The organism is Streptomyces sp. NPDC026062, from assembly GCF_055568375.1.
Window position 1 is genome coordinate 1 of the sequence record NZ_JBVHOQ010000005.1, and the last position, 57671, is coordinate 57671.

The following is a 57671-nucleotide window of genomic DNA, read 5'->3' on the forward strand; positions in this document are numbered from 1 at the left end:
GAACACCACCCCCCAGGTCATCTCGGACAGGGGGACCAAGTCATGCCGGGCCCGGAGGCCAGCGGCCCCGTTGCGGAGCCGTGGAAAACATAACGGGGAGCCGGCTCGATGGGATACGCGATCCCGGCTGCCCTCGGCGCCCAGGTGGCCCGCCCGGACGCCGAGGTATGGGCGGCCGTTGACGGCGACGGGTGCTTCCAGATGACCAACCAGGAACTCGCCACGTGCGTGCACGAGCGGCTGCCCGTCAAGGTCGCGGTCATCAACAACTCGTCCCTGGGTATGGTGCGCCAGTGGCAGGAGCTTTTCTACGACGGCGACATCCAGCACACAGACCTCGACACCAGAGATGGACCGCTCAGCCCGGACATCACCAAGCTGGCCCTCGCATACGGTTGCGCAGCATGGAAGGTCACTCGCCCCGAAGAAGTTGACCGAGCTTTGATCGCCGCCTCGGCGGTGCGCGACCGGCCGGTTGTCCTCGAATTTGTTGTACCCAGAAGCGACATGGTTTGGCCCATGGTGCCGGCGGGGGTCTCCAACGAAGAGGTCCTGATTGCACGCGACATGCGCCCGTACCTTGGACCGGACCCCGTCGCTCGGAGAGACCCGGGGCCGTGACACCTGAGATTCAGCCCTCACGCGTTGACCGGGCATAGCCTGGGGCCACCGGAAGGAGCACGGCGGTGAAAGATCCCCCCGATAACGAACTGGAATTAACCCTGTCCGGACTGTCACCACCCGGCAGTGCGCATGTAGCTGAACACCTCGCCTTGGCGCGTGGGCGGGTGAAAGAGACGCTACCCGCTCTGGGTGGTCAAGCACGGCTGGTTCAAGTTCGCAAGATTCTCCTAAGTCCGGGCGACACCACGGGCTGGCACTTTCATCACGGGCCACTACTCATTGTGGTCAGAGAAGGAGTGCTCACCCACACCTTGCCCGGGACCTCAGCACAGAGGCGGTGCTGGCCGGGGAGGCTTTCGTCGAGTTGCCCGGGCGCGAACACGGACACATCGGCAACAACCTGGAGACGACGCCGCTGGTGATGTACGCCATCTACTTCCTGCCATCCCTGGACTCCCCTCTCTCCGAACCTATCGCGGCTCCCGGACCGCAACCGGATGCGGCCCCGCACACCGAATGAGGCAGCAGTCCCCACTGCCATTGCTGTCCACGCACACAGGCATCTGCACCACGGTAGCAACAGCAGTTGCGACGGCCCCGTACAGGAACGAGGAAGAAAGTCATGGATGCTTTCTGCTTTGACGGAGTCGGCCAGACAGAATGGCGGTCGGTTCCGGATCCCCGTATTCGGGATACAGAGGATGCGATCGTCCGCGTGGACGCGACCACCATCTGCGGAACAGACCTGCACATCGTCGACGGTTCGGGAGCCCGCATCGCGCCGGGGACTGTACTTGGTCATGAGGCGGTCGGGACAGTCGTCGAAGCAGGCTCCGCCGTACGCAGCGCTGTGGAAGGACGCCGAGTCGTCATACCCTGCATCTCCTCCTGCGGCCGCTGCCCCTCGTGCCGACACCACTCCTACAGCCAATGCACTGGCGGCGGCGCATGGCAACTAGGCAACCTCATCGACGGCACACACGCCGAATACGTGCGCGTCCCCTTCGCCGACTACAGCACCTACCCGCTGCCTGACGACGTCACCGACGAACAGGCCCTGCTGCTCTCGGACGTCCTACCCACCGCCTACGAAGTAGGCATCCCACCCGGAGCGGTCACGCCAGGCATGAGCGTGGCTGTCGTGGGGACCGGTCCGATCGGCCTCGCCTCCATCCTCTGCGCCCGCCTCTTCAGCCCGTCCATTGTCATCGCAGTCGGCCGCTCACGCCCGCGTTTGGATGCGGCCGGACCCTTCGGGGCCGACCACCTGCTCACCCAGAGCGAAGACGTCGCCAAGCGCATACGCTCTCTCACCCCCGGCAGACAGGGCGTCGACCTTGCCATCGAGGCTGTGGGCTCGGACCAGGCGTTCGGCCTTTGCGCGAGTATCATCCGGCCGCGGGGGCGGATCGCGAATACAGGAGTGCACGCAGAGCCGGTATCCATGCCGTTGAACGCCTTGTGGAACCGCAACATCACCATCTCCACCGGCCAGGTCGACACCTACACCATTCCCGACCTGCTCGTGCTGCTGCAGACTCGACGCATACAGGTCGACCGGCTGATTACTCACCGGATGCCACTGCATCGTCTGCCCGATGCCTATGCCCTGCTGGCAGACCGTCGCGACGAGCTGGTCATTAAGATCGCTCTTCAGCGCAAGGCTTCCCTTGAGTAGGCGTTGCGTCAGAAGCCCGCAGTGTCCGAAGGTTGTGGCGCGAAGTACGGCACCTACGCGTACGACGCCGGTGCCGCCAACTTTGCGTGGTCATAGCCACGATCCGCGTGTCGCAGGTGAGGGCTCGTTTCAGTGGGTGGTTCGTGATTCTTTGAGGTGATCTGCTGTCGCCTGGTGGTGTGGTGACAGAACGGAATCTGCCGGTCCGCGGTTGGTGATCTGGTGATGTGGCCGGGTGAGTGAACGCAAGCCCTACCCAAGTGATTTATTGGACGAGCAGTGGTCGTTGACCACGCGGTGATCACCGCGTGGAAGGACCGGCACCACTTCATCAGCGGCTATCAGGGCGCCTACGATATGCGGGAGATCGTGAATGCGATGCTCTAGCTGGGCCGGACCGGCTGCCAGTGGGCCTGTCTCCTGCGGGCGGGCATCTCGGGACGGACTCAAGCAGTCACATCGCTCACGCCTTGGTACGCGCGCTCATGGCTGTGCCCTCGAATCCAGTCGTTGCCACACCCGGACACGATCAGCAGACCCGCCACCCCACACAAGCCCAATCGGACACCCAAGTCCGGTTGTTGTGGTTCCTGCGCTCGGCCCACAGGCCGGGCCCTCACCCGCTTTGAAGGTTTCACAGATCGCGCAGCACAGAACAGAGGACTCTCCGCCCCGGAGGCACAGAGAAAATGTACGGCAGGGCTTCTCCCCGACGGTTCATCAGAAAAACACGATCAGTCCGTTGCCCGGGCATTCGGCGTCAGTCCGTTGCCCACGGCCGACGTCGCGGTGCGCCGGAGACGGCCGGCCGGGGACGAAACTACCGGCACGGGCCCCCGCCCGCTCGCCAGCCTCGGCAGCACCAGGTCCCAGAATCCGGCGATCGTCTCCGCTGACAGCCATCCCCTGCCACTGCCGCCGAGCACCTCGAAGCCCACCGTCACTGCCACGATGGAAGGCGAGGCATCGGCGGGCGACACCCCTTCGGCCAGTCCGCCTTCCGCATCGGCACGCCGCAGCATGGCCTCGACCCACCGCTGCCACCCCTGCCGGAGCCGAGGCTCCTGCCCCCAGGCGGGGTCACTGCCCAGACCGAAGCCCGCCTGGATCACAACATCGTCGGCCAGCCCGCTCATCAGCTCGTACGTGGTGTCCACGAGTACCTGCAGAGCGCAGCCTCCCCCGTTCACCCCTCCTTCGGTGATCCGACGCACGGCCTTGGCCGCCTCGTCCTCGACGGCCCGGGCTAGTGTCTTCTTGTTTTCGAAGTGGAAGTGCAGCGCGCCGTTGCTCACCCCGGCCCGGCGGCTGATCGCAGCGAGCGAAGCGAGGGCGAAACCCTCCTGCGCGAACACTTCGGCGGCGGCATGGATCAACGACTGCCGTGTGCGCGCCGCACGGTCCTGCATGACCATCAAATGCCTCCTGATTACAGGGCTCGGCGACACGGTTCCCGAAAGGGCGGACCCACTTTGTCCCGCCGCTCCCGAGCCACTGCGAGGGGTTGCGGTGCTTGCGGGACGACAGGCAGACACGCCTGGGCCGGAACATCACGAGCGGGGCGCTGAGCAGCTCGCGGGTCCCGGCGGGGTCGGTGACGACGTCGGCCGGGCCGCGCCCGGCAGCGCTGTGCGAGCGCACCTGTCCGCTCCGCCCCTTGCACCCCCGCTCGCACAGCGCCGGCAGTTCCGCCGCAGGGCCATGGGCATCCACAGGCTCACCGGACCCGGCAAGCCTCCCCACCGACATGCCACAGCCCCTCTCGATGTTGCCTCGCGGCATTGAACCAGCATAACAAACCATCTAAGCGGTTTTCTGTCCAGGTCGATCCAGTCACTTGAACGCACCCAGGCTCGCACTGACACCGACCCTGCGGCACCCTGTACGGAGTGCGTTCCCAGCGCCGCCGCGCGGACAGGCCCGCACACCTTCCCCACCCCCGAGCAACGACCCGCTTCCCCGCAAGCACGGAAGGAGAACCTCCACGGACGGAGAGCCTCGACAAGGACACCCACTCCGCCCTACCGTGCCCCACTCGAATCACCCCAGCTGACTCATGGCGGAAATCCGCCCATGAAGAGCCCCTTTCCAGCCGGGAAAGTCTTGAGCGGCAGGGCCGAGTGGCCTCACCAGGGGCAGCCCGTCGAGAGGCAAGGCGCGAGGGCCACAATCGGAGCTCGCGGTTTCGCTGCTACCGCTTGCGAAGAGACGGTAGAAATTAAACCGGTTGGTATGTATCTTTGGTGTCCCACGAAGGGCTCACCCGGTTCTCGTTATCGTCGTTTTGGGGGAAAGATGACTGCAGCAACGATCCAGCTTGCTCACCCGCTCACGGACGAGAACTCCGCACGGGCTGCCATCCGGCCGGCTCCGTCGGCCACGCCGCCGCTGTTCCGTTTTCCGTCACTGACGACCACGGTGCCCATGGAGTTCGTCCACCGGGCGGCTGTCGCCGAAGTCATGCTCACCGACTGGAAGCGTGAGGACGACGACCGCTTCAAGGTGATGGCCCAGTGGCCCCGCGGGCACAGCTTCTTCAGTCCCATCGGCGCACACCACGATCCACTGCTGGCTGCAGAGACGATACGCCAGGTGGGCTCGCTCCTGGCACACGCGGAGTTCGACGTTCCGTTCGGCCACCAGTTCCTGATGTGGGACCTCGCGTACGCAGTCGAGCCCGATCAGGTCCTGATCGGCGGCACACCCGCATCGCTCGACATCGACGTCACCTGCACCGAGGTCAAGCTGCGCAGCGGCGCCCTGACCGGACTGCGCTACGAAGCGGTGATCCACCGTGACGGGAAGCCTGCCGGGCGGGGAGGCGGCGCCTTCACCTGCACCACACCGGCCGTGTACCGCAGGCTCCGGGGAGACCGCCGCACTGCCGGGGACATGCCCGAAATCCCCCTCACGGCCCCTGCCTCGCCCGGCAGCGTCGGACGTGTGTCACCCGTCGACGTGGTGCTCTCCCCCGCCGGGGAGCAGAACCGCTGGCAGTTGAGGGCCGACACCCGCCACCACGTCCTCTTCGACCACCCGGTCGACCACGTTCCGGGCATGGTGCTCCTGGAAGCGGCCCGCCAGGCAGCGGCAGCGGCCCTCGACAGCCCCGCGATGCTGCCCGTCGGCATCACGAGCGAGTTCCACCGGTACACCGAACTGGACACACCCTGCATGATCCAGGCGCAGCACCTGCCCGCGACAGCCGGTGCCGAGAAGCGGGTCCTGGTGACCGGCCATCAGGACGAGCACCTGGTGTTCACCTCCACTGTGACGACACTCTCACCCGAGGGCTGACCGGCTTGCACCGGCGACTTCGCCCTCCTGGGGCCGCTTCGGGGCGAAGGCACCGGCGTGGTCCCCGGCCCAATCGGCGAACGACCGGGCGGGCCGCCCCGTCACCTCTCGGACACCGTTTCCCACAGCCGCCTTGGCTCCGTCCCGCTGTCGTCGCGCACTGCTCAGCAACGCGTCCGCCAGTTCGGGCGAGTGGCGGCGCAGCATCGCGGCGCGCGCTTCCTGCGGGGTCAGTTCCTCGAAACGCAGCGGCACACCGAGCACCTGCGCGAGCAGCCGTGTCTGTTCGGCCGCGCTGACCGCCTCCGGCCCGGTCAGCGTGTGGGCCACGCCCTCGTGTCCGTCCTCGGTGAGCGCTCGCACCGCCACTTCGGCGATGTCGCGCGGGTCGACACACGCGTTCACCGATGTTCCGTACAGGGCCCGCACGGTCCGCTCCGAGCGGACCGAACCCGCCCACGAGAGGCAGTTGGACATGAACGAACGGGGCCGCAGCATGGTCCAGGCCATCCCGGACTGCCGCAGGAGTTCCTCATTGGCACGCTGCCAGCGGGTGATCAGGTCGTCGGCCCTCGTGTCGGTGACCGAGGCCGCGGACAGCGTCACGACGTGATGCACGCCTGCCGCCCGCGCCGCACGGAGGAAGACGGCGCCTTCGTCACCGCCGACCCGGCTCGTGACGAGGAAGGCCTTGCGTACTCCGTGCAGCGCCCGAGTCAGCGAGTCGGGATCGGTGTAGTCTCCGGCGACTGCCTGCGCCTCGGGCCTCGTAACGGTGATGCCCACGGGGTTCCTGGTCATGAGACGCAGCGGCACGCCCGGCGGGAAGGAACGCACCACTTCCCTGCCGACCGTCCCTGTCGCACCTGTCACCAGAATCATCGGGCCCTCTCCCTCTCCGTACCGGCTTCGCGGCAGGGTGCGGGAAGCCGACCGCGGCGCCGGGGTTCGCGGCCCCGCAGTGCCGATCGATCATGTTCTACACCCGTTCGTTGCGGGCGCCGACCGCTGTAAGATACATACTAGCCGGTTTTTTTTCATACGCTACGGTGCCGTCGGCGCAGTAGTCATGTAAGTGGAGGAGGCGAGAATGGCGAAGCAGGATCGAGCCATCCGTACACGTCAGACGATCCTGTCGGCGGCGGCCCAGGTGTTCGAGAAGAACGGTTACCAGGCGGCCACGATCGCCGAGATACTCAACGAGGCGCGAGTCACCAAGGGGGCCTTGTACTTCCACTTCCAGTCCAAGGAAGAGCTGGCCCAGGGTGTGCTCAGCGAGCAGGAGCAGCGCCTGGACGTCCCCGCACGTGCCTGCAAGACGCAGGAACTCGTGGATGTCATCATGCTGCACGCCTACCGGCTGCAGACCGACCCGATGGTCCGCGCCGGTGTACGGCTGTCCCTGGACCAGCAGGCTCATGACCTCGACCGCAGCGGCCCGTTCCTGAACTGGGGCGAAGTCCTGAGGGGACTGCTCGAAAAGGCGCAGGCCCAGGGAGAGCTCCTGCCTCACATTCTGCCCCGGGATACCTCCGACGTCCTGGTGGGCAGTTTCGCCGGTGTCCAGGCGATGTCGCAGGCGATCAGCCAGTACCAGGACCTTGCGGGGCGAGTCTGTTCCCTGCTGCGTCATCTGCTGCCCAATGTGGTGCTCGCGTCCGTCCTCACCTCGGTGGACATCTCGCGCACACGGGGGGTGGCGGTCTTCACCGAGCTGACCGGGGTACTCGACGAGGAGGCCGGCGTTCCGGCCGGCTGGGCCGGCTCCCCTTCCGGGACGGGGACAGGCACCGGTCCCGGGCTCACTTCCTTGCCGAACAGCGCCGTCAGCGCGTAGGCCAGTGGTCCGCCCCCGTCCGACGCCCAGGCGACATATCCGTCGGGGCGCACGAGTACCGCCGAGCACGGCGCGGAGGGTGTCGGCGGGCAGTGGGCCACACGCAGGGACCGCTCCCAGGCCCGTGCCGTGTCCGCGTAGCGACCGCCTTCCTCGCCGAAGAGCAGCAGGAGCGGTTGACCGCCCTCCCCCAGCAGCCCGATCAGGTCCGACGGGCCGTTGGCGGTGGTCAGCTCGATGTTGTTCAGAAAGGTCCCTTCCCACGGGGAGCGACAGTGCGGGCTCGCGGGAAGCACAGTGTCCTGGGCACTGATCATCCCGCTGAGGAAGTCGTTGCCGCCGCCCGACTCCAGAAGGCCGGCGAGCAGCGTCCGCAGAGAGCCGAGTTCGGCGCCTGTGCCCATCAGCGCGACCTGGGCGCGGGTGTTGTCGATGACCTTCTGAGCGGCGGGCCTGCGTTCCGGGCCGTAGGTGTCGAGCAGTCCGTCGGCCGCGCCGCCCCGTACCACGAGGGCGAGCTTCCAGCTCAGGTCGAGGGCGTCCAGCACTCCGGTGCTCAGGCCCTGCCCGCCGATCGGGAAATGCACGTGCGCGGCGTCCCCGGCCAGGAAGAGACGTCCGGCGCGGTAGGTCCGGGCGAGCCGGGTGAAATCGCTGAAGCGGCTGAGCCAACGGGGGGCGGTCATCGTGACGGGGTGTCCGGCGATCCAGGACACCTGCCCGCTCAGCTCGGCCAGGGTCGGCGGAACATGCCGGCCGGAAGAGCCGTCTCCGCGGACGAGTGTGTGGATGAGGGTACGGCCGTCGGAGCCGTTCTTGGCGATGAGCCAGCCCCTGGGCTTACGGTGCCAGCCCACCGGGATCGCCTGATCGTCCGGGATGCGGACCAGTCCCGTCATCGCGGACATGGTGGGCGGGCTGACGTCGCAGGCGATTCCCGCGGCCTCGCGGACCATACTGCGGGCCCCGTCCGCTCCCACCACGTACGCGACGGTGAACGTCCGGAGCCCTCGCGGGCCCTGCGCGGTGACCCGCACCCCGACGCTGTCCTGCACCACCTCCGTGACCCGGTGCTCACGCAGCACCCGTGCCCCGTTGGACCGCGCCCGACTCTCGAAGATCCGTTCGAGTTCCGCCTGGGGGCACTTCAGGATCGGGCTGGGCTCCGCCTCCGGAGCAGTGATGGACAGGCCCGGGATACCCGCGAAGTGGAAGGGCATAGTGGCTGCCGTCCCGGCCGCCCGGGACGTCTGCTCGAAGAAGTAACCGCTCCTGGCCAGAGCCTGGACCGCCCTGGCGTGAAGCGTAGTGGCCTTGGGTCTCCCGGAAACAGCGGCCTCCGGCTCCAGGACCACCGTGTCCACATTCTGCGCAGCCAACTGCGCCGCGACCAGCATGCCGACCGGGCCTCCCCCGACCACCATTACCTGTGCGGGTATTGGGCCAGCCATCCTGAGCATCTCTCTTTCATTCCGCCCGGAGCGCCCCGCGCCCCTGGTCATCAACGGACCGCATATGGAAACACAGAAGAGGGCTCCGGCGCTCTCTCGAACCGGCGGAACACCTCTTCCCCAGAAATGTACCGGTTGGACGGTTCTTTGCTGCGCCACGGCCCCTCCGGAGCGGAAGCCTCACCGGAGGGCCCGTGGCGCGGGGGACGGGATTCACGGTCCCCCGAGGCAACCGAATCGGCGGTTCGGGCCGAGAATCCTTGGCGACCGCCCCGGCCGCCCCGCCCCGCCCCGCCGGGAAGCTGTTCGCGTCCGGCCCGCCGGCCACCCATGCGGTGAGACCCTCAGGGCCGCTGGAACGAGACTTCCGGATTGGCGGGTGTCGGACCCGCGAGCAGTGGTTGCCGGACGCCCTTGAGGTGCAGGTCGAAGAAGGCGGTGACGTAGTCGCGGGTGATGCTGCTGGAACGGTCGGCGGCCAGTGGTGCCGTGGGATCCGTGATGCCCAGCTCCGCCCCGAGGACCGGTATGTCGGTGAAGGTGAAGTGCCCCGCCCCGGCAACGGTGAGCCACCGCTTCCAGCCGTCGAGGTGCTGCCAGTCCCGGTCCCACGTGGTGTCGGTCGTGCTGCCGGGGGCGTGCTGGACGTCGGTGCCGAGCATCATGAACGGCCGGCCTCGGAGCCCTGCGGCGGCGACCGGGTCGTAGAAGGAGCCGTCCATGTTCACACCGGCGCGCACGCGTGGGTCGAGGGCCATCGTGGACGCGGCGCTGTTGCCGCCGATGGAGTGCCCGGCCATACCGACGCGCTGCCGGTCGATCATCGAGGAGTGGCGCCAGGCAGGGTGGCTGCCCGTCAGCCGGTCCAGCAGGAATGAGACGTCCTCGGCCCGGCCCCGGGCGACCTCCCCCAGGCCCGCGTCACCAGTCCGCTCAACAAAGTCACAGGCGGTGCAGGGCAGAACGCGTCCACCCGGAAAAGCGGTCATGACGGACTCGTAGGCGTGGTCCACCGCTGCGACGACGTAGCCTCGCGCAGCCAGGCCTGTCGCGAGGGACGTGAGTGTGGAACGGCTCTGCCCGAAGCCGGGCGACAGCACGATCAGCGGGAAGCGGCCGCGGTCGGGCGTCGCGCCGAGGCGGGCGTACGTCTCGGTGGCCCCGACCACCCCGGGATCGACGAAACCGCCGATTCCCCGCGACTCCAGCAGCAGTTCCGCCTCCTTCGTGCTCATGTACGGGGCGGGCACTCCGCTTCCGGCCTGTGCCGGGTAGAACATGGACACCAGCAGTTCGCGTGCTCCGGCCTCCGGCGCATAGGGGTCGAGGCGCCCGCTGTCCCGCAGGTGCAGAGTGCTCTCCCCGACTGCGTACGGCCCGGTCGGCGCGGGAAGCCGCAGCTGTGGGGCGGTGGCGGTGGGCTCGGTCCGGCTTTCGGCGGACGGCGGAGAGGACGCGGCGGCGGGGGCGATGGCCGTTGCGCCGAGGGCAAGGACGAGGAGCGAGGCGGCCATGCCGCAGTGGCGAGTTCTCATGATCCGAACGCTAGACCCGGCCCCGGTGCCACAACGTCCGCCCGCAGGCTGCTGTTTGGTACCTCTGTGGGCGCACGAGTGGGGGTGTGTGTCATACCAAGGGCCTACCGGCAACACGAAGTTCAGCGTTCAGCTTCCCTAAGCACCGTGACGAGCAGGCCCGTTGTCGGATCGTAACCGTATGGGGCAGGTCTTGTGGAGAAAACCTGTGCGAGTGAGCTGGCTCGCCCATACCGTTCGGGATGCGCGGGGGCCGCAGCCGTCGGAATCGCGTGTTCTGGGGATGTCGGACGTGTGGGGGAACTTCAATGAATGTCCAGCGTGCATTCCGCGGTCGGACTGGCGTGTTCCGCGGCAGGAACGGCGTGGTCTTCGCCCTGATCATGGCGCTGACCATGATCGGGCCGACTTCGGCCGAGCCCTTCCGCAGCGTCGCGGCAGGACCGGACGCGGGGTCGGCGGTCACCGGGCCGGAGGGGCCGGAGGGCACGTCGTTCAACCCCAACCAGATAAAGGACATCAAAGCCGCCGATCCCGGCGCCGGAGTGAACCTGATCGAGGCCCCGGCGGCGAACAGCGGCGGCGACGCGCGGCTGGCCTACCCACTCGAAGTGCCCAAGGGGCGCGGAGGCCTGCAACCAGAGCTGTCGATCACGTACAACTCGTCGGGCGGCAACGGCTGGACCGGCGTCGGCTGGGACTTGAGTACCCCGTCGATCACGGTGGACACCCGGTGGGGCGTGCCGCGCTACGACGGTGAGAAGGAATCCGAGTCGTACCTGCTGAACGGGGAACAGCTCACTCCGGTCGTACACCGCGGCGCACTCCAGGCACGCACTGCGGAGAAGGTGTTCCACCCGCGCTCCGAGGGCGGGTTCGACCGGATCGTCCGGCACGGCGACAAACCGTCCAACTACTGGTGGGAGGTCACCGACAAGCAGGGGCTGCGAACTGTGTACGGCGGGGCGCAGGACTCCACGCTCGCCGACGGCGCCGGCAACATCGCGATCTGGGCGGCGCGCGAGGTCCGCGACGGGCACGACAATCTGCTGCGCTACCACCATGTCCGGGTCGACGACGGCGGGGTCGCGAACTCCGGCCTCCAGGGCCGTGCGCTCTACCCGGAGCGCATCACCTACACCGGGCACGGCGAAACCGAAGGCCGCTACTCGGTGACCTTCCTCAGGGACCGTGACAGGGACGAGCCCCGACGCGGCGACGCCCAGATCGACGCGCGGTACGGCTTCAAGCGGGTCACCGCCGACCTGCTGCGCCGGGTCGAGGTCAAGCTCGACGACCAGCTGATCCGTGCCTACGAACTCAACTACCGAGTCGGCGCGTTCGCCAAGACGCTGCTGCAGTCGGTGTCGCAGTTCGGTGAGGACAACCGGGTTTTCAACACTCACGTGTTCGACTACTTCGACGACGTGCGGGACAAGTCGGGTGCCTACACCGCGTTCGAGGCCGCCGCGGCCTGGACGGTCCCCGACGACGACCTCGGCGTCAACATCCGGGAGGGTGAGGCGAGCGCGCTGTCGTCGAGCACGTCGGTCGGCGCGGGCGGGCATCTCTACGTGGGCTACAACCCGGTCGCGCCGGTCAAGTCCGGTTCGGCCGGTGTGAAGGTCGGAGTGAACGCCGGGGTGTCCGACGGACTGCTGGCACTGCAGGACGTCAACGGTGACAACCTGCCGGACAAGGTGTTCCGCAAGAACGGTGAGGTGTTCTATCGGCCAAACCTGTCCGGCCCGTCCGGGCAGCCGAAGTTCGGGGACACCCCGGTCAAACTCACGGGGCTGCCCGGCATCTCCCGGGAGACCACTCTCTCGGGCACCGCGGGCATCGAGGCGTATGCCGGCGTCAACGGCCAGCTGGACTACGTGTCGACCACGACGACGTCCGACCGGTACTTCACCGACGTCAACGCCGACGGCATCGCCGACCTGGTCAACAACGGCCGAGTGCTCTACGGGCGCCTGGACGCCGACGGCGAACCGGCCTACGGCGCCGACAGCGCCGGAACCGAGGCCCCGGTGGGAACGGGCGCCGCGACGGGCACGATCGTGGGCGACCAGACCGCGGCCTTCGAACGCGCGGTGGACAACTCTCCGTTGATGGACAGCGTGCGCCGCTGGGTGGCGCCGTACGACGGGACCGTACGGATCGAGGGCGGGGTGCGGCTGGAGAAGGACACCGGTCCGCAGCGCCCGGAGTACGAGAAGGCCGACGGTGTCCGGGTCACGATCCAGCACAACGACAAGGAGCTGTGGGCACAGCGGATCGGGCCGGACGACTACATCGAGTTCGCCCCGACGGGGGTGAACGCGGTACCCGTGCGCAAGGGCGAAGCCGTGTACTTCCGTGTGCAGTCCGTTCTGGACGGCAAGTACGACACCGTGGCGTGGGATCCGACGGTCAGCTATGTCGGGATGGACGCGGGCACCGACACCAACGGCCTGAGCACCACGGTCTTCGACGCGAAGAACGACTTCACCCTGGCCGGACGCCCGTCCGTGGTCACCGTGCCGCTGACCGGCACGCTGAGGATCACCGGCGACCTGGTCAAGGCGACGGCGACCTCGGACAGCGTGACCGTCCTGATCACACACGAGAAGACCGACTTCCTGGGCAACCCGGTCACCAGCGAGCTGATCCGCAAGGTCCTGCCTGCGGCGTCCACAGGCACGACGCCGATCGACGTCAGCGTCCAGGTGGCCGCGCGGGAGCGGCTTTCGTGGAAGCTGTTGGTGGACTCCCCGATCGACGCGAACGCGCTGCGCTGGACGCCGAAGGCGCACTATACGAAGGCCAGCGGCGTCGAGTCGGTCGTGGACTCCGCGGGCAACCCGACGGTGGTGGTCAACCCCCCGTACGAGCTGAACGTGTACCCGGTGAACTCTCTGACCGGGCCGCAGGGTTCCTACACGGCCACACGCACCGGCACGCTGATCGTCGAGCCCGACATCCAGCTGAAGGCGAACTCCGAGAACGCGAAGATCTTCCTCACGGTCAAGAAGCGCAATGCGCTGCTGGGCAAGCGGACGATCGACCTGGTGCTCGGTGCGGGCCTGCCCTCTTCCCTGACGCGCTTGAACGTTCCGGTCACCGAGGGCGACGAGCTGTTCTTCGACATGACCACGGCGAACACCAAGCTCGTCGGCCTCCTCAACACGCAGACGGTCAAGGTCAGCTACGATGGCTCGAACTTCCAGCAGGTGCCGAGCGCGATGCACTCGCCCGCCGTCCAGGGCGCGTTCGCACAGCCGTACCGCGGCTGGGGTGTGATCGGTTACCAGGGCAACCGTGAACGGGCCACCCGCCCCATCGCACAGAACGAGCTGGTGCTCGACCAGAGCTACCTGGACGCGCTGCCGAAGGCACCGGAAGAGGACGACCTGGCCGCGTTCACCGCGGACCCGAAGGTTCCCGCCCCACGCATCACCGTGTTCGCCCCGCAGCCTTCCACGGGCAAGTGGGTTGCCTCCGACGACAGTACGTGGGTCGGAGCGTCTGCCGCCGCCAGTTCACGGCTGGGTCTGGACACCGTCGATATCGTCACCGACGCCGACATCGCGGGGTCGACCGGTCTGATACGGCGCGGGCGTTCCCAGCAGATCTCCACGACGCTGACGCTCGGTCCGTTCGGTGGCAGCGGTGCCATCGGCACCACCGCGAGTGAGGTCGACTTCCTCGACCTCAACGGTGACCGCTTTCCCGATGTCGTCGGCGCCAAGGGGATCCAGTACTCCGACATGGACGGCGGACTCGGCGCCACCCGCGGCACCCTCGGCGGCAATGTACGCGAGACGGATTCCGTCTCCGGGGGCGTGTCGCTGAGCGCGGGCAGCCCGGTCCGCACTCTGGCCACCGCAAGTGGCACCGATGCGCCCTCCGGAGATGCCTCGGCCACCACTGCCCGCACCGGCGTCGAGATGCCTTCTCTGGGCATCGGCGGCAACCTCGGCGGCGGTGAGTCGGATGCCAAGTTCGACCTCACCGACATCAACGGCGACAGCCTCCCGGACAAGGTGTACTCGAACGGGGAGGCCCAGCTGAACCTCGGCTACAGTTTCGCACCCCGCGAAATGTGGGGCGGTGGGCCCGTCAACGACGCCTCGACCCGCAACGCCGGTGTCAACCTGGGCTTCAATCTCGACAACTACGGCTTCGCGGGCGGGGTCTCCGCGACGCTGGGGACCTCGAGGACCAATGCCACACTGGCCGACGTCAACGGCGACGGCCTGACAGACCGTGTGTTCACCGACGGCACCAACCCCGTGAAGGTCGCGATCAACACCGGTGCCGGCTTCACCGCACCCACACCGTTCCGCGGCGCGTTCAGCGACATCGCGGTGGACAAGAACGCCACCCTCGGCGGCGGCGCGTACTTCACCTTCGGCTTCCCTGTCGGTGCCGGCCACATCGTGTTCAACCCCGGTGCGGACGCATCCACCAACATCGGCCGGGCCGAGGTGGCGCTGCGCGACATCAACGGCGACGGCCTGGCCGACCATGTCAAGTCGACCCGGGACAACGAGCTGCTCGTCGCGGTCAACAAGAGCGGCCGCACCAACCTGCTGCGCTCGGTCAGCCGCCCGATGGGGGCCCGCATCGATCTGGGCTACACCCGGTCGGGCAACACCGCGGCGATGCCTGACAGTCATTGGGTGCTCTCCAGTACCTCCGTGTTCGACGGGCTCGACGGCGACGGCGCTGACACGCGCCTGACCACCTTCCGCTACGAGAAGGGCCGCTACGACCGGGCGGAGCGCGAGTTCCTCGGCTTCGGCCGCGTCGTGACCGAGGACCGCGACCCCGGTACGGACAACGCCGTGCGCCGCACGGTGACCGACGAGTACCGCACCGACGGGCACGTGGGCCGCGGCCTGCTCACCCGCACGCTGACCGAGGACGGTGCCGGCCGCCCGTACAGCGAGACGCTCAACACCTACCGGCTGCTGGACACCTCCACGGGCAAGGAGGCCGACCCGAAGAGCCGGACAGCCACTGTCTTCCCGCAGCTCACCCGCGTCGAGGACAGGCGCTACGAAGGCGCGGCCACCGCAGCGAAGTCCACATTCACCGACCTCACCTACGACGCTTTCGGCAACGTCACCCGCGCCTTCGACGCGGGCGACGAGGGCACCGCGGACGACCTGGAGACCACCTTCGAGTACAGCGGCTCCGACACCCGCTGCCGCGACCGGCATCTCGTCGGCATCGCCAACGTGATACGGCAGAAGGCCGCCGCCACCGGCACACTCCTGCGTCACCGCGAATCCACCGTCGACTGCGCGACCGGCGCTGTGCGCCAGACCCGCGAATACCTCGACGACGACACCCCGGCCGTCTCCGATCTGACGTACCACCCGGACGGGAACCTGAAATCGGTGACCGGCCCGGCGAACGCGGAAGGGCAGCGCTACACACTCGAGTACGGCTACGACGCCACGGTCGGCGTGCACGTCGAGTCCGTCGAGGACAGCTTCGGCTACCGCTCGTCCACGGCGTACAACCTCAAATACGGCGAGCCCGAGCGGAGCACCGACCAGAACGACCAGCCGCTCAGGATGTCCTACGACAGTGCCGGCCGGCTCGACAAGGTGACCGGCCCCTACGAGAAGGACGGTGACCAGGCCACCATCACCTTCGGCTACCACCCCGAGGCGACCGTCCCGTACGCCACGACGAAGCACCTGGACCGCGCCGCCTCAGGCGTACGCGACGACACCATCGACACCGTCACCTTCAGCGACGGCCTCAAACGCGTAGTGCAGACGAAGAAGGACGCCTCGGTGTCCGCCTCGCCCGGGGCCACGCCCACCCAGGTGATGACGGTCTCCGGCCGGCTCAAGTTCGACTCCCTCGGCCGCACCGTGGAGAAGTACTACCCGGTGACCGAGAACAAGGGGGCCGCGAACACCACGTTCAACGCCTCCTTCGACTCCGTGACGCCCACGAAGGAGACCTTCGACGTCCTGGACCGGTCGGTCAGGACCGTGCAGCCGGACGGCGTCACCACCAGCACCGGATACGGCTTCGGTGAGGACCGTGCGGGCACGACCCGCTTCGAGCAGACGGTGACCGACGGAAACGACAAGGAGCGCCGCACCTACACCGACGTCCGAGGGGCCACCACCTCGGTCAAGGAGTTCGACGGCTCCTCGGAGATCTGGACCAGTTACGCCTACGACGCCACAGGTCTGGTCACGACGATCACCGACGACAAGAACAACATCACGCGCGCCGGTTACGACGCGCTGGGACGCCGCACCTCATTCGACAGTCCGGACGCCGGACGCTCCGAGACCCGCTACGACCTCGCAGGAAACGTCACGTCGAAGATCACCGCGAACCTGCGGGCGGCGGACGAGGCCGTCGAGTACGACTACGAGTACTCGCGGCTGAAGGCCGTCCGCTACCCGACGTTCCCGGACAACAACGTCTCCTACGAGTACGGCGCCCCCGGCGCACCGGACAACACGGCCTCGCGCGTCACCGAGGTCCACGACGCGGCAGGCACGGTGAAGCGCGCCTACGGGGCGTTGGGCGAGGTGACCGAGGAGACCCGCACGATCACCGCGGTCCGCGACGCCCCGCGCACCTACACCACCGCCTGGCGCTACGACGCCTTCAACCGCGTGCTGCAGATGACCTACCCCGACGGTGAAGTCCTCACCTACGACTACGACTCGGGCGGCCAGGTCAACCGGGCCACGGGGTCCAAGAACGGCACCGGCTACACGTACCTGGACCGGCTCGACTACGACAAATTCGGGCAGAAGATCCTGCAGCAGACCGGCAACGGGGTACGCACCACCTACACCTACGACACCGAGGACCGCCGGCTCGAAGCCCTCAAGTCCGTGACCCCGGGCGGAGCGGCGTTCCAGAACCTGGGCTACACCTACGACAAGACCGGCAACATCACCTCGCTGGCGAACAACGTGCCGCAGGGCGGGGAGATCGGCGGTCCCAGCAGCCAGACCTACGGATACGACGACCAGTACCGGCTCACCTCCGCGTCCGGCCAGTACACGGACAAGAACAACGCGCTCAACACGTACACACTGAGCCTGGGCTACGACTCGATCCACAACACCACGAGCAAGTCGCAGACCCACGAGGTCACCGGCGGCACCCCGGCCTTCCCGGTCGGAGGCGGCGGAGCCGGCCCGATCGAACCGGTCGAGGACCCGTCGAACCCGGGCGATGTCCAGGACCGGACCACGTACGACTACACGTACACCTACGACGGCGCCAAGCCGCACGCCCCGGGCAAGGTCGGTCCGATCAGCCATGCCTACGACGCCAACGGCAACCTGACAGGCACGGTCAACACGGCCGTCACCGACAAGCGCCGGCAGTACGTCTGGGACGAGGAGAACCGCCTCGCCTGCAACCAGGACGCGGCGACCGGCACGGTCGAGCAGAGCCCCGCGGGCTGCGCTGACGCCACCGTGTCCTATGTGTACGACGCGACGGGCGAGCGGGTGGTCAAGAAGGGCGAAAAGCTCTCGCTGTACCCCAACCGGAACTACAGCGAGCGGGACGGCACCGGCTACAAGCACGTCTTCATCGGCGACAGCCGCCTGACGACCAAGACCGTGGCCGACGGAGCCGAGAACGCCCAGTCGTTCTTCCACACCGACCACCTCGGCTCGTCCGGATACGTCACGGACGGCACGGGCGCGGTGACCGAACACCTGGAGTATTTTGCGTACGGGGAAACCTGGGTGGAGGAACGGACCGGCCAGGAGGACACGCCCTACCAGTTCACCGGCAAGGAACTCGACAGTGAGACGGGCCTCAGCTACCACGGCGTCCGCTACTACAACCCGCGCACCCAACTGTGGGCGGGCCCGGACCCGGCCCTGCCGGAGTATCTCGACACCAAGCTCGCGGGCGGGATCTCCGAACCCCGCAACCTCGCCGCGTACACATACGCGCACAACAGCCCCGTCAAGCTGGTCGATCCGACCGGACGGGCGCCCGAAGAACCGCCCACGCCCTACGACACGATCAAGAACTTCATGGCCGGCGAGATGTCGGTCAACTCCCGCTCCGACCAAGTACAGGAGATGAGGGCCCTCAACATGGACCCCAGCCGGGCACGCTGGCTCAAACCGGGCTATTGGGGCAACAAGAAGGAAGCGGCGAGCATGTGGAAGGAACTCGTCAAGACCGGCGGCCCATGGGATCACAAAGGCGCGATCAAGAAGATGAACGGGGACAAGGAGTTCAGCTGGACCGACATCACCGGGTCGGCCGAGAGCACCGGCCACGCCCTACAGATCCGGGACGACTTCTGGTCCAACGCCCACTACGGCTACGTGGGCACGGCGGCAGGGTTCGGCCGCCTGATCCTGCAGGGGGGCGCGAGTGCGGTCGACTTGTGGGAGAACAAGGAGCTTTCCAAGGCGGACATTGAGTCCATCGGGTTCGGGATCACCCTGTACGCCCGGTACGGGGATGGCGTGACCCCCGAGATACTCCATGCCGAGATCCTGCGCAACTACGAGATCATGCAGGTCATGGGAGTAATCCAGGAGAAGCCGCAATAGCTCTCAGCAGACACGAGGCACGCCCAGGGCGGCCGGCGCTCCCCGGCCGCCCTTCGCCTCCGCAACACGGCCCAGCGGAACGGCGGGGCTATGTGGGAGCCGCGTGCCACAAGTACCCCGCGAACGATGGGGATCCCGTACGTCCCGCAGATGACCACTGCCACCTCTCCCGCGCCCGCCGGGTACGCCGACAGAAGGCCAGGGCTCCCCCGCTTCCTGCGCCTCAATCATCTGACGGACAGGCTCAGTCCGGCGAGAACGCGGCGGAAGCTCCTCATGAACTGCCGGGGAGCCACGAGGCGTCCGTTCAACACGACATGCCGGAGGCGGAGTCGAACGTCGGAGGCCCTCAGTCCGGCCCGTCCGGGATATTGACGCGTCACTGCCAAGCGTGGGTTGATGAACGCGTGCATGGGAGCGCTCCCATGCACCGTGCCGTACCGCACCCCCGCTTCCACCCCCTTCGGGAAGGACACCCGTGCGCAGCAGAAGCAACCCCCTACTTGCCGCTTTCCTCGCCGCCCTCCTCGCCCTGGCCGCCGGTTTAGGTCTGGCCGGCACCCCGGCCGCCGCGGCCGCCACCGCGTCCCCGGTCCGGATCATGCCGCTGGGCGACTCCATCACCGGCTCACCGGGCTGCTGGCGCTCCCTCCTCTGGGACCAGTTGCAGAGCGCCGGTTACACCGACATCGACTTCGTCGGCACGCTCAACGCCCAGAGCTGCGCCCTCACGCACGACGCCGACAACGAAGGCCACGGCGGCTTCCTGGCCACCACCACCGCCGACCAGAACCTGCTGCCCGGATGGCTGGCGGCGACCTCGCCGGACATCGTTGTCATGCACTTCGGCACCAATGACGTCTGGAGCAGCATCGCGCCGGACACCATCCTTGCCGCGTACACCAAGCTGGTCGGCCAGATGAGGGCCTCCAACCCGGCGATGAAGGTGCTGGTCGCCCAGCTCATCCCGATCAATCCGAGCAGCTGCGCCGAGTGCGCCGCGCGTACGGTCGCCTTCAACCAGCGCATTCCTGCCTGGGCTCAGGGCATCAGCACCGCGCAGTCGCCGGTATCCGTCGTCGACCAGTGGACGGGCTTCGACACGGCCACCGACACCTACGACGGCGTCCACCCCAACGCCTCCGGCGACGCCAAGATGGCGGCCCGTTGGTACCCGGCGCTGTCTGCCCTGCTCACCCCGGGGGAACCCGAGGAGCCGGGGGAACCCGGGAGTAGTGGGTGCTCGGCGGCCTTCCGCGCGGTGTCGGCATGGCAGGGCGGCTACCAGGGTGAGGTAACGGTCACCAACACCTCGTCCACGGCAGCGATCTCTTCGTGGGCGGTACCCCTCGCACTGACGGCGGGCAGCCAGGTCACCCAGGTCTGGAACGGCGCACTGACCGGGACAACGGTGCGCGACGCCGGGTGGAACGGCACGCTGGCGCCGGGGGCGAGTACCACCTTCGGCTTCCTCGCGAGTACATCGGATGCGGCGGGCACGCCCTCGGTGACGGCCCTGTGTTCGGCGTCCTGATCCCCTGTTCCCGGTAGCAGGTCGGACGGTCGGATGCCCCCGCCGGCCGAGCGGCCGGCAGGGGCATCCGGCTGTACAGCACCTGTACGACGCGCTTGAGGGCCCCCATCCCCAGCCGATTGCGGGCGCCTGGGCAGGCTGTGATGAGAACACTGCGATACGGGTCCACTCGTTGAGGGTCTGACGGGTGCACAGCTGCCATGCCAAGCCGGTCGCTCGTCCTCCCCCGGGGCGAACGACCGGGCACGGCAGTGCCCTTCCTCAGCGGCCGATGTTCCTCTTCCCTGCTGCGATGGCGGTGTCGTCACCGTGGCCGGTGTGGACGACCGTTGGGTCGGGCAGGGTGAACAGCCGCTCGTGGATGGACCGCTTGATGAGGTTCTCGTCGCTGTACGAGCGGCCGGTGGCGCCGGGGCCGCCCCGGAAGAGGGTGTCGCCGGTGAACACACAGCCGAGATCGGGGGCGTGGAAGCAGACGGCGCCGGGGCGTGGCCGGGGGTGTGCAGGACGCGCAGGGTCGTATCGCCCACCGTGATCCCGGTTTTGTCGGCGAGGGCGGTGTCCCACTGCCGGTCGGGGTGGGTGAGCGTCCACAGTGGCTGGTCGGCGGGGTGAAGCAGGATGGGTGCTCCGGTCCGGTCGCTGAGTTCGGGTGCGACGCGGACGTGGTCGTCGTGGGCGTGCGTGCACAGGATGGCCGTGACTGTGCGGCCCGCCACCACCCGCACCTCCCGCAGCAGCCCTTCCAGAACTCCGGCCTGACACTGCCCTCCGGCATCCCCCATGGCTCCACAGCCTTCCGCTAGACACCCTGCTCTCGCGGGCTCGCCCTGCCAGAAGCGCAGCCCGCGCAACGGGCCACCCCGCGCTCACCGGCACAGGAATTCGCGCGGCTGCCGATGGACGATCCCGGGCCCCTCCGCTCCCCCACGCTGTCCGGCAGCGCCCAGGCAATGTGACGTCCCGTCCGGGCTGGACGGGTCTGCCGTCTGCCGCAGTATGGGCTCGCCTCTCACAGACTCTCGTTTCGCCATGATATGCACCGTACTGACCAGCAATCGGCCCAGCCGGAAATTCGCAAGAAATCAGACAGACAGGCACTTCTATTTCGCGGGCGTACGCAACCTCGGCGTCCTCCGGCCGAAGGGCTGCTCGCGAAGCGGAACGTGTGCTCCAGATCGAAGCGGCGGAGGATTGTCCCTTAGAAGCGGTCCACGTCGTGCGGGGTGACGTCGGCCTCCGAGGAACGTAACCGCACCGGCGGGGCACCCCGTTCCGTCGACAGATCATCCGCAGTGGTTTCGGCGGATGCATGAAGCGCGGCCGGATCGGACCCGGCCGACCGGCTCAGCCGGCAGGTCGCGCAGGCCCCGGGCCAGGCGGCTGACGCCGTAGCCCGGATCGCTGAGAGGCACGGTGTCCGGATCCCCGGCCTTCCACCGCGCGGGATGAACTGCGAGGCCCGCCACCTCCGGCCAACCCCTCAGACGATCGAATCCGTTCGAGACACCGTTGGACCTTGTGGCACCATGTGCGGCATGACCACCAACCGAAAGGCCCATGCCGCGTAGACGGCCAGGACGCATCCGGGCTAAAATTCCGGACCGGCAGCAGTCATACCGCCCAAGGCCGGCCATCGACCGCCTCTCCCTGCGAGCGCTATCCGAGATCGTTCGCCTTGAACGCACGCGGAACTACCTCCAGCCGGGCGACGTGAGCTCGGCATTGCGCCTGTGGAAGGACTACGTCCACCGGCCCGCCCGCGATCTCTGGCACGACGACGAGTTCGGCAACGTGCACTGGTACTGCTGCGGCAACCCTCTTGAAGGCCGTGCCCTACTCGACGACGTGATCCGGGCCATGTCGCCCCGCGGGGCCGGTGAGCTCCGCAGGATCATCGACGAGCTCGACGCCTGGGCTGTTGCTCTTGTCCGCGGCAATCCAGTGCTCCGGCCGAGGATCGTTGCGCTCGTGGATGATTCCTCCCAGCCACGGATGCAGACCTCGCTGCGCGACTCGCAGCACCTCGTCTTGGAGCAGTTCATCGGCTCGTTCGATCACAGCGAGTCCCCAGTCGTTCCGGCGGACGCCGCCAAGTGTCACCGCTCGTTCGCGCTGTAGGTACTTCACCGCCGACTCGACGTCGGTCACCGGAGGGCTTACCTCGTACGTGGCGAGCTTGCCGACATACCAGTCCAGCCATGGCTCCCCTTCACGTCTCGCGGCCACACGCCGGCAGCCTGTGCCGATGCGTGAGGTGTGAGGAGTCGCAGCGGACTTCGCACGGCGGGTGGGGCCGTCCGATCCTGGGTTCCTGGGCGACGTGTGACTGACTTTGCCTGGGCGCAGCGCCACCCGGCAGACAGCCGAATGGCCTCTGTCGAGAGTCCGGTAAGCCTCCATATACTCACGTCTCGGTTTATCCGCCCTCCAGGAGGTGCCGTGCAACCCTCGGTCAAGTTCTGCTACACCTGCGACTCCGACGAACAGCACCGGCCCCTTACCGGCAACGAGAAGACCTGGCTGAAGAACCGCACAGGCCGGAAGAACGTCGACGAGTTCCTGATGTGCGAAGCGCCGGCCTGCCGCAATGTACGCACCGGATTCAACAAACGCCCCTTCACTCCTGTTATCCGCGTGCCCCTGCCGGACTGACGCTCACAGCCGAGACGCGCGGGTCCCTGACTTCTGCGGCCGTCGGCCTCGGCCCCGTGGTGGAGCGGATGAGTGTGGCCGCCAGGCGACACGGTTGCCTCCGGCGGCTCTTCGTCACCGCGCTCCCCCGCGGTGGCCGCAGCCGTTGACAAGGGCTCGGCGCTCACATTCTCCCACTCATGGTTCGGCGGCTTCCCTCTGCATCCTTGATGAGGACGCTCCGGCCCGGGCATGTGCGGAGCACGGCGTCGGCACTCCCCCGCGCGCACTGGGCCGATCCGTCCGCTCCCCTGTGAACGAAGGCATCTCCCGCCGCCAGGCACGCCGCGTGCGCCGCCAATTCTTCGGTCGACCCGGAGCGGCACGCGCCCTCGTCCCGGTCGAGCCATGACTGCGTCGGCCCTCAATCGCTGATCTCACACCCGGCCCGCTGATCCGACCCACCCTTGTCGCAATTTCGACCCAGTGTCGCAAGTCCGTTCACAATTAATACGGAGAGCGACGACTACGGAGGCGCGTCCCGGCCGATCCGATTGACCACAGCAGTGCGACTGTGCAGCACTTCTACCGCGCCTCGGCTCACCGGCCCCGCGTCGGGGCCTGTCCGACCGCTCACGGAACGCACGGTTCCAGCGCGGCTCAATCCTGCTGGTGACCGACCAAACATGACACTGTCGTGATCATCGTATCGAGTTAATGTCGCAGGATTTCCTTGGTCCCGGACGCGGGACGGCCTCTAGGGTTCTCGTGGATCTGGATGGATTCCCATCCTTTGCCCCCCTTTCCCCCTCTTGCCCGGCGACGTCCGTATACGCATGTCGCCACCCTCCCCAAGGAGAGCTTGGCCCGATGACTGTTGACCCGAGTTCGGACGTACGACTGGATCTGCCGCGGCAGTCCAGTCTGGGCACGGCGGCGGCCCGCAACCTCGCCAGCACGACCAAGTCCGCCCCACAGATGCAGGAGATCACCTCTCGCTGGCTGCTGCGCATGCTCCCCTGGGTGGAGACCAAGGGCGGCACCTACCGGGTGAACCGCCGCCTCACGTACATCGTCGGCGACGGGATCGTGGAGTTCGTCCAGGACGGTTCCGGAGTCCGGGTGATCCCTGAAGAGCTCGGCGAACTGGCCCTGCTGCGCGGCTTCGACGACGTGGATGTGCTGACGGCTCTTGCGGACCGGTGCGTTCAACGCGACTTCCGCTCAGGAGAGACGCTGGTCGAGCGCGGGGCCCCTGCCGATCAGCTCCACCTGATCGCTCGTGGCCGCATCGGGCAGACCAGCGTCGGCAGTTACGGCGACGAGGTCACTCTGGACGTACTGGCCGACGGCGACCGGTTCGGGGAGAACGCCCTGCTGGACGAGGATGCCCGGTGGGAGCAGACGGCCGTTGCCGAGACCTCGGGCATCCTGCTCACCCTGTCGCGCGCCGACTTCGCAGCCGTGCTGTCCACGGCTCCGGCTCTGCGGGACCACGTCGAAGCGTTCGCATCGCGTTCCCGCCGACGGCAGAACCATCGCGGCGAGGCGGAGATCGCGATGTCGGCCGGTCACGTCGGCGAGCTTGAACTGCCCGGCGCGTTCGCCGACTACGAGCTCAACCCACGCGAGTACGAACTCTCGGTCGCCCAGACCATTTTGCGTATCCACACCAGGGTCGCCGACCTCTACAACGGGCCGATGAACCAGACCGAGGAACAGCTCAGGCTCACCATCGAGGCGCTGCGCGAGCGCCAGGAGCACGAGCTGATCAACAACAGGGAATTCGGCCTGCTCCACAACGCCGACTTCAAGCAGCGCATCCAGCCGCACTCCGGCCCGCCGACCCCGGACGACATGGACGAACTGCTCTGTCGCCGCCGGGGTTCCAAGTTCTTCCTCGCGCATCCCCGGACCATCGCGGCGATCGGTCGTGAGTTCAACTCGCGCGGTCTGTACCCGGACCACGTCGATCTCGGCGGCCAGCAGGTGCCTGCGTGGCGCGGGGTCCCGATCCTGCCCTGCAACAAGATCCCCGTCACCGAGGAGAAGACCAGCTCGATCCTGGTCATGCGGACCGGTGAGGAGAACCAGGGCGTCATCGGTCTGCATCAGACGGGACTCCCGGACGAGTACGAACCGGGTCTGTCGGTCCGCTTCATGGGCATCGACGAGAAGGCGATCATGTCCTACCTCGTCAGCACCTACTACTCCGCCGCCATCCTCGTGCCGGACGCGGTCGGCGTGCTGGAGAACGTGCAGATCGCACGGTGGCCCAAGTAGCGGATCCGGCCCGCCAAGGCATGTGTGACGCCCTCGAAGCCGTCCGGGCCGGCCGCATGTGTGCCCCGAGAGCCTCAGAACAACCACCCACCCGACGAGGAGCCATGGATGCCCGCATCTGAGCTGATACCTCCGCGATCGAACCTGCCCGAGGCCGCTTCCCGCTTCGCGGCGCACGTCCTGTCCGACGCCGCACAGCGGGCCCGGGACATCAGGGCTGCCACCGGCGGCCCACCCGGTGTGTCTCGTCCGCCCGCGCCTCCCACGGTCTCCCGGCCGGCGCCGGTTCCTCCCGGCGCCCTGCCGACCGGTGCGGCCGCGACCAGCGCCGGCCTGGAACGGATCCTGCGCGGCCCCAGCGGTCTGGGGACGGCCGGCATCCGTCCCTTCCGATGGAAGGAGTCGCCGGAACCTTCGCACACGTCCGTGGATACAGCGGAAAGCCGGCCGGTTCCGGGCCTGTACTACCACCTGGTTCCCGAACCCGACCCGGTGCGGGTCGAGGAGCTCAGCAAAAGGATCAAGGCCTGGGCCTTGGACGAGGTCGCCCTGTATCCCAAGGAGTGGGAGGACCAGTTCGACGGCTTCTCCGTGGGGCGGTACATGGTCGGCTGCCATCCGGACGCACCCACCATCGACCATCTCATGCTCGCCACACGGCTGATGGTGGCGGAGAACGCGGTGGACGACTACTACTGCGAGGACCACGGCGGCTCGCCGGTCGGCCTCGGTGAACGCCTGCTGCTGGCGCACACCGCCCTCGACCCCCTGTACACGACGCGGGAGTACCAGCCGCAGTGGTCGAAGTCGCTGCATGCGGACGCGCCTCGGCGCGCGTACCACTCGGCCATGGAGTACTTCGTCCGGGCGGCCGGCGCCTCCCAGGCCGACCGGCTGCGGCACGACATGGCGCGGCTGCACCTGGGGTACCTCGCCGAAGCGTCCTGGGCCGAGCGGGACCATGTCCCGGAGGTGTGGGAGTACCTGGCGATGCGCCAGTTCAACAACTTCCGCCCGTGCCCGACCATCACCGACACCGTCGGCGGCTACGAGCTGCCCGCGGACCTGCACGCCCGGACGGGCATGCAGAGGGTCATCGCTCTCGCGGGAAACGCGACAACGATCGTGAACGACCTGTACTCGTACACCAAGGAACTCGACAGCCCCGGCCGGCACCTGAACCTTCCCGTCGTCATCGCCGAACGTGAGGGTCTGTCCGACCGGGACGCCTATCTGAAGTCCGTCGAGGTGCACAACGACCTCATGCACGACTTCGAGACCGAAGCCGCGGCGCTTGCCGTCGCCTGCCCCGTGCCCAGCGTGCAGCGCTTCCTCCGGGGCGTGGCCGCCTGGGTCGACGGCAACCACCACTGGCACCGGTCCAACACCTATCGCTACAGCCTGCCCGAATTCTGGTAAGAGAATGGATTCATCTGTGACCACCACCACCGAACTCATCACCACCGCCGTACGCCTTCCCAGCCCGGCGACGGCCTACCAAGGAGACATCGCCCGTTACTGGGACGGGGAGGCCAGGCCCGTGAACCTGCGCCTCGGCGATGTCGACGGTCTCTATCACCACCACTACGGCGTCGGTGAAGTCGAACACGAGGCGCTCGGCGACACCCAGGACAGCGCCGGCGAGAAGAGACTCATCGCCGAGCTCCACCGGCTGGAGTCGGCCCAGGCCGAGCTCCTGCTGGGGCACCTCGGTGACATCGGGCCGGACGACACCCTGATGGACGCGGGCTGCGGCCGCGGCGGTTCGATGGTGATGGCACACCGGCGCTTCGGCTGCAAGGTCGAAGGTGTCACGCTGTCGGCCAAGCAGGCGGAATTCGCCAACAACCGCGCCCGGGATCTGCGCATCCAGGACCATGTCCGCGCCCGTGTCTGCAACATGCTCGCCACGCCCTTCGAGACCGGTTCGACCGCGGGCTCGTGGAACAACGAGTCGAGCATGTACGTCGACTTGGACGACCTCTTCGCCGAACACTCTCGTGTCCTGTCGGTCGGCGGTCGCTACGTGACCGTCACCGGCTGCTGGAATCCGCGGTACGGCCAGCCCTCGAAGTGGGTCTCGCAGATCAACGCGCACTTCGAGTGCAACATCCACTCGCGCCGGGAGTATCTGCGGGCCATGGCCAACAACCGTCTCGTGCCCACGGCCGTCATCGACCTTACTCCCGACACACTGCCCTACTGGGAGCTGCGGGCTACGTCGTCACTGGTGACGGGCATCGAGGACGCGTTCATCAACTCGTACAGGGACGGCTCCTTCCAGTACCTTCTCATCGCCGCCGACCGGGTCTGACCCTCTGCCGACCGGACCCTCTTCACGGAGCACGGGCCGCTGCCACCAGCGCAGCGGCCCGTGCTCCGTTGTGCTGGGGCCGCTGCCCCCTCCTCAACGGGTCAACGCGACGGCAGGGCGGGTGTGGTGCGAAAGGCCGGATGCCGGGGTGGAAGCCGCAACTGCCGGCGGTGGATGCGGCGCGGCCACGTCCTCTGCGCACCACGAGCGTCCCCCATCCTTCACCCGGAAGCCAGAGGCGGCCAGAAATGGTGGCATGCCGTCGGGCGGCGATAAATGGGGAAGACGGGACCCACGCCCGGTGGGCAGAATGTCCGGGCTCACTGCTCGACGGGAAAGGACCCCACAATCGTGGCTCGTGCCATCACTCTGATCCGCTCCGCTTCACTGTCCGACGTCGCCGAGTACGCTTACGCAGCCACGGCGCCCGCCGATTCCCGCCTCATCTTCCTGGCCGGGGCGTGTCCACTGAATGACGACGGCTCGACGGCAGCGATCGGCGACTACGCAGGTCAGGCCCTGAAAGCCATCGAGAACATGCGGGCTGCTCTCACTGCCGCCGGCGCGTCCCTCCAAGACGTCATCAGTACGAGGGTGCTCGTAGCATCGGCCCGTCGGGAGGATCTGGTGGCCGCCTGGCAGGTGGTCCGGGACTCCTTCGCCGACCATGATGTGCCCAGCACGTTGATGGGTGTCACGGTGCTGGGTTATCAGGATCAGCTCGTCGAGATCGAGGCCGTCGCCGCCGTACTCGATGCGTGAGACCCGCGGGAGGGCCGGCACCGAAGGAACAGTCAGCTCCTTTGGGTGGATCCCCGATTCCCGTGCTCGGTCCCGCGATTCCTCACCCCGCGTCCCGACGCGGCGAAGGCGCCCCGCAGTCGCGTACTGCGGGGCGCCTTCGCGGCGGAGCCGGGAACCGATGAGACGGAGTTCCGCAGGTCAGGACAGCGTGGCCGGCACCGCCGGAGCAGGCAGGAATCCTGAATCCTGGAAGTACGTCAGATAGCGGATCAGGATCTCGTCGGTCAACCGTGGCCGGCCGACGCCCAGAGCCGCTGCGGCGGCGGCCGTCCGCCGGGAGTCGAAGCGACGCCGGTCCGTCGCCTCGTGCCGGGTCTGTCTCTCGTCGCCGAGGAACAGCTGCGCCGCGTTGTCGGGCTGTGCAGCCACACGGGCCCGCCACTGAGCCGCGGGAACGGTGGTCAGCTCGTGTCCGAGGCGGGCGGCCGCTTCGAAGACCCGGTCCAGGCCCGGCGCGTCCGGGTTGGTGAGGTGGTAGGTCCGGTCGTCGGTGGGGCCGGATACGGAGAGGGCCACGACGGCGGCACTGACGTAGTCGACCGGGACCCAGTCGGTCGACCCGTACGGAAGGTCCGGGACCGCGCCCGCCTGGAGGCAGCCCTTGATGAGCTGCCAGAGGAGGTCACGGTCCTGACAGGCGCCGGTGGCCGTGTGGCCGCTGATACGGCCGGGCCGGTGGATGGTCACCGGCAGTCCGCGTTCACGGGCCAGGCCGACGATGCCTTCGGCGACCCACTTGCTTTGTGCGTACCCGTCCGGCAGGGCGGAGAAGGGACCCGTCGGGGTCGACTCCGTGATCGTGACGGTGCGGGGGCCAGGGGACGGGGCGTACACGCCGGTGGTCGAGATGTAGTGCATCCCGGGTGAGGCCGAATCGGCGAGCAGACGCAGCAGTTCCTCGGTGCCGGACACGTTGGAAGCACGCAGATCACCGTACGGGGCTGCGAAGTTCACCTGCGCACCGTTGTGCAGGACCGGGCCCAGGCGGCGGACCAGGGCAGTGCGGTCCGAGGGGGAGAGCCCGAGGCCCGGGGCGGCGAGATCGCCCGGGACGGGGTGGATAAGGTCCGCGTACCGGGGGCGCCACAGGCCGTAGCGCTCCAGATTGGTCCGCAGCCGGTGTGCCGCGCGGCGGTCGTCCTCCGCCCGTACGAGGCAGTCGACGGGGCCGCCGGTCGTCTCGATGAGGTCACGCAGGAGGAAGGCACCGAGGAAGCCGGAGGCACCGGTCAGAAGAGGGCGGGCGGAAGGCCGCAGGGGTCTGCGTGCCGCGGCCTCGGCCGCACGCCCCGTCCTGGAGATGTCCGGTGCCAGCCGGACCTCGGCGGCGAGGTCCGGGGTGGTCTCCTCCTGGTGCCCCTCCCCTGTTTCGCCTGCCAGCAAGCGGTCGACGCCCTCGACGGTGGGTGCCGCGAACAAGGCACGCAGGGAGGGGCGCCGGCCGAACCGTTCCCCGATCCGCCGGGCCAGCGTCACGGCCAGCAGCGAGTGTCCGCCCAGGGTGAAGAAGTCGTCCGTGACTCCCACCTCGGGCACACCGAGCGTTTCCGCGAAGACCTCGCACAGGGCACGTTCCCGCGCGGTGCCCGGCGCGCGGCCTCCCGGTGCCGTGTGGTGGGGCGCGGGCAGAGCGCGCCGGTCCGTCTTGCCGTTGGGGGTGACGGGCAGGGCCCCGAGAGCGACATGGGCGGCGGGGACCATGTGGTCGGGCAGGGTCGCGGCCAGGTGTGCGCGCACCTCGGCCTCGTCCGGCCCCGGCGCACCGTCCGCGGGCACGGTGTACACGACCAGGCGCCGGTCGCCGGGGCGGTCCTCCCGGACGGCGGCGCAGGCGGCGGCCACCCCTGGCAGCGCGGTGAGCGCAGCTTCGATCTCACCGAGTTCGATGCGGAACCCACGGAGTTTGACCTGGTCGTCGACTCGGGACACGTAGACGAGTTCCCCGTCCGTCGTCCAGCGCACCAGGTCGCCGGTGCGGTACATGCGGCCCCCCGTGCGGTCGAACGGATCGGCCAGGAAACGGGAGGCGGTCAGAGCGGGCCGTCCGTGGTAGCCCCGGGCCACCCCTTCCCCGGACACGTACAGCTCACCGGCCACGCCGGGCGGCACGGGTTCCAGACGGTCGTCCAGGACATGCACGCGGGTGCCGTCGACGGGGGTGCCGACGGACACCGTGCGGTCGGGGGCGAGCGGGCCGTCCGCGTGCTGGAAGGCACTCATGGTGGCGCAGACAGTGGTCTCCGTCGGGCCGTACGCGTTCACGAGGAACCGGTCGCGCGCCCAGGCACGTGCCAGGGCCGGCGGACAGGCCTCGCCCGCGAGAACCAGCGTGGTTCCGGCGGGAATCGAGCCGGGCGGCATCACCGCGAGTGCGGCGGGCGGCAGGGTGAGGTGGGTGATGCCCCGCTCGCGGACCAGGGCGGCGAGGGTGGGGCCGGGGAGCAGCGCGTCGCGTTCGCCGATCTCCAGGCAGGCCCCGGAGAGCAGCCCCATGCACAGCTCCCAGAACGCGGCGTCGAAGCTGACGGACGCCATGTGCAGCACGCGGCTGTCCGGGGTGACGCGAAGCCGCTCGCTCTGGGTCCTGGCCATGGCGCCGACGCCCCGGTGGGTGACCACGACACCCTTCGGGCGGCCGGTGGAACCCGACGTGTAGATGACGTACGCCGGGTGTGCGGGGTCCGGGGGCGGAGCGGGCGTGGTGCGGGCGGCGGAGTGTGCGCCCGCCGGAGCGCTGTTCGCGGTTTCGCCGGCGTGCGGACGCGGTGCGTCGGTGTAGAGGTGCGGTACGGGGGACTCGGGGAGGCGGCCGTGGACGGCGGGGGTGGTGAGCAGCAGTCGCGGCTGGGCGTCTTCGAGCATGTAGGAGAGGCGCTGGGCCGGGTAGTCGGGGTCCAGGGGCACATAGGCCGCCCCTGCCCGCAGGACGGCGAGCAGGGCCACGACGAGCTGGTGCGTGCGGGGCAGGGCGACGGCCACCCGGTCCTCGGGGCCGATGCCCCGAGCAGTGAGGTGACCGGCGAGGGCGCTCGCGCGGGCGTCGAGTTCGCCGTAGGTGAGGGTGGTGTCGCCGTCGCGGACCGCGGGGGCCCGGGGGGTGCGCCGTACCCACTGCCCGAAGAGTTCGGGGAACGTCTGCCCGGGCAGCTCCTCGACGGGGCCGGTCCCCCAGGCTGCGAGGCGGTCGCGCTCGGCGGCAGTGAGCACGTCGTAAGTGTGCAGCGGACGGTCCGGGTCCGCTCCGACGGCCCCGAGAAGCCGAACGAGCCGGTCGGCGAGGGCGTGGACGGTTGCCGCGTCGAAGAGTTCCGTCGCGTAGTCGACGGTGGCCCGCATTCCGCTGAGGGTGCCGTCGTCGTCGTGTGTCTCGGTGAAGGTGAACGACAGGTCGAACTTACTGACACGGGCGTCGGCCGGCACCTCGCTGACCGTGAGGCCGGGCAGGTCGAGGGGCGCGGCGGCGGTGTGGTTCTGGAGAACGAGCATGGTCTGGAAGAGCGGGTGGTGGCTCTGGGAGCGTGCGGGGTTGAGCAGTTCCACCAGGCGCTCGAAGGGAACGTCCTGGTGCGCGTAGGCGGACAGGTCGGACTCCTTCACGCGGGAGAGGAGTTCGCGGAACGTGGGGTCGCCCGTCAGGTCCGTGCGCAGCACGAGCGTGTTCACGAAGAAGCCCACGAGGTCCGCGGCCGCCTCGTCGGTGCGCCCGGCGACGGCCGTGCCGAGCGGGATGTCGTCTCCGGCGCCGTGCCGGGAGAGCACGGTCGACAGGGCGGCCTGGAGCACCATGAAGAGGCTGCATCCGCCGGCACGGGCGAGGTGCGCGAGCTGTCGTGAGGTGGCGCGGTCGACGGCGAAGGCGTGCGTGGCTCCCGTGTGCCGGGGTACGGCCGGGCGCGACCGGTCCCACGGCAGTTCGACGAGTTCCGGTAGTCCGCGCAACGCCTCTTCCCAGTAGGTTAGTTGACGCGAGATGACGCTTTCGGGGTCGTGCTCGTCACCGAGCAGCCCGCGCTGCCAGAGCGTGTGGTCGGCGTAGTCGACCGGCGGTGCGGTCAGCATGGGGTCCGCCGCGCGGACCCTGGCCCGGTAGGCGGCGCGCAGGTCACGTGCGAGGGGAGCCAGGGACGATCCGTCGGCGGCGATGTGGTGGATCACGAGCACCAGGACGTGGGCGTCGTCGGCCAGCCGCAGCAGGGTCGCCCTGAGCGGGAGACTGTGCTCGATGTCGATCGGCTCGGCCATGGCTGCTCTGATCCGGTCGGCGGCCTTGTCCTCGTCGACGGCCTCCCGCGCGAACGGGAGGCACGCGTCGTCCGGGTCGGTGATGCGCTGGTGCGGCCCGTGGTCGTGCTCGGGAAAGACGGTGCGCAGGGTCGCGTGCCGGCGGACCACATCGCCCAGGGCCCGGTGCAGGGCATCTGTGTCGAGCGGGCCGTCGATGCGTACGGCGAAGGGAATGTTGTACGTGGCGGAGGGGCCTTCGAGCCGGTGGAGAAACCACAGGCGCTGCTGGGCGTACGACAACGGAAGGGTGGCGGGGCGCCGCTGCGGGACGAGGGCGGGGCGGGCGGGGCGGCTCCCGCTCTCCAGGGCGGAGGCGAGCGCCGCGACCGTGGGGTTCTCGAAGAGGGTGCGGATCTCGGTCTCGGTGTCCAGGGCGGTGCGCACGCGGCCCACCAGCCGGGTGGCGAGCAGGGAATGGCCGCCCAGGGCGAAGAAGCTGTCGTCGACGCCGACGCGTGGCACGCCGAGCACATCGGCGAACAGGCCGGCGAGGATCTCCTCAAGGGCGCTGCGCGGGGTCCGTCCTGCCGTGCTGGGCGGGGTGGTGGGTGCGGGCAGGGCGGCCCGGTCGAGCTTGCCGTTGGGGGTCAGGGGCAGCGCGTCGACCGGCTGGATGACGGCCGGGACCATGTAGGCGGGCAGATGGAGTGCGACATGCGCGGCGAGCGGCCCGGCTTCCGGGGTGTGTCCGGGTGCGGGGACGACGTAGGCGGTGAGGGTCCGGTCTCCGGGCAGATCCTCGCGGACCAGGACACAGGCGGTGCTGACGGACGGATCGGCACGGAGCACCGTCTCGATCTCGGCGGGTTCGATGCGGTGGCCGCGCAGTTTGATCTGCTGGTCCGCACGGGCGACGTAGCGCAGGGAGCCGTCGGCGTCCCGGCGCACCAGGTCGCCGGTGCGGTACATGCGGGCGCCGGTCCCGGCGAACGGGTCAGCGACGAACCGGGAGGCGGTGAGGCCGGGCCGCCCCAGGTAGCCGCGGGCGACCCCGGCGCCCGCGACGTACAGCTCTCCCTCGGCCCCCGGCGGCACCGGCCGCATCGACGCGTCCAGGACATGGGCGCGCATGCCGTCCAGCGGCCGGCCGATCGGGGCCGCGCGGCCGGGAACGTCGTCGGGGCGCACCCGGTGGGCGGTGGCGAAGGTGGTGGTCTCGGTGGGTCCGTAGACGTGGAGGAGGACGGTGTCCGGATGGGCGGAGGCGACGCGCTGCAGGACGCCGGGCGCGGCGGCCTCGCCTCCGGTGGCGACCAGACGCAGCAGGCCGAGGGCGTCCGTGTCGGTTTCGGCCAGTACGTTGAACAGGGCGGTCGTCAGGAACGCCGCTGTGAGGCCGTGCCGGGCGGCGAGGTCCCGGAGTACGGCGGGCTGGAGCGTGCCCTCGGGCGCCACGACGACGCGGCCGCCGTTGAGGAGGGGGGCCCAGATCTCGAAGGTGGAGGCGTCGAAGACGTACGCCGAGTGCATCAGGACGGCGTCCGCCGCGCCGTCGTCCCAGTTCCGGTCGGCCGCGAGGGCTGTCACGTCGGCGTGGGTGACGCCCACGCCCTTGGGCAGCCCGGTGGAGCCGGAGGTGAACATCGTGTACGCGAGACGGGAGCCGCCGGTGACGGCCGGGAGAGCTCCGGGAGTGTCCGGGCCTCCGTGCCGGACACGGCCTGCGGTGTCGACGGTGAGCACGGTGATGGCCGGGTCCAGTTGACGTACCCAGGGGTGTGCTCGGGTGCTCGCGTCGACGATCAGAAGGCGCAGGGCGGCCACCACGGCCACACGGTTGAGCCGTTCGACGGGCCAGCGCGGGTCGAGCGGCACATAGACGGCGCCTGCGCGCAGGACGCCCAGCGACGAGGTGACCGTGGCGGTCGAGCGGGCCACGAGGATGCCGACGCCGTCCTCGGGGCCGGTGCCGAGCCCGGTCAGGGCACCGGCCAGCCCGTTCGAGAGATCATGGAGCTGCCGGTAGGTCAGTTGCTCGCCCGCGCCGGACACGGCCACGTTGTCCGGGTGCCGGGCGGCCTGCTCGGCCACGGCGTCCGGGATGGTCCGCTCCCCTGGTGCGCGGCGCAGAGCGGCTCCGGCCGCCTGCGCGATCAGGGTTTCGCGTTCTCCGTCCGGCAGGAGGGGGACGGTGTCGGCCCGGTGGTCGAGGCCCTGCGCCATCACCGTCAGCAGGCGCCGCATCCTGGTGACGGTGCGGGCCACCTCGTCGCGGTCGAGGACGGCAGCCCGGTATCCGAAGGTGATCCGCAGAGTGTCACCCGGCGCGATGGTGAGGGTGAGGGGGTAGTGGGCCGCGTCCGTGCCGCTGAATTCTGTGACGGTCAGGCCGGGCAGTCCCTGTCGCGCCGTGCGCAGGGCCTCGTCGTCCATCGGGTAGTTCTCGAACACGGTCAGGGTGTCGAAGAGTTCGTCCAGGCCGGTGACGCCCTGTATCTCGGTCAGGCCCAGGTACTGGCTGCCGAGGAGGCGGCCCTGTTCCTCCTGAAGCCGGGTCAGGAGTGCCGCCAGGGATTCGCCGGGGCTGGTGCGCAGCCGTACCGGCACGGTGTTGATGAACAGGCCGACCATCGACTCGATGCCGGGGATCTCCGGCGGGCGGCCGGACACGGTGGCGCCGAACACGATGTCGGGGCGCCCGGTGAGGTGTCCGAGCACCAGGCCCCAGGCGCCCTGGACCAGGGTGTTGAGGGTGAGCCGGTGGGCGCGGGCCGTCTCGCGGAGCCGGTGAGTCGTGGCGGCGTCGAGGTCGAGGACGAGCGTCTCGGGCAGTTCGGCGGAGGCGGGCGCACCCGCGCCGCCGGGCCCGGCGAGCAGGGTGGGGGCCTCGATGCCGTCGAGGGCGGCCGACCAGGCCTCCAGGGCGGCGGTGCGGTCCTGCTGCGCCAGCCAGTGGAGGTAGGTGCGGTAGGGGGTGACGCGCGGCAGGGCGCTGTCGTCGCCCTGCGACGCGTACAGCGCGAACAGTTCCCGTACGAGGAGAGGCATCGACCAGCCGTCGAACAGGATGTGATGGCTCGTCATGACGAGGCGGTGGCGCCCGGGAGCTGTGCGCAGCAGGGTGAACCGCATCAGTGGCGGCGTGGTGAGGTCGAAGCGCCGGGTGCGGTCGGCGGCGAGGAAGGCGGTGAGGCGTTCCTCCGTCGTGCCGGTGTCCTGTGCGCTGGACAGGTCCAGTTCCTCCAGCGGTACGGGAACCTCGGCGGCGACGGCCTGTACGGTCTCGTCCAGATCCTCGTGGAGGAATCCGGCCCGCAGGTTGGCGTGCCGGCGCAGCAGGCCGGCGATGGCGGCGCGCAGTGCGGGAACGCTCACGGCGCCTTCGAGGCCGAAGACGAACTGCGCGGTGTAGACGTCGACGGCATCGGAGTCGTACAGGGCGTGGAAGTGCATGCCGGCCTGGAGCGGCGTCAGCGGCAGTACGTCCTCGAGTCGGAATCCGTTCACTTGCGGCCACCCCACTTGTTCTGCAGTCGGTCGATCTGGGCCTGGTTGAGCGAGACCAGGGGAAGGTCGGACGGCGTGTAGCCGCCCGCGTCGGGTCGTTGTGCGTGTTCGGTGATGGCCCGCAGCGCGGCTCCGAACGCCTCGGACAGGGAGCCCACGTCCTCCTCCTTGAGGAGGTCGCCGGGCCAGGTCCAGCGGGTCACCAGGCGCGGGCCTTCGGGCAGGTCCTCGGTGTGCGCGTTGATGTCGATGACGTGGTGCACGGGCATGTCCGGGTCCTGGCTGCGCGGACCGCCGCCATCGAGCAGAACGTCCCAGTCGGCGCCTCCGGTGGCGCCGGCCGGTTCCTGCGCAGCGGCGTACCTGCCCAGGTAGTTGAAACCGATCTGGGGTGGAGCGGCGGCGGCCAGCAGGGGGCGTGTCTCCTGGTTGAGATGGCGCAGCATTCCGTAGCCGACCCCGTGGTCGGGCACGGACCGAAGCTGTTCCTTGACGCGCTTGACGGCGCGTTCGACCAGAGCGGAGTCGAAGCGCCCGGGGTTGCGGGCGTCGACGGGCCCGGGATCGAGGCGGACCGGGTAGAGACTGGTGAACCAGCCGACGGTACGGGAGAGGTCGAGATGTTCGGCGATCTGCTCCCGGCCGTGGCCCTCCAGGTCGAGGAGGAGGGCGGAGCTGTCCGGCCGGGGCCCGCCGAAGCGGGTGGCCCGCTCCACCCGCCAGGAGCGGACGGCGAGGGCGAGACCGGTGAGCAGAATGTCGTCCACTCCGGCGTGGAAGGCGCCGGGGGCGGTGGTGAGCAGGGACTTCGCCCAGGTGGCGGGCAGGTGCGTGACCAGGGTGCGTGTCCCGTCGGCGGTGTCCAGGTGGGGGTCGAGAGGCCGGTAGCCAAGCTGTGGGTCCGGTGTGCTCAGCACCCTTTGCCATAGCGGGAGTTCGGCCTTCCGGGCGGCGCTCCGCGCCTGGGAACTGAGGAGGTGGGCCCAGGCCCGGTAGGGCGTGGTGGCCGTGGCCGGGGCTGAGGGCGTGCCCCTGTCCTCGGTGCCCGCGACCGTCTGCCATACGCGGGCCAGGTCGGCTGCGAGGATGCGCCAGGAGACCGCGTCGACGGCGAGGTGGTGCACGACGAGCAGCAGACGCCCGCGGGCGTGCGGTCCGGCATCGCCCCATACGGCCTCGACAACGTCCCCCTGGGCGGGCCGCAGGAGCTTGCGGGCCTGTTCGCCCGCCTCGGTGACCGCGGCACGGGCGGCTTCCGTGCCGAGGCCGGTGATGTCGACCCGGGTGAAGTGGCGGCGGGCGTCCACAGCGCCGGGTGGCAGGGCTTCGAGGACGGGGTCGCCTCCGGCCGGGCGGCTGACACGCAGCCGGAGCGTGTCGTGGCGGTCGATGAGCAGTTGGAGTGCGGCGGTGAGTGTGTCGCCGTCGGCGCCCTGGGGTGTGCGCAGCACCCCGGACTGGTTGTACCCGTCCGTGCCGCCGGTCCGCTCCAGGAGCCAGGCGGCGATGGGCGTCGGGGGCATCTCGCCGGTGCCGTCTTCGGCCGGTCCGGCGGTGTCCTGGCCGAGTGTGGTGGCGATGGCCGCGATGGCCTCGGGGGTGCGGTGGACGAACACGTCGCGAGGGGTGATCCCGAGGCCCGCGTCGCGGACGCGGCTGACGAGCTGGATGGAGAGGATGCTGTCGCCGCCGAGCGCGAAGAAGTCGTCGTCCGTACGGACGGCCCGGCTGCGCAGGACGGAGGCGAACACGTCGCACAGCACGTGTTCCCGTGCGGTGCGCGGCTGCCCGCCCGCACGGGCGGGGGCAGGGCGCTCCGGGGCGGGCAGGGCCCTGCGGTCGGTCTTGCCGTTGGGCAGGAGCGGCAGCGCGTCGAGGGTGACGAAGACGGCCGGCACCATGTAGTGCGGCAGGGCCGATGTCAGCCGGGTGCGCAGCTCGCCGGCGGCCGGCTGCGCTGCGCCGCCGCGCCTGTCGGGAACGGTGTAGGCGACCAGACGCCGTTCGCCCGGCCGGTCCTCGCGGACAGCCGCGCAGGCTGCGGTGATGCCGTCGAGCGCGGTGAGCGCCGCCTCGATCTCGCCGAGTTCGATACGGAAGCCGTGCAGCTTGACCTGGTCGTCCGCGCGGGAGACATAGGTGAGCAGGCCGTCTCCGTCCCGTCGGACGAGGTCGCCCGTGCGGTACATGCGGCTCCCGGCGGGGCCGTACGGGTCGGCGACGAACCGCGCGGCGGTCAGGCCGGGGCGTCCCAGGTAGCCGCGGGCGAGGCCGTCGCCCGCGATGTGGAGTTCACCGGTGACCCCCGGCGGCACCGGCCGGAGCGCGGCGTCCAGGACGTAGGCGCGGGTGTTGTCGACGGGGCGGCCGAGCGGCACGCCGCCCTCCGCGAAGGTGTCCGTCTCCCGGTGGGAGTGGAGGTGGGCGGTGGCGTCGATCGTCGTCTCGGTGGGGCCGTACAGGTTGTGCACCTCGGCCCCCCAGGCCTGCCCCGCACGGTCGGCCAGGGACCGGGGCAGGGGTTCACCGCCGCACAGGACGGCCCGCAGGGTCGTGGGTGCCTCTTCGGTGAGGGTCTCGGTGAGGACGAGGGAGAGGTGCGAGGGCACGAACTGCGCGAGGGTCGCGCCGGTTTCACGCATGCGGGTCAGGAGCCCGGCCGGGTCGTGGTTGAGCTCGGGCGGCACGGGGCAGGTGGAGCCGCCGTGCAACAGCGGCAGCCAGGTCTCCCAGACCGAGGCGTCGAAGCTCGGCGAGGTACGTGCCAGAACCCGGTCGTCGTCGCTGAGACCGAGGTGCCCGGCCAGCCACGCCATGTGGTTGACCAGGGACGCGTGGGTGACGACGACACCTTTGGGGCTGCCGGTGGAACCCGAGGTGTAGATGACGTACGCGGCGTCGAGCGGGTCCGGAGCGGCCTCGGACGGTGCCGGGCGCCCGGTGGACCATGCGGCCCGGTCGTCGAGTGCGAGGCAGGGTACGGACGGGATGTACCGCTCGGCATGGGCGGCGTTGTGGGTGAGCAGCAGCGCCGGGCGGGCGTCGTCGATCATGTAGGTGATCCGGGCCTCGGGGTATCCGAGGTCGACCGGCAGACAGGCGGCTCCCGCCTTGGCCACCGCCAGCATCGCGACGGCCTGGTCGGCGGTGCCTTCCAGAGCGAGGGCGACGAGGTCACCGCTGCCGATGCCCCGGTCGTACAGGTGGTGCGCCAAGTCATCGGAGAGTGCGTCGAGTTCGCTGAAGGTGAGCAGGCGCGAGCCGTCGCGTACGGCGATCGCCCCGGGGGTTCTGGCGGACTGCGCGTGGAATGCCTCGGCCGCTGTGCGTGCCGCGAGGGGCCGGAGGGGGCCGTGCGAGGCCCGCTCCAGGCTCTCCCGCTCCGCCGCGTCCAGGACTTCGGCCGAGTGGACACGCCGGCCGGGGTCGGCGGCGAGCGAGGCGAGCAGCCGGGTGAGGCGCGCGGCCAGGGCGTGCGCGGTGGGGTGGGTGAACAGTTCGGTGGAGAACTCCAGGACTCCGCCGAGTCCGGCGGGCCGGCCCGCGCCGTCGTGTGTCTCGGTGAAGGTGAAGGTCAGGTCGAACTTGCTGATCCCGGTGTGCACGGGCTGCGGCGTCACCGTGAGACCGCGGAGGCCGATGGTGGTGTCCGCCTGGTTCTGGAGGACGAGCATGGTCTGGAACAGCGGGTGATGGTTCCGCGCCCGTTCCGGGCCGAGGGCATCCACCAGCCGCTCGAACGGCACGTCCTGGTGGGCGTAGGCGGCAAGGTCGAACTCCCGGACGCGATCGAGCACTTCGTCGAAGGTGGGGTCACCGGACAGATCGGTGCGCAGGACAAGGGTGTTGACGAAGAAGCCGACCAGGTCGTCGAGGGCTTCGTCGGTGCGTCCGGCGACGGCCGTGCCGAGCGGAATGTCCTCACCGGCGCCGTGCCGGGACAGGAGCACGGACAGGGCCGCCTGAAGCACCATGAAGAGGCTGCATCCGCGGGCCCGGCCGAGATCCGCGAGTGCCCGGTGGGTGTCCGCGTCGACGGGGAAGGCGAAGGCGTCGCCGCGGTATGCGCTGACGGCAGGGCGCGGCCGGTCGTACGGCAGGGCGAGCGCGTCGGGGGCACCGGCGAGTGCGGCGCGCCAGAAGTCCAGTTGCCGGGTCGCCTGGCTGGTGGGGTCGTTCTCGTCGCCGAGCAGTGCGCGCTGCCACAGGGTGTAGTCGGCGTACTGGACGCCGAGTTCCGTCCAGGAGGGTTTCCCGCCCTCGGCGCGTGCCCGGTAGGCGTCGCCGAGGTCGCGGGCGAGCGGGGCGAGGGACCAGCCGTCGCCCGCGATGTGGTGGACGAGCAGCACGAGCACATGGCTCTGGGCGCCGAGGCGCAGCAGCCGGGCCCGTACCGGCAGTTCGGTACTGACGTCGAAGGTGTGCGCCACCTCGGCGGTCAGGACCTCGTCGAGGCGGCCGGGGTCGGTGTCGCGGGGCGTCAGGCGGAGGTCGGCGCCCCCGGCGTCGAGGATCAGCTGACGGGCCACTCCGTCGGTCTCGGGGAAGACGGTGCGCAGGCTCTCGTGGCGTTCGACGACGTCCGTGAGGGCGCTCCGCAGGGCCTCCGCGTCGAGCGGGCCGTCCAGGCGGAGCACCATCGGCACGTTGTACGTGGCGCTGGGCCCTTCGAGACGGTTGAGGAACCACAGGCGCTGCTGGGCGTAGGACAGCGGCAGCGGGTCGGGCCGCCGCGGGGCCCGCTCCAGCGGGGCCCTGGCTTCCTCGGCGCCGTGCAGGACGGCGGCGAGGGCGGCGGGGGTGGAGTGCTCGAAGACGGCACGGACCGGGAGCTCCACGGCGAGCGCGGTACGGATGCGCGCGGCAAGCCGGGTGGCGAGCAGTGAATGGCCGCCCAGAGCGAAGAAGTCGTCGTCCGCGCCCGTGGTGTCGAGGCCGAGCACATCGGCGAAGAGTGCGCAGAGGGTCTCCTCGTGCGCGGTGCGGGCGGCACGCCCCCGGGCCGGCGCACGGTACTCGGGCACCGGCAGAGCGCGCTGGTCCACCTTGCCGTTCAGGGTGAGCGGCAGCGCGTCGGTCAGGACGAACGCGGCGGGCACCATATAGGCGGGCAGGGAGCGGCCGACCGCTTCCGCGAGATCGGCGGATCCGGGACGTGCGCCGGCGGCGGGCACCACGTACGCCACGAGCCGCCGGTCACCGGGGGTGTCCTCGCGCACGACGGCGAACGAGTCCGCGACCCCATCGCAGCAGGCCAGCACCCCCTCGATCTCGCCGAGTTCGATACGGAAGCCGCGCAGTTTCACCTGGTTGTCCGCGCGGGCGACGTAGGCGATCTGCCCGTCACGGGTCCACCGGACGAGGTCTCCGGTGCGGTACATGCGCCCGCCCTCCCCGTCGAACGGGTCGGCCACGAAGCGTGCGGCCGTCAGGCCGGGAAGCCCGGTGTATCCGCGCGCCACGCCTCGGCCGGCGAGATACAGCTCGCCCACCACGCCCGGAGGTACCGGGCCCAGGGAACCGTCGAGGACGTAGCAGCGCATGCCGTCGAGGGCCCGTCCAATGGGCGGCTGCCCCGGCGGCAGGTCGGCCGCCACGTCGTAGCGGGTGGCGAAGGTGGTGGTCTCGGTGGGGCCGTACACATGGAGGACACGCACCCCCGGTGCCGCGCCCGCCACGCGCTGCATCGCGTCCGGGGAGGCCGTTTCGCCCCCGGCGCAGACGAGCCGGAGGCCGGCGAAGGCGCCCGGACCTGTCTCGGCGATCACGTTGAACAGGGCCGTCGTCAGGAAGACGGCTGTCACGCCGTGTTCACGGACGGCAGCGCCGAGAGCACTGGCCTCCAGGACGCCCTCCGGTGCGACCACGACCCTGCCGCCTCGCAGCAGCGGGGCCCAGATCTCGAACGTGGAGGCGTCGAAGACGTAGGCCGAGTGCATCAGTACCGCGTCGGCGGCGCCGCCCTGCCAGGCCGCGTCGGCCGTCAGCGCGACCACATCGGCGTGTGTGACCCCGACCCCCTTGGGCAGACCGGTCGAGCCGGAGGTGAACATCACGTAGGCGAGGGTTTCGGGGCCCGGCACGGCAGCGGGACGGCCCGGCCGGCTCGGCGCGCCCCGCAGGATCCGGCCGAGCCGGTCCACGACGACAACCGGTACCCGCCGGGCCATGGCGGTCACCCAGGGGGAGGCGAAGGCCTCCTCGTCGACGACGAGTACGCGCACGGCCGCCACCCCGGCGACCTGTTCGAGCCGTTCCTCGGGCCAGCGGGTGTCCAACGGGACGTAGGTTCCGGCCGCGCGGACCGCGCCGAGCGATACCGACACCACGGAGGGTGACCGGGTGAGCAGCACGCCGATCGCCGACTCCGGAGCGATGCCGAGGCCCGCCAGTGCGTGGGCGAGGTCCGCGGAGGTCCGGTCGAGTCCGGCGTAGGTGAGAGTCGTGCCGTCGCCGGTGACGGCCGTCGCGTCCGGAGTGCGGTGTGCCTGAGCGGCGAAGAGGGCGGGCAGGGTGGCACCGGCGGCGGGCAGGGCGGCACCGGTTCCCCACCGGGTGACACGGGCGAGCTCGCTCCGCGTCATGAGGCCGTAGCTCGCGACGGGCAGCTCGGGCTCGGTGGTCACCTGCTCCAGCAGCCGGATCAGCCGGTCCGCGAGCGCGGCGACGGTGGAGCGGTCGAAGAGGGCGGTGGCGTACTCGATTCCGGCGGTGAGGCCTGCCTGGCCCCGCTCCTCGTCGAAGGCGAAGGTGAGGTCGAACTTGCTCAGCCCGTTGTGGACGAGCCGGTCCTCGACTGTGAGGCCGGGCAGGTCGGGGCGGGCGGTCTCCTGGTTCTGGAGGACCAACATGGTCTGGAACAGCGGGTGGTGGTTGCGTGCCCGGACGGGATTGACGCTCTCGACGAGGCGCTCGAAGGGAACGTCCTGGTGCGCGTAGGCAGCCAGGTCGAACTCCCTTACACGCTGGAGCAGTTCGAGGAAGGTCGGGTTGCCGGACAGGTCCGTGCGCAGGACGAGTGTGTTGACGAAGAAGCCGACCAGGTCGTCGAGGGCTTCGTCCGTGCGGCCGGCGACGGGCGAGCCCAGCGGGATGTCGTCGCCCGCGCCGTGGCGGTGCAGCAGCGTCGCCACCGCCGCCTGGAGCACCATGAACAGACTGCTTCCGGACTCACGTGCCAGGCGGAGGAGCTGTGCGTACAAAGGCGGTGGTACGTCGAAGGCGTGGACGGCTCCCCTCGGGTCGGTGACGGCGGGACGCGGCCGGTCGAGTGGCAGATCGATCAGACCGGGCAGGCCCGCGAGGGCGGTGTGCCAGTGGTCCAGCTGCCGGCGCAGGGCGCTCTGCGGTGCGGTGCCGTCGCCCAGGGCCGCATGCTGCCAGAGGGTGTAGTCGGCGTACTGGAGGCGGGTGCCGGCTGCGGGTTCGGGCTCCCGGCCCGTGAGGCGGGCCGCGTAGGCCTCGCCGAGGTGACGGGCGAGCGGGGCGAGGGACCAGCCGTCTCCCGCGATGTGGTGCAGGACGAGGACCAGGACATGGCGGCCGGGCGCGGAGCGCAGCAGCAGAGCTCGCAGCGGCGGATCGGTGAGGACGTCGAACGGTTCGCCCACGGCGGCCAGCACAGCCGCCTCCAGGCGTGCGGGCGCCGTGCTCACGACAGGCAGGTGAGGTGTCGCCGCGTCGGCCGGGAGCACCATTTGACGTGGTACGCCGTCGTGTTCGGGGAACAGGGTGCGCAGGGTCTCGTGCCGCTCCACGACGTCGCGCAGAGCGGCACGCAGCGCGTCGGTGTCCAGGGCGCCGTCGAGTTCGAGGACGAGCGGGATGTTGTAGGCGGAGCTGGGGCCTTCGAGCCGGTTCAGGAACCACAGGCGTTGCTGGGCGAAGGAGAGCGGCAGCGGGTCGGGCCGCTGCGCGACGGGCACCACCGGCGGGTGGGCGGCCCGGCCCCGCAGGTCGATGGCGCGGGCGAGGCCCGCGACGGTCGGGTGCTCGAAGAGGGTGCGGACGGCGATCTCGGCGCCGAGTACGGTCCGGACTCGGCTCACGACGCGCATGGCCAGGAGCGAGTGTCCGCCGAGGTCGAAGAAGCTCTCGTCCGGGTGCACGAGGGGCCGTTCCAGGATGTCGGCGAAGATGTTGGCGAGAAGGCTCTCCTGGAGGGTGCGCGGCCCGGCTCCGTCCACGGGACCGGATTCCGCCGAGGGCTCCGGCAGGGCCCGCCGGTCCACCTTGCCGTTGGGCAGGAGCGGTAGGCCGTCCAGGATGACGACGGCGCCGGGGACCGCGTAGTGGGGCAGGCTCTCGGCGAGGGCGTCGCGCAGGGTGGCGGAGCGCAGGGCCGGGTCGTCGATGACGGCGTAGGCGACGAGCCGGTGCCCGTCGGTCGTGTCCGTACGGATCGCGGCGCAGGCGGCCGTGACACCGGGGCGTGCCAGGAGTGCGGCCTCGACCTCGCCGAGCTCGATCCGGAATCCACGGAGTTTGACCTGGTCGTCGGCGCGCGCCACGTAGTCGAGAAGTCCCTGGCTGTTCCACCGCACGAGGTCCCCCGTGCGGTACATCCGGGCGCCCGTGCCGTCGAACGGGTCGGCGACGAACCGCGCGGCGGTCAGGCCCGGTCGGTCCAGGTATCCGCGGGCGAGATTGGGGCCCGACAGATACAGCTCGCCGGTGACACCGGGGGGTGCGGGACGCAGCCGGCTGTCGAGTACATAGGCGCGCATGGTGTCGACGGGGCTGCCGATCGGGACGGTCTCGTACGGCGGGCCGTCCTCCCGCCCGCTGTTCTCCCGGCCGGCCACGCGGTGGGCGGTCGCGTCGATGGTCGCCTCGGTCGGCCCGTAGAGGTTGTGCACCTCGGCACGCCAGAGCCGGACGACGTCGTCGGCGAGGGTGCAGGGCAGTGGCTCGCCGCCGCACAGCACGGCGCGCAGACCGGGCAGCGGAGCGGCGAGTGCCGCCTCGGTGAGAACGAGGGTCAGATGGGACGGCACGAACTGGGCGACGGTGACACCGAACCGGCTCATCCAGGAGACCAGGGTGCGGGGGTCCGTGTTGGTGCCGTCCGGCAGCACGCAGACCTCGGAGCCGTTCATCAGCGGCAGCCACAGCTCCCACGCGGAGGCGTCGAAGCTGGTGGAGGTTCGCGCGAGGACCCGGTCGTCCGGAGTGACCGCCAGGTGCCGCGCCATCCAGGCCATGTGGTTGGCCAGGGCTGAGTGCGGCACGACCACGCCCTTGGGACGGCCGGTGGAGCCCGAGGTGTAGATGACGTACGCGGGGTCCGCCGGACCCGGCGGGTCCGGGAGGGGCCCGGTGGGGCGCGTGGCCGGTGCCTCCCCGTCGATGTCGAGCCGCGGAATGCCGGATGGGGGCAGGCCCGCGTGGACGTCCCTGGTGGTAAGCAGCAGGACGGGACGGGAGTCGTCGAGCATGTGGCGGATACGTGCGGGCGGATACTGCGGGTCGACGGGCAGATAGGCGGCGCCTGCGCGCAGCACGGCCAGCATGGCGACGACGGTGTCCACGGACGGCGGTGCGGCGATGGCCACCCTCGTCTCGCGGCCGGCGCCGCGCTCCCGCAGGACGTGGGCGAGGGCGTCGGCGCGGGCGTCGAGCTCGGCGTAGGTGAGGAGTGTGTGCGCGTCGCGCACGGCGACGGCACGGGGGGTGCGCACGGCCTGTTCCCGGACCGCTTCGGGAGCGGTCAGGCTGGGCAGCGGCTGCTTCGCGCCGCGCCCCTGGGCCAGGAGACGGTCCCGCTCCCCCGGGGTCAGTGGGTCCAGATCGCTGATGGCCAGGCCGGGTTCGGTCACGGCGAGGGTGAGTACGCGGGCGAACCGGGCGCACAGGGCGCGGGCGGTGGCGGCGTCGAAGAGGTCGGTGGCGTATTCCAGGTAGCCGCCGATGCCTCCGACGCCGGGCCGGGTGTCCGCGGCAGCGCTCCCCGCCGGGTCGCCGGGCCCGGGAACCCCGGTGAGCCTCCCGGCCGGCCTCTCTGCGGTTTCGGTGACTTCACTGACGTCAGCAATCTCGGAGAGCTCAGGGTTCTCCGGGGTCTCGGCGTTCGCGGCGGTCCCGGTGAGCTCGGTGAGCTCGGTGAGCTCGGTGAGCGAGAACGTCAGGTCGAACTTGCTGCCGCCGCGGTGCCGGGACCTGTCGCGCACGGTGACGCCCGGCAGATCGAGGGCCGCCTGCTCCTGGTTCTGAAGAACCAGCATGGTCTGGAACAGGGGGTGGTGGTCGCCGGACCGCTCGGGGTTGAGGGCTTCCACGATCCGCTCGAAAGGTACGTCGCTGTGGCCGAGGGCTGCGATGTCGAATTCCTTGACCCGGTCGAGGAGCTCGCGGAACGCCGGGTCCCCCGACAGGTCGGCGCGCAGCACGACCGTGTTGACGAAGAACCCGACCAGATCGTCGAGGGCTTCCTCGGTGCGCCCGGCCACCGCGGTCCCCAGCGGGATGTCGGTGCCCGCGCCGTGCGCCTGCAACGTCACGGCGAGAGCCGCCTGGAGCACCATGAAGGGGGTGCAGCCGGCAGCACGGGCCAGCCGGAGGAGTGCGGCGTGCGCGGGGGCGGGCAGCTCGAAGGGCACAGCGGCCCCCCGATGGCTGGGCACGGCCGGCCGTGGCCGGTCGAGAGGCAGGTCCAGCAGGTCCGGGGCGCCCCGCAACGCGCCCTTCCAGAAGGAGAGCTGGGAGGCGGCCAGGCTGTCCGGGTCGCGGTCGTCGCCGAGCAGCCTGCGCTGCCAGAGGGCGTAGTCGGCGTACTGCACGCGCAGCGGGGCCCAGTCGGGCGCGCCCGTGCGCTCGCTCCTCGCCCGGTAGGCGGTGCCCAGGTCGCGGCTGAGCGGGGCGAGGGACCAGCCGTCGGCGACGACATGGTGGAGAACGAGCACCAGGACGTGACGGGCGGGGCCCAGACCGAGCAGATGGGCGCGGACGGCGACGCCGGCCGTGAGGTCGAACGGCCTGCTGGTCAGGCGGCGCAGCATCTCGTCGGCCCAGGCGTCGGCGGTCTCCTCGGCAGGGCGGTGCTCGACGACGAGAGGGATGAGCGTCGCGGCGGCGTCCGCGTCGAGGACTTCCTGACGGGCGATGCCGTCGTGTTCGGCGAAGACGGTGCGCAGGCTGTCGTGGCGCACGACCACGTCGGCGAGAGCAGCGCCCAGCGCGTCCGTGTCCAGAGGACCGTCGAGTTCGAGAACGAGCGGGACGTTGTAGGTGTCACCCGGGTCCTCCGCCCGGTTGATGAACCAGAGGCGCTGTTGCGCGAAGGACAGAGGGACCGCGTCGGGCCGCGGCTGGGGAGCGAGCGCGGGGCGGGCCGCCGCGGTGGAGTCCAGGGCCGCGGCCAGGGAGGCGACCGTGGGGTGGTCGAAGAGCGTGCTCAGCCCGAGTTCGGTGCCCAGGGCGGTCCGTACGCGGCCCGCGAGGCGGGTGGCGAGAAGCGAGTGGCCGCCCAGGGAGAAGAAGTTGTCGTCGGTTCCGACCTCGGTCACACCCAGGACGTCGGCGAACAGACCGGCCAGGACTTCCTCGTAGGGGGTACGCGGTGCGCGGCCCGTGGTGGCGACGGCGCGCGGGGCGGGCAGGGCGGGGCGGTCGATCTTGCCGTTGACGTTGAGGGGCAGCGCGTCCAGGGTGACGAACGCGGAGGGGACCATGTACGCGGGCAGGACGTGCCCGACGCGGCGGGCCAGGGCGACACCGTCCGGCCGGGCACCGGGGGCGGGCACGACATAGGCCACGAGTCTGCGGTCGCCGGGTATGTCCTCGCGGACGACGACGCAGGCGCCGTGCACATCCGGGTCGGCGAGCAGGACGCTCTCGGTCTCGGCGGGTTCGATGCGGAAGCCGCGGAGTTTGATCTGCCCGTCCGCGCGGCCGACGTACTCGATGTCGCCGCTCGCGTTCCAGCGCACGAGGTCCCCGGTCCGGTACATGCGGCCACCGTCCGCGCCGTACGGGTCGGCGACGAAGCGGGTGGCGGTCGGCGCGGGACTTCCCTGGTAGCCACGGGCGACTCCGTGCCCGCTCACGTACAGCTCCCCCACGACGCCCGGCGGCACCATGCCGAGGGAGTCGTCCAGCACGTACAGACTCATCCCGTCGAGGGCCCGGCCGATGGGCGGCACGCCCTCGGTGCCCGCGGCGACCGGGTGGCGGGCGGTGAAGGTCGTGGTCTCCGTGGGGCCGTACACATGCAGGACGAGTGTCGCGGGCGACGCGGCCGCCACCCGCTGCATCAGGTCCGGGCTCGCGGCCTCACCGCCCGCGGCGACCATGCGCAGCCCGGCGAATGCCGTCGGATCGGCCTCGGCCACCACATTGAACAGCGCCGTCGTCAGGAAGAGCGCGGTGACCCCATGCCGGTGCGTCATGTCGCGCAGCACCTCCGCGTCCACGGCGCCGCGGGGTGCGACAACCACACAGCCGCCGTTCAGCAACGGCACCCAGGTCTCGAAGGTGGAGGCGTCGAAGACGTACGCGGAATGCAGCAGCACCGCGTCGCACACGCCGTCCTTCCAGGTGCTGTCGGCCGCCAGCGCGAGAACATCGGCATGGGTGACGCCGACGCCCTTGGGCAGGCCGGTGGAGCCGGAGGTGAACATCACGTAGGCGAGCCGGTCCCCTCGGGCCGGGCACGGCAGTGGAGCCGGCCGTGCCGGCGCACCGCGTAAGACGCCGCCGAGAGCGTCGACGACGATCAGCGGCAGACGGGCGGCCGTCTCCCGCACCCAGGGCTGGTCCGCGGCGGCCTCGTCGACCACCAGGGCACGGACGTGAGCCGCCTCCGCAACGCGGTCGAGCCGTTCGGCCGGCCAGGCAGGGTCCATCGGCACGTACGCCGCTCCGGCGCCGACGGCTCCGAGCGTGGCTGACACCACGGCCGCCGAACGGCCCACGAGGACACCGACGCCGTCTTCGGCACCGACGCCCCAGCCCGCCAGCTCGCCGGCCAGAGCCCTGGCCGTCCGGGCGAGTTCCCAGTACGAGAGCGTGACGGTGCCGTCCACCACCGCCGGTGCGTCCGGTGTCCGGCGTGCCTGTGCGCCGAACGCCTCCGGCAGGCCGGTGGCCGCGCCTTCCGCCGACAGGGGGGTACCACGGCCCTGGGCTCGCAGGGCCGTGGCGGTGGTCTCGTCGAGGAACGGCAGGTCGCGCAGGAGAGTGTCGGTGTCCGCGTCGGCCAGAGCCGTCAGGAAGGAGACGACGGCCTGCTGGTGCAGCCGGACGTCCTCGGGACGGTACAGCTCCGGATTGGCGTCGAACCCGATCAACGGACCTTTGCCCTCAGCCCGTTCGGAGACGAACAGGGACAGGTCGTCGACCGGTCCGATGGACAGCACACGGCAGGCGCCGGGGCTTCCTGCGAAGTCGAGGTCGTAGTCGTAGCCCATGATGTTGACGACGACACCGGAGAGCCGGGCAGCGTCGTCGGCCATGTTCCGCTCACGGGCGAGCTGTTCACGGGAGAACCGGCGGTGGCTCAGGGCGCCGCGCATCTCGGTGGCGACTGCGCGGACGAGAGCGCCGACCGTCAGGTCGGCCGTGACGGTCAGGCGCAGCGGGAGGATGTTGGCGGTCATGCCGACGATGTGCCGGAGTCCGCCGTGGCGGCCGTTGGAGGCGAGGCCCACGGTGACGTCCCCCGTCCCGGTGACCCGGCCGACGTAGGCGGCGACCGCGCTGACGAGGACAGCACTCCAGGTGGTGCGGTTGGCGGAGGCGATCCGGCGCAGACTGTCGTAGACCTCGAAGGGCAGCGACTCACCGGTGTGCAGCCGGACGTCCGGCCCGTCGGGGACCGCCGGTGGCGGAGCACCGGTGCGGCGGCGGATGAGCGCCCGGCCGCCGTGCGTGTCCGCTCCGTCCCCGGCACCGGCCGGATCCATGGGCCGTTCGGCGGCCAGGTCCGCGAACCGGCCGGTCCAGTAGGCACGGTCGGCCTCGTACCGGTCCGAGCCTCGGTAGGCCTCCTCGTCGGCGACGAGGTCGCGCAGGGGGGCGGCGGGCAGCTCGGCCTCGGCAAGGTTCTCGCCTCGCAGCGCACGTCCGTAGAGGTCGGCCACGGTGCGGGCGAAGACCGCGCCGCCGAGGCCGTCGACGACTATGTGGTGGAAGCGCACGTACCAGTAGTGCAGTTGGGGTCCGAGACGCAGCAACGCGAAGTGGTGGTGCGGGGCGTCGAGGCTGTGGACGGCGGCCATGTCGTCGGCCAGGTAGCGCTCGGCCTCCCCCGCGGGATCCTCGGCGTCGGACAGGTCGATGACGTGGAGCCTGCTGGTCCCGGCCGGGGAGCGACGGACGACACGCTGCCGGACGGTCTCGTCCCTGACGACGAACTCCACGTTGAGGCTGTCGCACAGTGCCGCAGCCCGGTCCAGCGCCGCGGCGAACAAGCGCTCGTCGAGGCCGCCCCGAATCTCGAAGCACTCCCCGATGTTGTATTTCGGACTGTCCGGATCGACCAGTTGTCCATACCAGACACCCTGCTGAGCCGCGGTAATCCCGATGGTTTCTCCGGAAACCGTGCACGGGGAGAGGGAGCCTTTTTCGCGCATGCCGAGTCACACCTTTGGGGAGAGTTTTCTGGGGACGAAGAAGACAGGCCGAAGCCGGACATGCCGTTTTACGCACCGGTCACCGAAAACGGGTCGGTGAAATCTCATGGCTGCGTGGCGGCACCAGGACATCGGGCAGCACCGGGATCCTTACCGGCTCACGAACCCGGCAAGGCGCTTCGGTAAGGTGCTTGGCCGTCTTCAGGAATCGGAGACGAACCGCTCAGCGGTCCGCCGGTGATTCACGGCAGCCACATGAAAGCGGTATGAGAACTTACGAACAGGGCCCGACCGGGTGCCGATCCCCTCTGATCGATTTTGCTCGAATAGGAGCAATCTTCGATCAGAAGAGGTGTCGGAACCCGCCCGCCCCGGAGGAGACCAGCGACACACTCGGCAGCCGGAAGCCCTATCCGGTGCCCGCCTCCATCGCCCGTACCAGGCCGGCGGGCCGCATGTCGGTCCAGGCGGCCTCGATCGCGTCCAGGCACTCCTGGCGCGACCCTTCCGGCCCACCGACGTTCCAGCCGCCCGGGACATCGATGCGCGCCGGCCACAGCGAGTACTGGCCCTCGCCATTCACCAGAACCACGAACCGCCCCGACTCGTCGTCAAAAGGATTGCTCACAACCGCCCCCTGATCTTTTCTCACACATTCCACGACACGTTCATCAGCAGCATGCACACAGAGATCAATTCTCCGCATCCGGACCACCGAACCGCCCACCCCTCACGGCGCACTCTCGGCCACGCACGACGGAAATACGTTTCACCTAGAGATATCGATACCGTGTTCGACGGTCCGCCAGGGATCCCCCGGCTTCACCCGCCGACCCCCATCACAATAGAGGACCTTCAACGGTCAAAGATGCGAATCCAGCCCATTGCTTACAAGTACCCAAAGGAGCAACCGGGCGGCCGGGCGTCCGAGACATATGCCAGACCACCCTGACCATAAATATTCGGCCACCCCCATGCCCCGATTGTGCGAGTTTCGCTGAATACGACCCGCGCAAATCCGGATAGCCACCGGCGTGCGCCCGCAGACTCTCCGGCGCGGAAAGATCGCGCCGCGCTCCCATGCGCCGGTCACGCGCCCCACGTCCCGGGCGCCGTGCCCCTCCAGTAACGCCGTCAGTGGCTCGGCGGCGCAGCGTCCACCGGCAGCCGGGGCCGGACATCTGCGCCTCCTGGGACATCACATCCGCGCGGGGCAGGAACGCGGGGCAGGAAGAAGGACAGCGCTACACCCGGGCCTGCGTTCAGGCACACACCGAGGCGGCCGGCCGGCCCGTGAAAGGTGGTCGTGGATGCCCGGGGCGAGCGCCGCCGTGCGCGCGGCAAGGCGTGACCGGGTTCTGCCCGGCGCCCCTCCAGGCGTGGCGCCCACAACGTCCGGCCGCCCCTCGCCCCAGCACCCCGGCGCGAATCCGCCCGGGTCAGCGGCCCCTGCGCACCCGGGCCGCCGCACGTGCTTCCGCTGCCTTCCGGGCGTCGGCCGCCTTGCGGGACTCCTTGGGGCGGCCCGGCCGAGTGCCCATGCCCCGGAACGGGGCGTTGCCGCTGCCCTTGCTCTCGATGGGCGGACGCTTCGCCCCGGTGATGGCGGTCAGCTTCTCCTCGCCGGAGCGCACCTGGGTGACCGTCGGCCGGATTCGGGCCTCGGTCATGATCCGGTTGACGTCTCGCCGCTGGTTCGGGGTGACCAGCGTGACCACGTTCCCGGATTCGCCGGCGCGAGCCGTCCGCCCGCCACGGTGCAGGTAGTCCTTCGCATCGGCCGGCGGGTCGACGTTCACAACGAGGTCGAGGGCCTCGATGTGAATGCCTCGCGCCGCGACATTGGTGGCCACCAGTACGGTGATCTCGCCGTCCTTGAACTGCCCGAGCGTGTGGGTGCGCTGCGGCTGCGACTTCCCGCTGTGCAGGGCGCCGGCGCGTACACCACTGGCCCGCAGGTGCCGGGTGAACTGGTCCACGCCGGCCTTGGTGTCCAGGAACATCAGGACCCGGCCGTCCCGCGCGGCGATTTCGGTCGCCGTCGCGTACTTGTCGGCGGGGTGGATGTTGAGCACGTGGTGTTCCATCGTGGTGACGGAGCCCGCCACACGGTCGAGCGAGGCGACTGCCGGCTCGTGCAGGTGCTTCTCCACCAACTGCTCGACATTGCGGTCGAGTGTGGCCGAGAACAGCAGTCGCTGTCCGTCGGGGCGTACCTGGTCCAGGATCTCCGAGACCTGTGGCAGGAAGCCCAGGTCGCACATCTGGTCCGCCTCGTCCAGCACCGTGATCCGTACCTGCTGTAGTTCACAGAACCGGCGCGACACCAGGTCGGCGAGACGCCCCGGCGTCGCGACGACCACTTCGGCACCGGCCCGCAACAGCGCCGCCTGCCGATTGATCGCCAGCCCTCCGACCACCGTCGCCAGCCGCAGGTTCAGCGCCTGGGCATACGGCTCCAGCGCGTCACTCACCTGCTGCGCGAGCTCCCGCGTCGGCACCAGGACCAGTGCGAGCGGCCGCTTCGACTCCGCCCGCATACCTGCCGTCCGTGCCAGCAGCGCGAGGCCGAAGGCAAGCGTCTTGCCGGATCCGGTCCGCGCGCGGCCGAGGACATCATGGCCGGCCAGCGCGTTGGGCAGGGTCGCCGCCTGGATCGGAAAGGGATCCGTCACGCCGAGGCCGGTCATCGTCGCCGTCAGCTCTGCGGGCAGCGCGAGTGCCTCGAAGGACTCGACGGGCGGCAGGCCATGGGCAGCGGTCCGCGACGTTGCGAGTTCGCCCTTCGGAGCCGGCGGCTTCGCGTTCATGGGGGGGGGAACCTTTCTCCGGTCTGGCGCCCGGAACGCGTTGGGGCCCGTACCCCTCGGTACGGGCCCCAACGGTTTCGAATCGTGTGCCCCAGTTTACCAGCGGGCGCCCAGGCCCTTTCCGGTGACGTCGGCTCGCCCGCCTCCGGGCGAGCGTCCCCGGCACTCCGATGGTCTCCGGACGCGAGTGGTCCCACCGCTTCCCGGCGTGTGTCGGGCCGCCACCGCGCGATCGCGCGGGTAGCGTCGTCGGAATCCTTCCCGTATCCCGGCCCAGGGGATCCGCCCGTGCAGCAATCGTTCTTCCAACTGCTCGCCCGTCTCCTGAGCGACCCGCGATGGCGCGCCTTGCACTTCCGCGCCGCGCTGGGCGTCACGTCGGTGACGGCCGCTGTTCTGCTGGCCGGTTCGGCGCTGGTCGTGCCGGCCGAGAGGGGCGCGCCGGGTGCCAACATCACCTCGTATCCGAAGGCCATCTGGTGGTCCATCGAGACAGCGACGACGGTCGGGTACGGCGATCTGTACCCGGTGACCGCCTGGGGGCGGGTCATCGCCTCCGTGACGATGCTGGCGGGGATCACCGCCTTCGGCATCATCACCGCGGCCATCGCCACCTGGTTCGTCAGCCGTGCGCAGAAGGAGGTCCATGAGGTCGGCACTGCCGTACGCCGCTACAGCCGCAAGGGCGAGGATGCCGTCAGCACGGAGTTGCGGATCATGCACCAGAGGTTCGACCGCGTCGAACAGTTGCTGGAGCGTCGCGGCGAGCATGGAGGCGGTGGCTGAATCGCTCACCGTCGTCACCGGGCACGCGGAGGTCACCGGCCTCGGGCGGTGTGGGGCGGTGGGGGGGCGGGCTGCGCTGTCACACCCAGTGGCTCGCCGACCGGCGTCCCGGACAGCGAGCGTCCTGAGGCCCCACCCCTGTCCCGCGCCCGCGCCCGCCCCCGTGCCCCGGGGCGAATACGTCCCGGGGCGCGGCGTGATGAGGCCGGGAAGGTACCGGTCAGCCAAGCGGGTCGGTGGTGTCGCGCAGGGCGGCCAGGGCCGGGGCGTACATCCGGGCCTTGATCGTGCCGAGGGTGTCGCCCGCCTTGTTCAGCTGTGCCCGAGCGATCTCGATCGCGGTGGAGCGCACGGCGTCCTCGGACACCGCCCTGTCGACGATGCCGGCGGCTGCGGCGTCGGTCCCGCCGTAGCGGTGGGCGGTGACCATGGCCTGGTGCGCGGTCTGCGGGGACAGCCGGGCCTGGATGAGAGCGGCCATGCCGGGAGTGAAGGGGATGTTGATGTCCGCCTCGGGCAGGCACCAGTAACCGCGGTCGGCACGCATGACACGGAAATCATGGGCGAGGGAGAACATCGCGCCGGCGGCGAAGGTGTGCCCCTGCAAGGCGGCCACCGTGATGACCGGCAGGGCCAGCACCCGCGCCAACAGCTCGTGGACGGAGACCACATAGTCCAGGTGCTGATCGGCGTGTGCGAACAGCCAGTCCAGGTCGAGCCCGTTGGAGTAGAACTTGCCGGTGGCGACAGTGACCAGGGCACGGGGGCCCTCCGCCTTCTCCACCTCGTCGAGCGCGGCACCGACGGCGGTGAGCCAGTCGGGGTGGAAGCGGTTCTCCCCGTCTCCGAGGTCGAGGACGAAGACGTTGTCCTGACGGTCGAGCGAGACCATGGCGACTCCTTCAGAATGAGCTGACCGGGCGAGAGGGCTGCGGACTAAGGCCGGGGTACGGACTCGGCCGGTGCCCGCCGCGCTCGCTCCGTTCTCACGCAGCAGCACGGCGGCGCCGAGGATCGTCCGTTCGCGGCTGTCTCCGCTCTACGGAATCCGGCGCTCCCCCACCGTCCCGGCCACGATGCGGCCCGCCACAGACCATCTACCCATCGGTAACTTACGGGGTGCGGCACAGAACATTCAAGAGGGGCCGTGCGATCTCCTGCCGTCGCCCGCGATCAGTGGCCGGCGTCCAGGGCCGCCCCACCGCCGGACAGCCGCTGCTACCGTGTGCGCCGCACACGCCGACACGAGGTACACGACACCGCACGGGGAGGGGAGCCGGCATGAATGTCCGGTACCGGGTCGAGCAGGTCGCCGATCTGCCGCCCGCAGCAGCCACCGCCTTCGGGATCCTCGTATTCGCCCTGATCATCGGTTTGGCATGGGCGCTGATACGCCTGCCCGACTCCACCAGACTCCGCAGCCCGGCCGCTCGCGAACGCGCCGAGCGCCGCAAGGAGAGTCAACGGCGGCAGAGAAAACTGCGCGCGAGGCGCGAGGCCCTCCAGCGCAGGTCCGCCCGCCGCTGACATGGCGCCGGCATGCCGCACCCGCACCCCGGCCCCCTCCTGCCCCGCGTCTTCCGGACCGCCGCCACATCGTGAGCGAAGTGCCGCACCGGGCCGGCCCGCGGCCTTTGCCCCGAACCCCGCACGGCCGCGCGAGCGGGTTTCCTTGCCCACGCCGTGGAAGGTGCTGCCGCACCACCGGACCCGGCAATTCCCCGCCGGCGGCGGCGCACCGCGCATAGGCTCTGGGCGCAGTCGACCAGGGGCACGCCAATCCGGCGCCCGCGGAATCGGACGAGGGAGTGTCCCGCTGTGACGGATGCGCGCAACGAGGAAGTGCTCACCCGGATCGCCGAGGGGCTCGTCTACACCGAGTCGGAAGCCGCCTTCCAGGACTCCCGGCGGCGCTCGGAAGAGATCTTCGAGTACAACCGAACACCTCCGGGCGCAGCGGAGAGGCGCCATTCGCTCCTCGTCGCGATCTTCGGCTCACTCGGTGAACGTCCGGTGCTGCTGGCGCCGTTCCACGCCGGGTTCGGCAGCAACGTCCACATCGGGGACGACTTCTTCGGCAACGTGAATCTGACGTTCGTCGATGACGTGGACATCCGCATAGGCAACGACGTCATGATCGCACCCGGCGTGACGCTGACCACGACGGGACATCCGGTGCATCCCGCGCGCCGGACCGACTTCGGAAGGTTCTCCGAGCCGATCGTGATCGAGGACAAGGTGTGGATCGGCAGCAACACGGTCGTCCTGCCCGGCGTCCGCATCGGATACAGGTCGGTCATCGGCGCAGGCAGCGTCGTCAGTCGCAGTATTCCCCCGATGACCGTTGCGCTCGGCGCACCTTGTCGCGTGGTGCGCCACATCACGGACGAGGACCTCACCACACGCACTGCCGGACACCCGGGCACGTCCGGAGGGTCCGCCCACCGGGAGGCGACGCCGTAATGAGCCCTTCCCGGTAGAGACGCGCCGGGCCGGCCGCTCTCCATGCCCGGGCGGCGGGCGAGGGAACCAGGGTTCCGGGGCACGGCCCCAGCACGTCGAAACGCCCCGGCCGGGCATCACCATGGACCGATTCGGCCATTCGCATGGCGTGGAACTCGACCGTGGATCATCGACGACGCGTTGCGGGCGACGAGCGAACCGTTGCTGCCACCGTGGCCGGAGCGGTCGGGACGGTACCAGGCGGTCCGGTCCGGCCCAGGGCACCCAGCCGTCAGAAAACAACAAAACCTGACGTTGTCATTGTGGTGGTTGTGTTCCCTTTCTAGGGTGGGTGCGTCTCAACAGGTGTTATCCACCACACCAGTTGCACGTCTCGGAACCCGAGGAAGGCCCCCGCCATGCCACACTCGAACCCGACCCCCCACGCCCACCGCGGTTACGTGAGCCGCCGCCGTCTCCTCGAAGCGGGTGCCGCCGTGCTCGGCGGGCTCGCACTGCCCGGCGTCCTGCCGGGTGCCCGCGCATTCGCCGCCGCCGGTGACGTTCCGGCCGACGGCGACGAGTGGAACGGGCACATCGACGTCTTCCGGCTCGGCACCGAACCCCCGCACACCACCCTCATGCCGTACGCGGACCTCCGGCAGGCTCTCGCCGCCGACCGCACCACGTCCCCGTGGCGTCAAAGCCTCGACGGCACATGGAAGTTCGCGTACGTGGACCGGCCCTCGGACAAACAGGACGACTTCTACCGCACCG

At 69.9% G+C, this 57671-nt stretch carries 25 protein-coding genes and 2 pseudogenes (1 of these 27 running past the window's edge); 17 read left to right on the forward strand and 10 right to left on the reverse strand.

Annotation, left to right across the window (positions count from 1 at the left end):
* Positions 1 to 108: 108 nt before the first annotated feature.
* The 3 genes from ACZ4LX_RS05875 (at position 109) to ACZ4LX_RS05885 (ending at position 2302) form a co-directional block, all read left to right on the forward strand.
* Complete coding sequence (locus tag ACZ4LX_RS05875) at positions 109 to 621, forward strand: thiamine pyrophosphate-dependent enzyme (RefSeq protein WP_467639255.1); 513 nt, start codon at positions 109 to 111, stop codon at positions 619 to 621.
* Between the two features lie 340 nt (positions 622 to 961).
* Positions 962 to 1144 carry a hypothetical protein gene (locus ACZ4LX_RS05880; RefSeq protein ID WP_467639252.1) on the forward strand — a complete coding sequence of 61 codons (183 nt, stop codon included), beginning with the start codon at positions 962 to 964 and terminating at the stop codon, positions 1142 to 1144.
* A 102-nt stretch (positions 1145 to 1246) separates the two neighbouring features.
* On the forward strand, positions 1247 to 2302 hold the full coding sequence (locus ACZ4LX_RS05885; RefSeq protein ID WP_467639250.1) for an alcohol dehydrogenase catalytic domain-containing protein: 1056 nt from the start codon (positions 1247 to 1249) through the stop codon (positions 2300 to 2302).
* Positions 2303 to 3036: 734 nt separating this feature from the next.
* Here ACZ4LX_RS05885 and ACZ4LX_RS05890 read toward each other — a convergent pair.
* A complete protein-coding gene (locus ACZ4LX_RS05890; RefSeq protein ID WP_467639247.1) occupies positions 3037 to 3717 on the reverse strand; it encodes a ScbR family autoregulator-binding transcription factor in 681 nt (226 codons plus the stop codon).
* Between the two features lie 880 nt (positions 3718 to 4597).
* Between ACZ4LX_RS05890 and ACZ4LX_RS05895 the strand changes: the two genes are divergently transcribed.
* Positions 4598 to 5599: a ScbA/BarX family gamma-butyrolactone biosynthesis protein gene (locus ACZ4LX_RS05895; protein WP_467639244.1), complete on the forward strand. Its 1002-nt coding sequence runs from the start codon at positions 4598 to 4600 to the stop codon at positions 5597 to 5599.
* Here ACZ4LX_RS05895 and ACZ4LX_RS05900 read toward each other — a convergent pair.
* Positions 5585 to 6481 (reverse strand): SDR family oxidoreductase, encoded by an 897-nt coding sequence (locus tag ACZ4LX_RS05900; protein WP_467639241.1) that lies wholly within the window; start codon positions 6479 to 6481, stop codon positions 5585 to 5587. The genes ACZ4LX_RS05895 and ACZ4LX_RS05900 overlap by 15 nt on opposite strands.
* A 208-nt stretch (positions 6482 to 6689) precedes the next feature.
* Here ACZ4LX_RS05900 and ACZ4LX_RS05905 point away from each other — a divergent pair, with 208 nt between their 5' ends.
* Positions 6690 to 7436: a ScbR family autoregulator-binding transcription factor gene (locus ACZ4LX_RS05905; protein WP_467639238.1), complete on the forward strand. Its 747-nt coding sequence runs from the start codon at positions 6690 to 6692 to the stop codon at positions 7434 to 7436.
* 32 nt (positions 7437 to 7468) lie between these two features.
* Here the strand turns inward: ACZ4LX_RS05905 and ACZ4LX_RS05910 are convergent.
* Positions 7469 to 8938, reverse strand: a pseudogene (locus tag ACZ4LX_RS05910) (FAD-dependent monooxygenase); the annotation flags it as partial.
* A 293-nt stretch (positions 8939 to 9231) separates the two neighbouring features.
* Complete coding sequence (locus ACZ4LX_RS05915; RefSeq protein WP_467639235.1) at positions 9232 to 10422, reverse strand: alpha/beta hydrolase family protein; 1191 nt, start codon at positions 10420 to 10422, stop codon at positions 9232 to 9234.
* Between the two features lie 344 nt (positions 10423 to 10766).
* Between ACZ4LX_RS05915 and ACZ4LX_RS05920 the strand changes: the two genes are divergently transcribed.
* Together ACZ4LX_RS05920 and ACZ4LX_RS05925 are read left to right on the forward strand one after the other, a co-directional pair.
* Positions 10767 to 18986 carry a SpvB/TcaC N-terminal domain-containing protein gene (locus tag ACZ4LX_RS05920; protein ID WP_467721103.1) on the forward strand — a complete coding sequence of 2740 codons (8220 nt, stop codon included), beginning with the start codon at positions 10767 to 10769 and terminating at the stop codon, positions 18984 to 18986.
* Positions 18987 to 19464: 478 nt separating this feature from the next.
* Entirely contained in the window at positions 19465 to 20520 is a 1056-nt protein-coding gene (locus tag ACZ4LX_RS05925) for a GDSL-type esterase/lipase family protein (RefSeq protein WP_467639229.1), read from the forward strand.
* A gap of 261 nt (positions 20521 to 20781) precedes the next feature.
* On the opposite strand, the pseudogene ACZ4LX_RS05930 reads toward ACZ4LX_RS05925, so the two are convergent.
* Positions 20782 to 21239, reverse strand: a pseudogene (locus tag ACZ4LX_RS05930) (MBL fold metallo-hydrolase); the annotation flags it as partial.
* Positions 21240 to 22233: 994 nt separating this feature from the next.
* On the opposite strand from ACZ4LX_RS05930, the gene ACZ4LX_RS05935 reads away from it, so the two are divergent.
* The 6 genes from ACZ4LX_RS05935 to ACZ4LX_RS05960 all read left to right on the forward strand — a co-directional run bounded on the left by ACZ4LX_RS05935 (position 22234) and on the right by ACZ4LX_RS05960 (position 28513).
* Positions 22234 to 22641, forward strand: a complete 408-nt coding sequence (locus tag ACZ4LX_RS05935; protein WP_467639226.1) for a hypothetical protein — start codon at positions 22234 to 22236, stop codon at positions 22639 to 22641.
* 321 nt (positions 22642 to 22962) lie between these two features.
* Positions 22963 to 23175: a hypothetical protein gene (locus ACZ4LX_RS05940; protein WP_467639224.1), complete on the forward strand. Its 213-nt coding sequence runs from the start codon at positions 22963 to 22965 to the stop codon at positions 23173 to 23175.
* A gap of 849 nt (positions 23176 to 24024) precedes the next feature.
* Positions 24025 to 25437 (forward strand): family 2B encapsulin nanocompartment shell protein, encoded by a 1413-nt coding sequence (locus tag ACZ4LX_RS05945; protein WP_467639221.1) that lies wholly within the window; start codon positions 24025 to 24027, stop codon positions 25435 to 25437.
* A gap of 108 nt (positions 25438 to 25545) precedes the next feature.
* Positions 25546 to 26856: a family 2 encapsulin nanocompartment cargo protein terpene cyclase gene (locus tag ACZ4LX_RS05950; RefSeq protein ID WP_467639218.1), complete on the forward strand. Its 1311-nt coding sequence runs from the start codon at positions 25546 to 25548 to the stop codon at positions 26854 to 26856.
* Positions 26857 to 26860: 4 nt separating this feature from the next.
* Entirely contained in the window at positions 26861 to 27751 is an 891-nt protein-coding gene (locus ACZ4LX_RS05955; RefSeq protein ID WP_467639215.1) for a geranyl diphosphate 2-C-methyltransferase, read from the forward strand.
* Positions 27752 to 28102: 351 nt separating this feature from the next.
* Positions 28103 to 28513: a RidA family protein gene (locus ACZ4LX_RS05960; protein WP_467639212.1), complete on the forward strand. Its 411-nt coding sequence runs from the start codon at positions 28103 to 28105 to the stop codon at positions 28511 to 28513.
* A 180-nt stretch (positions 28514 to 28693) separates the two neighbouring features.
* Here the strand turns inward: ACZ4LX_RS05960 and ACZ4LX_RS05965 are convergent, their stop codons facing one another.
* The 4 genes from ACZ4LX_RS05965 to ACZ4LX_RS05980 all read right to left on the reverse strand — a co-directional run bounded on the left by ACZ4LX_RS05965 (position 28694) and on the right by ACZ4LX_RS05980 (position 53666).
* The gene (locus ACZ4LX_RS05965) at positions 28694 to 36286 is read right to left on the reverse strand and encodes a non-ribosomal peptide synthetase (RefSeq protein WP_467639209.1); all 7593 of its coding nucleotides are present in this window, start codon (positions 36284 to 36286) and stop codon (positions 28694 to 28696) included.
* A complete protein-coding gene (locus tag ACZ4LX_RS05970) occupies positions 36283 to 50856 on the reverse strand; it encodes an amino acid adenylation domain-containing protein (protein WP_467639206.1) in 14574 nt (4857 codons plus the stop codon). Before ACZ4LX_RS05970 ends, ACZ4LX_RS05965 begins: the two co-directional genes overlap by 4 nt.
* 409 nt (positions 50857 to 51265) lie before the next feature.
* A complete protein-coding gene (locus ACZ4LX_RS05975) occupies positions 51266 to 51484 on the reverse strand; it encodes an MbtH family protein (RefSeq protein WP_467639203.1) in 219 nt (72 codons plus the stop codon).
* Between the two features lie 811 nt (positions 51485 to 52295).
* Positions 52296 to 53666 (reverse strand): DEAD/DEAH box helicase, encoded by a 1371-nt coding sequence (locus tag ACZ4LX_RS05980; RefSeq protein ID WP_467639200.1) that lies wholly within the window; start codon positions 53664 to 53666, stop codon positions 52296 to 52298.
* 288 nt (positions 53667 to 53954) lie between these two features.
* Between ACZ4LX_RS05980 and ACZ4LX_RS05985 the strand changes: the two genes are divergently transcribed.
* Positions 53955 to 54452: a potassium channel family protein gene (locus ACZ4LX_RS05985; protein WP_467639197.1), complete on the forward strand. Its 498-nt coding sequence runs from the start codon at positions 53955 to 53957 to the stop codon at positions 54450 to 54452.
* Between the two features lie 220 nt (positions 54453 to 54672).
* Here the strand turns inward: ACZ4LX_RS05985 and ACZ4LX_RS05990 are convergent, their stop codons facing one another.
* The gene (locus ACZ4LX_RS05990) at positions 54673 to 55344 is read right to left on the reverse strand and encodes an enoyl-CoA hydratase-related protein (RefSeq protein WP_467639194.1); all 672 of its coding nucleotides are present in this window, start codon (positions 55342 to 55344) and stop codon (positions 54673 to 54675) included.
* Between the two features lie 389 nt (positions 55345 to 55733).
* Here ACZ4LX_RS05990 and ACZ4LX_RS05995 point away from each other — a divergent pair, with 389 nt between their 5' ends.
* From ACZ4LX_RS05995 to ACZ4LX_RS06005, 3 genes are all read left to right on the forward strand, one after another.
* Positions 55734 to 55979, forward strand: a complete 246-nt coding sequence (locus ACZ4LX_RS05995; protein WP_467639191.1) for a hypothetical protein — start codon at positions 55734 to 55736, stop codon at positions 55977 to 55979.
* 291 nt (positions 55980 to 56270) lie between these two features.
* Complete coding sequence (locus ACZ4LX_RS06000) at positions 56271 to 56915, forward strand: sugar O-acetyltransferase (protein WP_467639188.1); 645 nt, start codon at positions 56271 to 56273, stop codon at positions 56913 to 56915.
* 398 nt (positions 56916 to 57313) lie between these two features.
* A protein-coding gene (locus ACZ4LX_RS06005) for a glycoside hydrolase family 2 TIM barrel-domain containing protein (protein ID WP_467639185.1) crosses the window boundary here: on the forward strand, positions 57314 to 57671 show its start. The gene runs 3545 nt beyond the window's last position; the window shows 358 of its 3903 coding nt (coding positions 1-358); its start codon is at positions 57314 to 57316; its stop codon lies off the right edge, out of view.

Coding starts and splice junctions, on each gene's coding strand:
- ACZ4LX_RS05875 (WP_467639255.1), top strand. CDS start 109: ATGGGATACGCGATCCCGGCTGCCCTCGGCGCCCAGGTGGCCCGCCCG.
- ACZ4LX_RS05885 (WP_467639250.1), top strand. CDS start 1,247: ATGGATGCTTTCTGCTTTGACGGAGTCGGCCAGACAGAATGGCGGTCG.
- ACZ4LX_RS05890 (WP_467639247.1), bottom strand. CDS start 3,717: ATGGTCATGCAGGACCGTGCGGCGCGCACACGGCAGTCGTTGATCCAT.
- ACZ4LX_RS05895 (WP_467639244.1), top strand. CDS start 4,598: ATGACTGCAGCAACGATCCAGCTTGCTCACCCGCTCACGGACGAGAAC.
- ACZ4LX_RS05900 (WP_467639241.1), bottom strand. CDS start 6,481: ATGATTCTGGTGACAGGTGCGACAGGGACGGTCGGCAGGGAAGTGGTG.
- ACZ4LX_RS05905 (WP_467639238.1), top strand. CDS start 6,690: ATGGCGAAGCAGGATCGAGCCATCCGTACACGTCAGACGATCCTGTCG.
- ACZ4LX_RS05915 (WP_467639235.1), bottom strand. CDS start 10,422: ATGAGAACTCGCCACTGCGGCATGGCCGCCTCGCTCCTCGTCCTTGCC.
- ACZ4LX_RS05945 (WP_467639221.1), top strand. CDS start 24,025: ATGACTGTTGACCCGAGTTCGGACGTACGACTGGATCTGCCGCGGCAG.
- ACZ4LX_RS05950 (WP_467639218.1), top strand. CDS start 25,546: ATGCCCGCATCTGAGCTGATACCTCCGCGATCGAACCTGCCCGAGGCC.
- ACZ4LX_RS05955 (WP_467639215.1), top strand. CDS start 26,861: ATGGATTCATCTGTGACCACCACCACCGAACTCATCACCACCGCCGTA.
- ACZ4LX_RS05970 (WP_467639206.1), bottom strand. CDS start 50,856: ATGCGCGAAAAAGGCTCCCTCTCCCCGTGCACGGTTTCCGGAGAAACC.
- ACZ4LX_RS05980 (WP_467639200.1), bottom strand. CDS start 53,666: ATGAACGCGAAGCCGCCGGCTCCGAAGGGCGAACTCGCAACGTCGCGG.
- ACZ4LX_RS05990 (WP_467639194.1), bottom strand. CDS start 55,344: ATGGTCTCGCTCGACCGTCAGGACAACGTCTTCGTCCTCGACCTCGGA.
- ACZ4LX_RS05995 (WP_467639191.1), top strand. CDS start 55,734: ATGAATGTCCGGTACCGGGTCGAGCAGGTCGCCGATCTGCCGCCCGCA.